This is a genomic window from Streptomyces sp. NPDC001868 (genome assembly GCF_040297125.1).
Taxonomy (GTDB): domain Bacteria; phylum Actinomycetota; class Actinomycetes; order Streptomycetales; family Streptomycetaceae; genus Streptomyces.
Map to the genome: position 1 here is coordinate 1 of NZ_JBEOYO010000004.1, position 57,546 is coordinate 57,546.

Sequence of the window (57,546 nt, forward strand, 5' to 3'; positions counted from 1 at the left end):
CGGGTCCGGTGGGGGCTGGTCGCGCAGTTCCCCGCGCCCCTGAAAAAGCAGGGGCTGCGCCCCGTGCTTTTTCAACGGCCCGCAGGGGCCGTTGCTTCTAGGGGCGCGGGGAACTGCGCGAGAAGCTCCACGCACCCGCACCCTGGCGACGTCGGCCCGCCCGCCTCCGCGCCCCCACTTAATCGATCGCCTGACCGGATCATGCCGGGCAGAATCGCCGCATGCCGACCGCCGCGGAGCGACTGCTCTCCGCCCTCGAACCGCTGCCGTTCCCCGCACGCCTCACCCTGACGGCACGGACCGCCCGCGGGCTCGCGGACGACGGGACGCTCGCCCCGTTCCTGGCCGACCTGGACGCGCGCGGACCGTACGAGCGGCGGCTCGCCGCGCTCGCGGCCCTCGTCGGACGGGACGCGGGGTTCCTCGCGGAGCGGCTGGCCGACCCGGACCCGGTCGTCGCCGGGTACGCGCGGCGCGCCGCACGCGACCTGCCCGTACCGGACCGGGCCGTGGAGGCGGCGTACGACGACGCGCCGGCCGTGCTGCGGCAGCGGCTGGCCCGGCTGCTCGCCGCAGGAGGCCGCGGCGAACTCGCCGAGCGGCTGGTGACGCGACTGCGCGCGGAGTGGGGCGACGCCGAGGCCGCGCGGCTGCTGCCGGCCTGCTCCACCCCTTTCGTGGCACGGGAGTTGCCCGGCCTGGCGCACGCCGTCGACGGCTGGACCCGGCTCGCGCTCCGGCATCCCGACCCGGTCCTTGACCACGCCGAGCGGACCCTCGCCGACCGGGCGGGCGGACAGCAGCGGGACGACTGGTGGCGCCTGAACGCCACCACGGTCGCGGCGCTCGCGCCCCTGCGCCCCGAGCGGGTGCTGACCCTGCTGGAGCGGCACGGCCCCGGCAGTCTGCCGCCCGCGCTGAACAACGGCCTAGGCCCCCTGGTCACGGCCGACGCCGACCGGGTGATCCGCTGGATCACCTCCCCCGACCGTCAGGAACAGCGCCACGAGCCGATACCGCCGCCGGGCGTGCTGCACCGGCTCGTGCGGGCCGAGCCCGCGTCGCTGACCGCGCTGGGCCGTCACTGGCTGTACCGCGACGGCCACTTCACCGCGCTGGTGAAGGCCCTGGCGCCCGGCCTGCGCCCCGCCTTCGTGGACGCGGTCGCCGACGGCGGCACCCGCTGGAACACGGCGCTGAGCGTCCTCGGGCTGCTGCCCCGCGAGCGCCGCTGGGCGGAAGTCCGGCGGGCGGCGGCCGAGTTCGACGGCACCGACTACTGGTGGGACGACCTGGACACCCTCGCCCACGGCCCGCTCGACGAGGCACGCTCCGACCTGCTCGCCGCGATCGGGCGGTCCGACGCCGACGACCGGGCCACCGCCTGGCCGCTGTTCGTGGCCTGCGCCGCCCGCGACGGCGGCCGGGAGGCGGTCACCGAGCTGCTGACCACGGCCGGACGCCGGCTGCGCAACGACCGGGACCCGGTACGCGCCGCCGCGCTCGGCGCACTCGCCGAAGCGCACCCGCGGCTCTTCGCCGCCGGCCACGCCCCGCTGCTGGACGCGATCGCCACCGACGCCCTTCAGGCCCGGGACAGTTCGGCCGACACCCTGACGGCACTGCGCACCCTCGCCGTACGGCTGCTCGTCGAGCACGCCACGGACGACGAGGTGGCCCTGCGGCACTGGGCCCTGCGCACCCTGGAGGGCCTCACCGGCCGGACCGGCCTACCCGAGCTCGGCCCGCTCCACCGCGAGCTGCGGCGGGGCCAGGAACATCAGGTGTTCCAGGCCCTGCGTCCCTGGCTCGACGCCGGTGCCGGGCGGGCCGACTTCCGGCTGCTGCTGGGCCTGGCCGCCGCCCTGGGACCGCGCGCGCGGCGGCTGCCCGAACTGCAGGACCGGCTGGCCACGGCCCTGGAACGCGGCGACGACGAGACGTTCCGGACGGCGGCCGACCTGTGGCTGGCCGCACCGGCGACCCGCGACGAACGGGTCGCCGGGATCGTCGCGCTCGAACCGTCGTCGGTCGTCCTCCCGGCCGTACGGCGGGTGCTGAGCCGGCGGCGCACCGATCTGCTGGACACCCTGCTCGACGACACCCCGCCCTACGGCCGCTTCCTGGTGGACGGGGCCCGGCGCCCGCTGCCGGACCTCCGCGACAGCGACCGCTGGCTGCCCCGCCAGCAGGCGGCGGCCGTACGGCTGGCCGCACGGGCGGTCGCGGACGACTCGCTGCCGCTCGACGAACGGTCCGCCCTGATCCGGGCGGCGGCCCCGGTGCCCGGGTTCGGGCGGGCCCTGGCGTTCGCGCACAAGGACGACACGGAGGTGGTCGTCGCCGAGGCGGCCCTCGGCGCGCTGCCCTGGACCGACCGGCCCCACGACACCCTCCCGGCGCTGCTGGAACAGGCGGGCGGCGACCGCGCCCGGGTCGCCGTGTACGCGGCCTCACGCGCCGCCCGCTTCACCGCACCTTCCGAACTCGCCCAGGCCCTGGGCGCGTTGCTCACCGGGGAACAGCCCACGAAGGTCACCTCCCGCAAGGAGGCCGTACGCCTCGCCGCCCGCTTCCTGCCGCCCCGGCGCGCGGTGTCCCTGCTGGCGGGCGCCTTCCACGCCCCCGACCGGCACCCGGACGTACGGGCCGCCGTCGTCCGCGCCCTGCCGGCGCTGCTCGGCGAGCCGGAGTCCTGGCCGTTGCTGGAGGACGTGGCACACGACGACGCCCGTGCCGTGCACGAAGCCCTTCTGGCCGTCACCCCCTGGGAGCTGGCCGGGACGCACCGCCGCGCGTACGCGGCCGTGGTCGTCGCGGCGTACGACAGGTCCCTCGCGCTTGCCGAGGGCTTCGGGGGCGGCTATGCCGTGTTCCGCGCCCTCGGGGTGTGGTGCCGCTACTCACCCGAACTGGCGGCCCTTGTCGCCCGGACCGTCCGCGACCTCGGCGACCGCACGCACTGGCGGAGCGCGGCGGGGGTGCTGCGCGATCTGGCCGCCTCCGAACTGCCGCACCCCGTGGGCGGTGCCGCGCCGGGCAGCGTGTTCCACGGCACGGTGGCCGACCTCCTGACCGCGACGCACACCACGGACGGCGGTTGTGACGCGCTGGCGGACCGGGACCTGCCGGCCCTGCAACGGTTGCGGAGCCTGACGTCGTTCGGCTACGTCGACGGAGTGTGCCCCGAACTGCTCGAAGCGGTCGCGGAACAGCTGGCGCCCGAACCCCTGCTCGCGGCGGAACGCGCCCAGCTGCTGCGCGAGTTGGCCGACCGCACCACGGAACCGGCCGCCCTCCTCGAACGACTGCGGGACCTGGCCGACGCCCTGGAGGGCGCCGGGGTGAGCGTCGCGGTCCACACGTCCGGCCGACTGCGGACGTCCTCGGCCCAGCGTGCCCATCGGCAGCGCGCCGAGACCCTGCTGACCGCGGCCGACCGATTCGCCCGCGACGGCGGCACCGCGACGGGCCTGCTGGCGGTCGGCCTCGTCAACGGCACCGGCACGGCCCTCGGCTGGCCCGAGGAGTGGCGGTCACTCCTGCGCCTGCTGCGCGGCCACGCGAACGCCGACGTCCGCCACGAGGCGTACAGCACGATGACGGAGAATGAATGACCGCTCGGCGCGGGGGAGTTGGGCCGCACCCACGGGACCGGGAGACAACGAGTATGCGACCGGACGACGGGCACGGGCACGGACAGGGACACAGACAGGGGCACGGGTGAGGGAGTCATGATGCAGGTAGCCGTGGTCACCTTCGACGGGTTCAACGAACTCGACAGCTTCATCGCCTCCGCGCTGATCAACCGGTGCCGCAAGGACGGGCTGGAGGCGTTCATCACGACGCCGACGGCGGTGGTGACGTCGATGAACGGGGTCGAGGTGACCGGGCAGCGTCCGTTGGAGTTCGTGGGTGAGGCGGAGGTCGTGCTCGTCGGCAGTGGGGTGAAGGCGCGGGATGTGGTCGCCGACGACCGGCTGATCTCCCGGCTGCCGCTCGACCCCGCGCGTCAGCTGATCGGGGCGCAGTGCTCCGGCGCGCTGGTGCTGGCCCGGCTCGGTCTGCTGGAGTCCATGCCGGCGTGCACGGACAGGACGAGCAGGCCGTTCGTGGAGGCCCGTGGTGTCACCGTGCTGGACACGCCGTTCCACGCCGAGGGGAACATCGCCACGGCGGGCGGCTGCCTGGCGTCCCAGTACCTCGCCACCTGGGTGATCACCCGGACGCTCGGGGAGGACGCCGCGCGTGGTGTCCTCGACTACGTGGCTCCCGTGGGGGAGAACCGGCGGACCGTCGAGCGCGCCCTGGGGGCCGTCCGGGCGGGTGAGACCGCGCTGCGCTGACGGGCCGGGGCGAGGAGCGCGAGGCGGCCCGGGGTCATGACCGCGACCGGGCGCCGCACGCGACCACGGCCGCTTCGGGAGCGGGAGCGGTCGGTTTGCGGAGCAGGAGCAGAGCCGCGTCGTCGTGCAGCCGGCCTCCCACATGCGTGAGCAGTTCGTCGTGCAGGGAGGTGAGGGTGTCGGCCGGCTCGTCGGACAGATGGTGCGCCAGCCTCTCCGCGAGCGGATAGAACGCGCGGTCGCGGTCGCGGGCCTCCGTCACACCGTCGGTGTAGAGCAGCAGCTGATCCTCGTCGCCGAAGCGCAGGGTCTGCAGGCCGGGGGTCTCGCCCGTGAGGGCGCGCAGCCCGAGGGGCGGGGCGGGGAACGCGGGCTCCACCGGTACGACGCCGGAGCCGCGCACCAGCAGCGGCGGCGCGTGCCCGCAGTTGACCAGCTCCAGCTCACCCGGCCGGGGATACCCGGCGACCACGGCGGTGACGAAGTCGTCGCAGCGGAGGTTCCGCGCCAGACTCCGCTCGATCCGGTCGACGACGGCGAGGAGATCGGGCTCCTCGTACGCCGCCTCGCGGAAGACCCCGAGCACCAGCGCGGCTATCCCGACCGCAGGCAGCCCCTTGCCGCGCACATCGCCGACGATCATCCGCACCCCGTACGGGGTGGGCACCAGGGCGTAGAGATCCCCGCCGATCCGGGCCTCCGCGGCGGCGGCGCTGTAGCGGACGGCGACCTGGAACGGGCCGACCGTCGCCGGTACCGGCTGGAGCAGCGCGTGCTGGGCGGCCTCGGCGACCGAGCGGACGGCCGCGAGCACCCGCTCACGGCGCCCGCGCAACGCGCTGGCCAGGCCGCTCGCCAGGGTGACGGCCACCAGCGCGGACAGGACGGCGGCCAGCTCACGCCCCGGCGCGCCGTCCCGGACGCCGAGCATCGCGCCCAGCACCCCGGCGAGGAGGCCGACACACAGCACCCCGCGCGGCCCGCTGGTGGTGGCGGCCAGCGCGGGCCCCGCGGCGAGCAGCGGCAGCCAGGTCAGCCCGGCCCCGCCGAGGAGGCCGACGACCACGATCACGGAGACGATCAGCACGGGCAGGACGGGCGTCCCGGAGGCCAGCTGCGCGGCGACCCGATTACGGGCCGGCCTGACCGGGACGGACGCTCGCTTCCTCGACGGCCGGATCGGCCCGTGGTCGCCGCCGAACTCTCGGGTGTGACTCATGTATCGCCGCCAGTCCTCACCTGTGCGCGGAGCACGCGCTCCTGAAAATGTCCGTTGAAATGTCCGTTTGATCCAGGAAAGAGGATCGGGCCGGGCGCCACAAGGACATGGTTTTCAGATAGTGAGCGACAGGCCCCTGGTCACGCGGCTCGCGGTCGGGAGCAGCCGCGCCCGGACCTCCTCCAGCCGGGAGAGCCGGTCCGCCCGCAGCGAGACACCGAGCGAGCCGAGGGTGTCCCCGCTGTACACGGGCACCGCGATGCAGACCGTGCCGAGGGCGTACTCCTCCAGGTCCGTGACGGCGGGTGCCACGGGGGAGGAGTCCAGCCGCCGGAGCAGCTCCGGGGCGTCCGTGATGGTCCGGGGTGTGAGATCGGCCATCCGGTGCCGGGAGAGATAGTCCTTGCGGGAGTCCTCGTCCAGCTCGCGCAGCACCGACTTGCCCAGCGCGGTGGCGTGCCCGGCGTCCTCGAACCCCACCCACAGATCGACCCGGGGCGCCCGGGGACTGTCCACGATCTCGGCGACCCGGATCTCACCGTCCTCGTAGAAGGTGAGGTAGGCGGCGCTCGTCAGCTCGTCCCGCAGCGCCGCGAGCGTCGGACGGATCCGGCTGAGCAGCGCCTGCCCGCGACCGCTGGCGTGCAGCGTCTGCACCTTGTCGCCCAGGACGAAACCGCCGTCGGCCAGCTTCCGCAGATACCCGTCGTGGACCAGGGTCCGCAGCAGGTGGTAGGCGGTGGCCAGGGGCAGCCCCGTCTCCCGTGCCAGCTGCTTCGCCGGCGCGCCGTTCTCGTGCGCGCTCACCGCCTCCAGCAGGCGGAAGGCACGCTGCACGGACGTGATGAGCGTGGGGCCGGGGTCGTCGTGCGCAGCCATACGACCAGCGTGCGCCGGGCACGCGGCACGGGCAAGCTCCGCCGGGTTCACCTGGTCATCCGCTCCGGTCACTTCCAGTCGTACGCGTACGCGGCGACCCAGGTGATGTCGAGCTGCGCGCTGCTGCCCGGCGCCGCGCCCGGCCCCTGGAGGGCGCTCTCGTTCTGCAGCACCCAGGACAGGGGCCGGTCCGGCACGTCCCGGGTGTCGTGGCCGACCTGCCGGCCGTCCACGAAGAACCGCACATGTCCGGGCGTCCACTCCGTCGACACGGTGTGCCACCGCGTCCAGTCGTCGCTGCCGGGGAAGTAGCCCTGTTCGCCGCCGCCGCAGGGGTGGTGGAAGGCGGTGAGGTCGCCGGTCCATTCCCCCTCGGGATGGTCCATCTCGCAGCCCCCGCCGTAGTGCAGCCAGGCGGACTTGTATCCCGGGGCGAGCTTCGTCACCTTGATACGGGCGCTGTACTTGCCGTACCTCATCTGCATGACGGCACGGGGTACCACCGCCGCGGCGTGCACGGGGCCGCCGTCGGCGGGCCGCCACATCCTGATGTACATCCGGCCGTCACCGTTCGCCGCAGGGCCCACGCTCACGGTGTCCTCGGGGTGGTAGACACCCACGACGTCCCGGCCCCGGTCGTTGGCCGTGTCGCGCCAACCCGTGGGGTACGTCCACCAGTTGTCGCGGTACGCGCCGCGCAGGCCCCCGCAGTACGCGGCGGACGTGTCGACACGGTGCTCGCAGTCGCTGAACGCGCCCAGCGGCACCCTGTCCCCGTCGAAGTCCTCCGCGAGGACCTGCCAGAACGGCCCGCAGTCGCCGAGGGGCAGCTCGGTGCCCGAGGCGCGGCAGGCGTCGGCCGACACGGGCGCTCCCTCGGCACGCGGCACACCGAGGAGCGCCACCAGGAGCAGCAGACCCATGGAGGGCCACAGTGCCCGTCCACGACGTTTCGGTGCCGCGTGCGAACCCATCGGTGAGCCCCTTTCGACCCCGTGCGGTATGGGTGGTGCGAGGGAGCATCCTCACGGCGGGACCGCCGCGGCGCCATCCCCGCAACGGGGTGCCCACCGGAGGGCGGCACTCCGTTGGTGGTGGTCCCGGAGGTGTCGCCTCCGGGGAACTCGGTACTCCGCACGGGACAGGAAACAGTCGACCGTCCCCGGAGGCGATCATGAGTGACGAGAACAGGGCGGACGACGCCTACCAGCCCACGGGCGACAACGAGGAGCAGGAGGACGCCGCCCCGCTGGATCTCCAGGACGCGGTCGACGAGCGTACGTACGACGACATCCTGGACGAGGGCTACTCGCCGCCGGAGAAGCCCCTGGGCGTCACCAGGAGCGGCACCACGGCGGCCGAGCAGCACGAGGGCGAGTCCCTGGACGATCGGCTGCGGCAGGAGGTCCCCGACGTGGAGGTACCGGCCGGGGACGGTATCGGCGACCTGCCGGACGGCGAGGGCGAACCGCTCGACCCGGAGGCCGGAGCGGACCGCGCCGGACGCCTGGTCGCACCCGACGAGGGCACACGGCCGGACACCACCAAGGAGCTCGTCGCCGAGGACGAGGGCATCGACGGCGGAGCGGCGGGCGCGGAGGAGGCGGCGATGCACGTCGTCCCCGACGACCGGCTGCCGTAGCCGCCCGCGCGGATGCGGGGCGATGCGGCACGGGGTCCACGGTCCGGGCGGCCTCGCCGCCGCGCCCCCGCTCGCAGCGGATGCGGCGCGTCTCGGGCATGTCGAATGCGGCGGTACCCGATCGACGTGAGGGTGAGGCGGTACACCCGCCGTACACCCCACGACGTTCAGGAGCCCCATCATGATCGTGACCGCGGACCTGGCCATCTCCCTCGACGGGTACGTCGCCGGCCCCGGCGTCGCCCCCGACAACCCTGGAGGTGACGGCGCCGAACCGCTCTTCGAATGGATCCACGGGCTGGCGAGCTGGCGGGAGCGCCAGGGCATGACCGGCGGGGAGGAGAACCGCGACTCCGAGCTGATGCGCGAGTGGTTCGACGCCACCGGAGCCGTGGTCATGGGCCGGACGATGTACGACCTGGGCGAGGAGTTCTGGGGCGACAACCCGCCGTTCAGGACCCCGGTCCTCGTCCTCACCCACCGGCCCCGGCCCACCCTCGTCAAGGAGGGCGGCACCACCTTCACCTTCGTCACCGACGGCATCCACGACGCCCTCGACCGGGCGAGGGACGCGGCCGGGACCCGCAACGTCGACATCGCGGGCGGGGCGAGCACGGTGCGGCAGTACCTCCGGGAAGGACTCGTCGACGAGCTGCAACTGCACGTCGTGCCCGCGCTGATCGGAGCAGGGCTGCGGCTCTTCGACGACGTGGGCGCGGGGCGGCGCGACCTCGAACCGGTCCGGGTGGTCGACACCCCCCTCGCCACCCACCTGAAGTACCGCTTCACGAAGTGAGCCCCCCCGCCGGTCACCCGCACACGACAGCGATGTGACCGGGATCACTCCCGACGGAAAACCCGGCGCCCGGGCCCCGCGTCTAGTCGGTGTGAGATCAGTCAGGAAGGCACCGGCCGAGCCGGACGAGGAGCGACTCGTCCGGCTCGTGGCCAAGGGTGACCGCGCGGCGTTCGAGGAGCTGTACCGGCGCACCGCGCCATGGCTGGCGGTGCGGTTGCGGCGCCGCTGCGCCGACGAGCAGATCGTCGCCGAGGTCATGCAGGAGACGTATCTGGCGGTGTGGCGCGCGGCGGGCGCGTTCGCCGGGGCCGCGGTCGGCGGGACCGCCGTCGGCTGGCTGTGGACGATCGCGGCCCGCCGACTCGTCGACGCGTTCCGCCGCAGGGCCCACCACGCGGAGCCGCCGCCCGCGGCAGCCGCACAGCCCCTGGCGCCCGCCGCCGAGGACGAGGCGCTCGCGGCGACCGTCGGCGGTGACGTCGGGGACGCGCTGAGACGCCTCGCGCCCGAACTCAGAGAAGTACTGCAGGCCATGGTGCTCGACGGACTGTCCGTCCGGGAGACCTCGGTCCTGCTCGGCGTGCCCGAGGGCACGGTCAAGACCCGCGCCCGCCGGGCCCGGACCGAGATGCGGAGGGCCCTGGCATGAGCGTGGAACACGCGTCGACGCGACTCATCGACGGCTACGCGCGCGGCGACACGGACATCGCCGCCGACGAGGTGTGGGCCCTGGAAGCCCATCTGGAGGGCTGCCGGGTCTGCCGGGACCGGCTGTCGGCCGCCGCCGAGGCGAGCGCGCCCGATGTGACGGCACTGCTCGGCACCGTCTGGTCCGACCTCCAGCCCCGGCTGGCCACCACCCCCACGATGCCCCGCCGCCGACGCTGGTCGGCACGGCTGTCGAGGTGGCTGACCCCCACGATGGCGCCCTGGCTGGCCATGGTCATGAGCGTGACCCTGCTCGCGCTGCTGCTCGACCTCGTCGACACCGGCATGGGGTACGGCTCCGGCCAGGTGTCGCCGGTGCTGCTGCTCGCCCCCGTCCTGCCCGTGCTGGGCGTGGCGGCGTCGTGGTCGCGCGGCCTGGACCCGGCGTACGAGCTGACGGCCTCCGTGCCCAGAGCCGGGCTTCCCCTGGTGCTGCGGCGCACCACGGCCGTACTCGCCGTCGTCGTGCCCGCGCTGCTGGCCGGCGGCTGGGCGACGGGGGTGACGGCCGCGCAGTGGCTGCTGCCCTGTCTGGCGTTCACCTCGACGACGCTGGCGCTCGGCGGAGTCGTCGGCGTGACCCGTGCCGCCGTCGCGCTGATCGCGGTGTGGGCCGCCGTGGTCGTGGCGCCGGCCCTGGCCACCAGCGGTACGCCCGTCGTCCTGCGCACGGACGGACTGCCCGTGTGGGGCCTGATCCTCGCCCTCGGCATCGGTGTCGTGATCGCCCGCAGGGGCGCGTACGCCGTGCTGGGAGCCCATCGATGAACCAGCCGATGAGCCCATCGATGAGCCAGCCGATGAGCCAGCCGATGAGCCAACCGATGAACCGATCGCTGAACGAATCGGTGAACGAATCGATGAACCGACGGAAGGAACACACCTTGATGTCCGCGGTGAGCGCGGCCGACCTCGCACCGACGCCCTACGCCTGGGAGATCCGGGCCACGGGGCTGAAGGTGAGGGTCGGCCGGAAGCGAATGGCCGTCGACGGGCTCGACCTGTCGCTGGGCACCGGAGTGCACGGCCTGCTCGGACCCAACGGGGCCGGCAAGACCACCCTCATCCGGGCGCTGGCCACCGTGCTGCGCCCCACCGAGGGCACCCTGGAACTGCTCGGCGAGTCCGCCGGAGGCCTCGGCGAACACCGGGCGCTGCGCCGCCGGATCGGCTATCTGCCGCAGGAGTTCGGCTACTACAAGCGCTTCACGGTGCGCGAGTTCGTCGAGTACATGGCGTGGCTGAAGGAGGTACCCAAGGCGGACATCCCGGCGGCGGTACAGCGCGCCGTCGAGCGGGTCGGCCTCGCGGACCGTGCCGACGACCGGATGAAGTCCCTGTCGGGCGGCATGGTGCGGCGCGTCGGGATCGCCCAGGCCATCGTCAACGACCCGGCGGTCCTGCTCCTCGACGAGCCGACCGTCGGCCTCGACCCGGCCCAACGGCTGCGCTTCCGCGAGCTGTTGCAGGAACTGGGCACGGACACCTGTGTGGTCGTCTCCACCCATCTGGTGGAGGACGTCGCCGCCGCCTGCACCGATGTGGTGCTCTTCGCCGAGGGCCGGCTGGTCTTCCAGGGCACCCCGGACGAACTGGCCGCCGCGGGCGGACCCGAGCACGTCGGCGACAGCCCGCTGGAGCGCGGATACTCGGCGCTGCTGGCCGACCCCCGGCAGGAAAGGGGCACCTGGTGAACGTCCGTGTCCTGCGCATCGAACTGAGACGCTCCGTCGCCCCGTGGGCCGGCGTCGTGACCCTCACCGTCGCCCTGGCGTTCCTGTACCTGCTGAGCGGCCCGTGGTGGAAGGGCACCGAGCTGTGGACGAGCCAGTGGACGTCCATGGCCCTGTGGACCCGGTTCCTGCTGGCCGTCCTGTGGCCGCTCGCCATCGCCCTCGGGGCCCTCCAGGGGCTGCGCGACCACCGATCGCGGATGTCCGAGCTGCTGACGAGCACACCACGCCCCGCCCGGCACCGCGCGGCCACGACCGCGGGCGCGTCGGCGATCACGCTGGCCTCGGCCTTCGCGCTCCTCGTCCTCCTGGGCGGCGTCCAGGTGCTCGGAGCCACCGAGTACAACCACCTCGGCTGGCTGCCGATCCCGCTCGTCGCCGGACTGGGCCTCGTCGCGGGGGCCTTCCTGGGCATGGGCCTCGGGCGCCTCCTCCCCTCCCCGCTGCTGCCGCCCGCGCTGGCCGTGGCCGCCTTCGTGTTCGTCAACCTCCTGCGGCTGACGACGGAATCGGGGGTGCCGACGTCCACGGCCCCGACCCGGTTCGCGCTGCTGTCACCGGCGGTGGACGAGGTGCGCGACGTGTTCCTCACGCTCTCCGCCCCCGTGCACCTGGGCCAGACGGTCTGGCTGCTCGGCATGGCCGCGACCGGCCTCGCGCTGCTGGCCGCCGCCACCCCGCGCGCCCGTCTGCTCGCCCTCGTACCCGTCCTGGCGGGCGCGGCGATCGCCCTGCTCCTCCTGCCCGGGGACCCGCGCCGGGCGTACGTCTTCGACGAGGCCGCCGCGGCACCGATGTGCGACGGCCCGGTGTGCGTGGCGACGGTGCATCAGGACTACCTCCCCGGTCTGGCGAAGCCCGGGAAGAAGGCGCTCGGCCTCCTGCGGGACGTCCTCGGCGGCGAGGCACCGACCTCCGTCCGGGAGAGCACCGCCCCACGGGGGCTCTTCGACCCGCCGGAACGTTCCCGTACGTCCGTGCTCTTCGACTTCGAGGACAGCGTGATCGCCGACGCGAAGGGCGAGGAACTGACCCGGGTGCTGCTCGCCCAGGGCATGGTGCCGCTCTGCTCCGCCCGCAGCGCCAACGAGAGCGGCACGCTCGGCGAGGTCGCCGCGCAGGGTGTGGCGGCGGGCTGGGTCCTCGGGGACCTCAAGCCGTTCGACGGGGCCATGCACGCGTCCAGCGACCAACTCGCCGCCGCGGGACCGGTGTTCACGGAACTCAAGGCGCTGCCCTGGTCCGAACAGATCGCCCGCGTCAAGGCGGCGCACACCGCCGCCGTCGACTGCGAGGGCGACCCGCTCGACGTCCTGGACGGCGGTACGTCCCGGTGAGATGGCTGACGCTGTACGCGCGCTCCCGGCAGGTGCCGGCGTCGCTCGCCGCGGTGGTGATCAGCGCGGTGGCGGTGTGGGCGCTCGCCGCCCGGGACGGCGCCGGGGGGCCGGCCGATCCGAAGCTGCCCGTGTTCGTCCTCTTCGCGGGGGTGGCGGCGGTGTCCATCGGACTCGGCGGCCAGGACCTCGCGCTGGACCGCACGGCCGCGATCCGCTGGCGGCCCCGCAGAGCGGCACATGTGCTGCTCGGCGGCCTGCTCGTCTGCGCCGTGCTTCTCGCGGTACAGACGGTGGGCGGGGAGGACCTGGCCACCCCCGGGTTCGTCGTCCGCGACAGCGCGGGGCTGATGGGCCTCGCCGCTCTCGGAGCCGTGGTGTGCGGGGCCGCGTACGCGTGGACCCTGCCCATCGCCTGGCTGTCGTTCTCAGTCTTCGTCCCGCCTCCGACCGGCGTGCCGATGCAGGCGGCGACCTGGATGCTGCTGCCGCCCGGCACGACCACGGCCACATGGACGGCCACGACCCTCGCGATCGCCGGCACGACGGCCTACGCCTTCGCGGGGCCGAGGCGGTAGCGGGTCCGGGACGGGCCGCCGGGGCTGTCGTGTCAGGTCAGTTCACGGCGTCGCCCTTCACGCGGGCGGCGCCGTGCGCCCGTGCGAACAGCGGCAGTTCACGGAAGGCTGCGGTGGCGTACCCCCGTATCCGGGCGCCCGACAGGCAGCACCCGGCGGCTCGCCCGTCACCAGGCGCCCGGCCTCGCCGACCGTCATCGGATGCAGTACGAGCCGTTCGGTCGGATGATCGGCCATCGTGGTTCAGATCCAGGTGTCGAGCCACATCCGGACGCGCCAGTCGGGATACGGGATCGTCTGGGCCGTGTAGATCGGGAAGAAGTAGATGAAGTTCCAGGCGATGAGCAGGACGAGCGCGCCCGCCACCATGGCTCCCCGGGCACGGCGGTCGGGGCTCGCCCCCGGTGGGCCCAGCAGGGCGCCCAGGGTCATCGCCACCGCCAGACACAGGTAGGGCACGAAGACGACGGCGTAGAAGGAGAAGGTCGTGCGGTCCTGGTAGAGGAACCAGGGCAGATAGCCCGCGCCCACGGCGCACAGCACGGCGCCCGCGCGCCAGTCGCGGCGCAGGGCCCACCGGAAGAGCAGATACACCAGGGCGCCGCACGCCGACCACCACAGCATCGGCGTCCCCAGGGCGAGGATCGTCTGCGAGCAGCCGGTGATCGCGTGGCAGCCGGCCTCCCCGGGCTCGGGCGACTGGTAGGAGACCAGTACGGGACGGCCGAGGACCAGCCAACTCCACGGATTGGACTCGTACGTGTGGGAGGCGTCCAGTCCCACGTTGAACCGGTAGACGCCGGCCTCGTAGTGCCAGAAGCCGCGCAGCGGGGCCGGTATCCACGACCAGGCGCCGCCGCGGCCGTCCGCCCAGTGCCGCCCGTAGCCGTCGTCGGACAGGAACCAGCCCGTCCACGTCACCACATAGGTGACCACGGCGACCGGGACGAGGGACAGCACCGAGAAACCGAGATCCTTGCGCAGCACCGCACGGTACGGCCGGCTCGCCCCGGCGACCCGGCGGGCGCCGACGTCCCACAGCAGGGTCAGCATCACGAAGAAGACCAGGAAGTACAGGCCGTTCCACTTGGTCGAGGCGGCCAGGCCCAGACAGACGCCGGCCGCGAGCCGCCAGGGACGCCACCCCGTCCCCGCCCGGTCGCCGGTGTCCCGGTCCGGGCGGACGCGCCCGTCCTCGCCCACCGGCAGTGCCGCCGCGAGCCGGGCGCGCGCGTGGTCCCGGTCGATCAGCAGGCAGCCGAAGGCCGCCAGGACGAAGAACATGACGATCAGGTCGAGCAGCGCGGTGCGGCTCATCACGAAGTGCAGGCCGTCCACCGCCAGCAGCGCGCCGGCCAGACAGCCCAGGAACGTCGAACGGAACAGCCGGCGTCCGATGCGGCACAGCATCAGCACCGACAGCGTGCCCAGCACGGCCGGCATGAAGCGCCAGCCGAGCGGTTCGAGGCCGAACATCCACTCCCCGAGAGCGATCACCCACTTGCCCATCGGCGGGTGCGCGACGAAGCTCCCGGTGTCGGTGAGCGTGATCACCTGCGGGTCGGCCAGCACCTGCGGGTCGGCGATCTTGCGGTCCGGCCAGGTGCCCTCGTAGCCGAACCGCAGTAAGGACCAGGCGTCCTTGGCGTAGTACGTCTCGTCGAAGGCGAGTTCGTGCGGACGGTCCAGGCGCCAGAAACGCATCGCTCCGGCCAGCAAGGCGACGAGCAGCGGCCCCACCCATTCCATCGCCCTCGCGACGCGGTACGCCGGCTCCGGGCCGAGGCCCACCCGTTCCCAGAGGCGGGTGCCCGGCTCCGGGAAGGGCGGGACCAGGCGTTCACGGATGTCGCTCCGGGGGCGCCCGGTGTGCCCGAACAGGCGCAGACGGCTGTTCCAGTCGAGGGGCGCCGTCGTCGAACGGGTGCCGTGGAGCATCGCGGTGAAGGAGTCCTTTGAGAGTGCGGGCGGTGTGGTGCCGCGCGGTGCCGGTGCTCGGCCGGGAGAGGGACCCGTCACTCCCCGCACCCCCGCACGTTCGTCTGCGGAGATCGTAGTGCGCATACGTTCGGGGCCCGGAGGGACCCGGAGGTCACCCGGTCGGGGAGCCTCGTGGCTGGGCCGTTCGCGGGTACTCGGGAGCGGGCCGAAAGGCGGGGCGGGCCGACGGGTACGGATGCGGAGACCCAGGCCGCCCAGGATCACCGAGGAGAGGAGCGAGGGACATGGGACACGGTGGAGACGTCATCGCCGAACTGACCACGGACCACGGCGAAGTGGAGGAGATGTTCGGCGAGATCGAGGCGCTGCCCTCCGGGGACCCCCAGCGCAAGCACTACGTGGACAAGGTCACCATCGAGCTGGTGCGTCACTCGGTCGCCGAGGAGGCCTACCTCTACCCGGCGGTCCGTGAGCACATCCCGGACGGTGACGCGATCGCCGACCGGGAACTGGAGGACCACGCCGAGGCCGAGCGCACCATGAAGGCCCTGGAGCGGTGCGAGGCGGACGACCCGGACTTCGATCTGCTCGTCGCCCAGCTGATGACCGAGATCAGGGCGCACATCCAGGACGAGGAGAACAACCTCTTCCCCCGGCTGCGCGCGGCCTGTTCGGCGGACGCCCTGAACAGCCTCGGCGAGAAGGTCCGCACGGCCAAGAAGACGGCGCCGACCCGGCCCCACCCGTCGGCCCCGGACACCCCTCCGGCCAACAAGCTCCTCGCCCCCGGCATGGGCCTCGTCGACCGTATGCGCGACGCGCTGAGCGGCCGGGGACAGGACGACTGACTCCTCGTACGCGGACGACTGACTCGTGCGTGTGCCGAGGACGATGCACGCGTACCGAGGACCATGTACGCGTACGAGCACGCGTACCGACGGGCGACGGGGACGGGCGACGGGCCGGCAGGGGCAGTTCCGCTTGTCCCTGCCGGCCCGTCGCCAGCCCCGTCCGCTCGCCCACGAACGGGTGGTCAGTCGTCACCCCTCACGATGTGCGAGTCCGCCCCGGCCTCCGCCGTGCGGGAGCCGTCCTGGTCGGTGAGGGCGGGAAGGCACATGCGTACGCCCCTCCCGCTCCCGCGCCGGTGGCGGGCCTTGGCCCAGTCGCTCTCGCGGACGACCAGTTTCTCGACGGTGTGCGTACTACTCACGACGTCTCATCTTCTTTCCTCCGGATGCGCCCCACCGGGTTCCCCTCTGCGGGGAACCCAAACCGGGGCACCGTGAGGTGTGGGGAGACGAGGCGGGGGGACTTGGAGGGCAGGCCGGGTTCGACGGCGTTCCCCTGGGGGTCGCCCCGGCCAGGCTTCTCTGGTTCTGACTGCGTGCCGGAGGAGCCGTCCCCACGGAACCTTCGGAGAGAACCCGTCAGAGGCCGCCCTGCTCGCAGACGCGGCGGGCGACCTCGCGGAGCTTGATGTTGTTCTCCTGGGAGAAGCGGCGCAGCACGTCGAACGCCTCCTTCTCGGAGAGCTGGTGGCTGCCCATGAGAATGCCCATGGCCTCGCCGATCACATGGCGGGTGGCGACGGCCTGCTCCAGCTGGGCGTGGGTGCGGGCGCTGGAGAAGGCGACCGCCGCGTGGGAGGCGAGCAACCAGCCGGCCAGCTCGCTGACCTCGGTGAACGCGCCGGGCGCGCGAGAGTAGAGGTTCAGCGCGCCGAGGTCCTCGTCCTCGGTGAACAGCAGGAAGCCCATCATGCTGCCCACACCGAGACGGCGGGCGCGCGGGGCGTAGGCGGGCCAGCGCGGCGGGTCCTCGGAGAGGTCGGCGATGCGGTAGACCCGCTCTCCGTCCGAGCTGAGGGCGGCGTCGAAGCACGGCCCCTCCCGCAGCCGCTCCTGCAGCCGGTCGCTGTCCACCACCAGCGGGTCGGTGGGGGAGAGAGTCTCCACGGCCGTGCCGCGCAGCACGAGAATGCCGGCGGCGTCACAGCCCTCCACCAGCTCGGTGGCCGAGGCGGTGATCCGCGCCAGCGTGGCGTCCACCGAATGCTGTGCGAGCAGATCCCGCGCCATCGACGCCAGCTGCTGTGCGAACCGGTCCCAGTCCACACGGCCCTCCGCTTCACCCTCGTCCCGACAGTCCTTTCGCCCAGCCTCGCACGCGCGACCGGTGAAGAAACGGCTGCGACAGCCGTTTCTTCACCGGCGGTGGCGCGTTCCCGCGCCGCCGCCGCGCCACCGGGGCCTTTCGCCGGAGCCCCGTCCGCCATGAAGTCGCGGCCTGCGGGTGCGTCTCGGCGCTGCCGTGGCACTTGGTGTGTCATGGAGTGGACTGGCAGGGCGGTACGGGAGATGCGGCGGCGTGCCGCTGCCGCCGTACGGACGGTGCGGTGGGCGTGGGCAGGGCCGGGCCGTGAACGGGATCTGATGGCGCAGGCCGGCAAGGCGGCGCTGGCCGCCTGGGTGGCGTGGGCGGTGGCGGGCTGGTGGCTGGCGGCGCCGATGGCGTTCGTGGCGCCCTGGGTGGCGGTCGTCCTGGTGGAGTCGACGGTGTACCGGTCGCTCGCGCACGGGCTGCAGCAGGTCGCGGCGATCGCGGTGGGCACGGTGGTGGCGACCGCGGTGGCGCTGGTGCTGCCCAACACCCTGCTCACCATGGCCCTGGTCCTGCCGGCCGTGCTGCTGCTGGGGCAGTGGCAGCGCCTCGGCAGCCAGGGCGTCTACGCCGCCACCGGCGCGCTCTTCGTGCTGACCGGCGGTCAGGCCACCGTCGCCGCGTCGGCCGCCCGCGTCGGGGAGGCGGTGTTCGGCGCGGTGGTGGGCGTCGCGGTCAACGCGCTGATCCGGCCCCCGGTGTACCTGCGCGACACCCGCGCCGCCCTGCGGGACGCCGCCCGCGAGGCCGAGGAGATCCTCGACGCGGTCGCGGACGGGCTGGCCGCCGGCGAGTGGAACGCCCGTCAGGCGGGGGAGTGGCACGAGCGCGCACTGCGGCTCGGCCGCCTGGTGGAGCAGGCCCGGTCGGCGATCGGCTGGAGCCGGGAGAGCATGCGTGTGAACCCCTGGGGCCGCCACAGGCACGGCGTCGCCCCGCCCGGGAAGGCGTACGGCGACGCGCTGGCCGTGCTCGACCATGTCGCCGTCCACACCACGGGTGTGACCCGGACGGTGTGGGAGAGCGCGGACCACGGTGGCGCGGATCACGGCGGCGGCGCGGACCACGGCGGCGACGTGGCCCGGCCCGCCGCGGCGATCGCCGATCCCTACGCGGACTTCCTGCACCGCACCGCACATGCCGTCCGTCTCTACAGCCGGACCCGGTTCGCCCCGAGCGGCCACGACGACTCCGCCGCGGAGGCGCTGCGCGAGGCCGTCGGGGAACTCCACCGCGCCCTAGACACCTTCCGTCGACGGCTGCCTGGCGCCGTCGCCGACGACCCCGACGCGCTGGTGACCTACGGGACGCTGCTGGCGCACGCCCATCGCCTGGCCGATCAGCTGGTGCAGGACTGACGTCCCCTGATGCCGGGGCGGTGCCTGGTGGTTGTCCGGTAGCGCGGTGGAGCCTGGAGCCTATTCGCCCGACGGAGCGGTCAAGGTGACGCCGAGGGCCACCGGGGTGCCGAAGTTCGGGGTGCCGTCGGCGTTCCAGGTGAACTTCTGCGCCCGGGTCGACCGGTTCATGTCGCAGCCTCCGGAGGCGGAGCTGTTGGCGTGGTAGACCATCCAGTCCTCGGTCCCGTCGGGCGACTTGAAGAAGCCGTTGTGACCGGGGCCGTAGACGCCGTTGGCGTTGGACCGCTGGAAGACCGGGTTCGGTGACTTGACCCACGAGGAGGAGTTGAGCGGGTCGCCGCCGTTGTAGGTGAGCATGCCCAGCTTGTAGTCGGGTGTGGAGCAGTGGCTGGCCGAGTAGATGATGAACGTCTTGCCACCCCGTTGCAGCACCTCGGCGCCCTCGTTGACCGCGCCGCCCACCGTCTCCCAGCTGTACGTCGGGGTCGACAGCACACGGCGGGTGCCGCTCGCGGTCCACGGGTTCGACAGCGGTCGGATGAACATGGGCTGCGAGCCGTTGTAGTACGTGCCCAGGAGGTACAGCCGGCCGTTGAGCTGCAGGATGCCCGGGTCCAGCTCCCAGGTGTTGTCCTGCGTCGGGTCGAGCAGATCGGCCTTGAAGGTGTACGGGCCCATCGGGTCCAGGCCGGCGCTCTCCAGGACGTGGATCCGCTGGGTGCCCAGGTCGAACGGCTCCCGGCCGGCCGTGTAGTAGAAGTACCAGCGCTTCCCGTTGGGGCCGTCGAGGAGATGGAACTCCGGGGCCCACATCGTGCCCGCCCCGTTGGGCCGGGTCAGGTTGAAGATCACCTGTTCGTTGGCGGTGCCGAGCCCGGCGAGGGTGCTCGCCTTGCGCATGGTGACCGTCGAGTTCCAGGTCGTGGTGGCGAGGTAGTAGAAGCCGTCGTGGTACGTCAGCCACGGGTCGGGGCCGCGCTGGGCCAGCGGGTTGGTGAACGTCCTAGGGGCCGTGCCGCCGCCGGTGAAGCCGGGCAGCCGCCACACCCTCCCGTTCGCCGTCGCGCACGGCAGCTGCACCAGGTTGGTGTTGGAGGCCGACGAACCCCCGCTCGGCGCGACGCACTTGCCCGAGCCCACGGAGACCAGGTTGAAGGTCTTGTCCGTGCCGGAGACCGACACCGGCGTGAGCCGCCACTGCTGGTTGGTCGCGCCGTGGCAGGGCCACTGGATGACCGCGGCGTTGTCGGCCGTGGAGGCGCCGTACACATCGACGCACTGCCCGGACTGGGTGGTGATCGTATAGGTGTCGGCCGTTCCCGAGACCGGTGTGAAGGACAGGCTCTGGTTCGCCCCGCCGGCGCAGGCGAAGGCGCGGAGCTGAGCGCCGTTGGTCGTCGAACTACCGGGCAGGTCAAGGCAGTTGCCGCCGTTCTGGTTCACCCCCGTCGAGGTGAAGGAGACGGCGGCGGCAGCGGGCTGCGGGGCGACCAGGAAGGCGACCGCCATGGTGACCGACGCGAGGAACGCGCACAGGAGTCTGGGACGAGTCACGGTCCGTACACCTTTGCTTCGAGGAGTCCGACGGAGTTCGTGCCGTTGCCGGTGAGCAGCACCCGTAGCCGGGTGGTGCTCGTGGCGTCGAAAGTGACCGTGTTGTACTGGTTCTTCGCCAGCGGATAGGACCCGGCGCCCGGCACGTCGACATACGCGGAGCCGTTCCAGTACTGGAGCTTCCACGAGGCCGGCATGTCGATGCCCTGGTCGTCGTCGAAGAAGTACACCTCGGCCCTGTTCAGGGTCTTCGCGGACGGCCAGGTCAGCTCCGCCCACTGCTGGCCGGTCTCCGGCCAGGTCCCCCAGCGCGGGTTCACGGTGTCGTTGGACGACGGCGGATCGATCCCGTCGTTGACCGCGGCGACGCTCTCCCAGGAGGACGTGTACGACGCCGAGGCCGTCGCCGAGCTCGCCAGGTTGCCCGGCGGCTGGACCCCGCCCCGGTTGAACACCTTGACCTCCGTGAGGCCCGTCTTCGCGCCGGAGGCGTTGGTGGCCAGCACCCGGACGCGCTGGGCGGTGACCGCGGGGAACTGCACCCGGTTGTAGTTGGCCCGTGGCGCCGCCGGATTTCTCGTCTGGTCGGGGACGTTCACCCACGAACTCCCGTTGTGGTACTGGACGGTGTACGCGGAGGGTGCCCGGTACGTCGCGCTCGCCGGGCGGCTGTCCTTGAAGTGCAGCCGGACCTCGTTCAGCGTGCGGGCGGTGCCGAAGTTCAGCTCGTACCAGTCCTGGCTGTTTGCGGAGCCGCCGGCGCCCCAGAACGGTTCGTTGGTGGGGTAGCCGTCTACCGCGCCCGAGACAGTGCTGCCGGACCCGGTGTGCGAGGCGGACACGGTCGCGCCGGAGGCCAGGTTGGTGAGCTCGGCGGTCAGATCGACGCCCGCCTTGGCGAGCATGTCGACCATCTGCGGGCTGTTCTGCACGACCTGGTTCGGGGCCTTCAGCCCGGACTTGGCGGCGCGGTGGGTGACCGTGCCACTGGTGGTGACATCACCGGTCGCCGGGTCCCAGACAAGCGGCACCAGCGAGCTGACGGTGGCCACCCGGTCGCCGTCGACGTAGACCGAGTAGCCCTCCGGGATGCCCGGATAGCGCACCACGCCGTCGGCCGGGTCGTCCCAGACGACGGACAGGTCGGCGCCCCGGTAGCGGAGGTTGTTGACGGTGAAGTGGCTCCAGCCGATGTCGATGGGGGACAGCTCGACCTTGGCGTCGTTGCGCGGCCGCAGCCCGGCCACGTCCTCGATGACGGTCCAGTTGCTGCTGCCGAGGATGTTGTGGTGGATCCAGGAACGGTAGTTGACCGAGCTGCCGTTCCAGTCCGCCCAGAACTCGTTGGCGTCGGGCCACTGGGTGTTGCCACCGACGTACTGCGCCCAGGTGTTCCAGTACAGGAGCTTCTTGTAGTCGGTGGCGTTCATCCAGGAGTTGGGGTAGTTGCGCAGCACCGACGAGTACAGCCGGAACTGCACGGTCGAGTTGATGGTGGAGAAGTTGTTCGAGCCCGGGTTGCCCGCGTCGGCGGCGGCCTTCTTGTCGACCTGGTTGGCCGTGTAGAAGGGGAAGATCGGGTACTGCGCCGGGTCGTCGTACAGCCGCAGGGCCTGCTTGTACGTCGCCGTGTTGGGGACGGCGCCGACCGAGAACGGGTAGTAGTTGTTGATCTCCTTCCAGGGCACCCACTCGTTGGTCGACTTCAACCGGTGCTCGAACAGTTGCCGGCCCGGGTTCCACAGCACATTGACGATGGCGTCCTTGATCTGCGACGCCAGAGTGCGCATCTCGGTGGCCTTGGCCGTGTTGCCGATCGACTCGTAGGCCTGGGCGGCGGCCAGCGCGCCGCTGTACTGGTACGCGGACTCGGCGCGGTCCATGTTCCCGGGCTTCCAGTGGAAGGACACCGCGTCGGCGTCGTTGCCGGTCAGGGCACCCCAGTCGTACTCGATCAGCTTGTTGTTGTCATGGTCGTAGTGCGCGAGCTGTCCCTTGATGTCGCCCTCGGCGTAGCGGGCCAGGTTGGCGGCGATGCCCGGCTGGCCGCCATGGATCTGGTAGCTCTTCCAGGCCGCCTCGGCGATGTACTGGGTGTAGCTGTTGGACCAGTTCTCCGGGTCACCCGGATTGTCGAGGAAACGGCCGCCCTTGGAGGTCTGGCCGACGCTCAGCCAGTCCCCGTACGCGTAGGCCGGGTTCCGCAGATACTTGAGGTCGTCGATGTGCATCGGCTGGGTGAGCGCGATGGCGTTGTTGTAGCCGAGGACGCCCTCGGTGGAGGTCGGGAACTGGAACGTCTGCCCGGGGATGTCCGCGTCGAGGCTGTTGAAGCGCATCAGCCACCAGCGGTAGTAGATGTTCTTCTTGATCGCCGGTTCGGGTACGTCGATGTAGGGCACGTTCTGCGCCCACCACAGGTTGTAGGCCTTCACATGGGTGGCGAACGCGGTCGCGGGCGAGTACCCGGCGTAGGCGTTGTACTCGGTCAGCGACTGCGGGATCTCGTCGGTGACGAAGCCCATCACCACCTTGGCCGTCACGGTGGCGCCGGCCGCGACCGTCACGGACCGGTTGAGGCCGCCGCCGGAGACGCCGAAGCCGTCGCCGGTCAGACGCGGGCGGAGGGTGGTCAGGTTGTTGTACGCGTTGACCTGGCCGGTGAGTTCGCTTCCGGTGCCGGAGGTGGCGTACGGCGAGGTCGCCCGCAGCTGGAGCGTCGTGGAACTCGAACCGTTGTTCTTGATGGACAGGTTCGTCACGGCGACGTTGTTGTCGGTGATGAACTTGGTCTGGTCGACCGTGACCGAGCCGTTGGTGTGCACGCTCTTCCAGTGGCTGGGCGTCTGCCGGCGCTGGGCGACCTGCTCGGTGAAGGTGCCCGGGGTGACCGCCACGGTGTAGGCGGCGCTGTCGTTGATGCTCTCCCAGTAGGCGGCCTTGCCTCCGAAGCCGAGCTGCGCCGGGTTGTGCTCCTTCATGAACAGGGCCCGGCCGCGGCTCATCAGCCACGGTCCGGCGGGGTCGTTGCCGGAGCGGGCGAGCAGGCGGTCCATCCAGAAGTCGGTGCCCGAACTCTCCGCGTCGTAGACGGCCTTCATCATGTCGCCCGATGTGTGGGCGACGGGCGGAGCCGGGATCGCGGGCCCGCCGAAGGTGGGGAACCCGATGGTCTGCGCCGCGGCGGCCGGGGGAGCGGCGACGACGGAACATGCGCTGAGCGCCAGGGCGACGAGGAGACACCTCGTGCGCCGACGCCGTATCAGGAGGACGTGCGGTCTTCTCATCGGATGCTCCCTGTCCCGTTGACAACACGCGTTCGCTCGCGATGGCACCGACGTTCGTGAACCGGGGAGTGCGGAAACGGACCTGAAAGGTTTTCGCAACGTAGGAGCGGGCTGTTGAAGTGTCAAGAGAGCCGGGAGAGAGGCGTTTTCACGGGACGATCGCTTCAGGACACCCAGGCGCCCCCTCGCGCCCGTCCCCTACCACGGAAACCCTTTTCGGTACTGGTTCGTCGGTACTGATTCTTCGCTACTGGTTCAGTGACGCGGTGAGCGGCGGACCGTCAGCACGGCGACGTCGTCGTGGCGGCCGCCGCCGCCCGCGTACGCGCGGGCGTCCTCGTACAGGGCCCGGGGCAGTTCGGTGGGGGAGAGTTCGAGGTGCTTGGCGAGGCGTTCGTCGACCGGGTAGAACGTGCCGTCGGCGGCGCGGGTCTCGGTGAGGCCGTCGGTGCTCAGCAGCAGCGTCGCGCCGTCCGGGAACGGGAACCAGCCCACGGTCGTGGGTTCGACCGCCAGCTCGGCGAGACCGAGGGGGACACCGGAGTCCAGCTCGGCCGTCGTGACCGTCCCCTCGTGCAGCACATGCGGCGGGATGTGCCCGCAGTTGACGGCCTGCGCCTCCTCGGTCAGCGCGTCGACACCGATCACGAGGGCGGTGACGAAGCGCTCGTCGTCGCCGGTGTTCTCGGCGTAGGAGTTGTGGCGGACGACGGCTGCGTCCAGGGCGTCGGCGAGCGCGGTCAGCGTGGGCTCGCGGTGGGCCGCCTCACGGAAGGCCCCGATGACGGCGAACGCGGCGCCCACGGCGGCCAGTCCCTTGCCCTGGACGTCGCCGATCAGCACCCGGGTCCCCCAGGCCGAGGCGACCACGTCGTAGATGTCGCCGCCGACGAGCCGGTCCTCCTGGAGGGGCTCGTAGACCCCGTTGACCAGGACGTCGTCGGTGAGCAGGGGGAGGGGGTGCAGGATGTGCCGCTGCATGGCCGCGGCCGTGGAACGCAGCCGGAACATCTCGTGCTCGCGCCCGATCCGCCGGTGACAGGCGTACACCGAGGCCACACCCAGGGTGAGGGTGAGCAGTACCAGCAGCAGCCGGTCGAGCCACCGGCCCGCGTCGACATCGCGCACGACCGCCGTGGCGGTGACGACGAACGTGGTCCACGCCGCCACGAACGCCGTCTGCCGGACCGTGCACAGCGCCGAGGCCGTGCCCGGCAGGAACACCAGCAGCCCGAGCAGCCACACCTCGGACCCGGACAGCACCCCGAGCGCCTCCACCAGCGCCGTCACCGCCAGTACGCCGAGGACCAGTTCGGCGTTGCGGGGCGGCTCGATGGCCTCGAAGGCGTCATCGGCCTCGGCGGGTCTCTTCCGGCGGCTGGCGGCCATACGAACTCCCGGGCAGATCGTGATCTCCCCGTACGGTAAGCCGGTCCCGGTCACGCGCGGGAACCGCCCCGCCGTGGCGCTCCGCGAGCCGGGTGGGAGGGCGCCGTGTCCTGGGTTGTGCGCGGTGTTTGTTGATCACCGGTGACGGAGGTGGCGTGTCGGGTGCGGGTAGGTGGGGGCCGGCGCGCAGTTCCCCGCGCCCCTAAAAGCTTCAGGCCCCGGGGGCCTGAAAAGACCACGGCCCCGGGGCCTGAAAGCGACGGGGCTGCGGGCCTGAAAAGCGTGGGGCGCAGCCCCGGCTTCTCAGGGGCGCGGGGAACTGCGCGAGAAGCCCCACCGGGCTGCTGCCGACCTCAGCCCGCGCCGCCCCGGCCAGGGGTGACGTGGATCTTCGGGCCGGCGCCCGCTCCGGCCGGGCGGGTGCCGGCGAGTACCGGGCCGACCTCGTCGAGGGTGACCGTGGCGGCGACCAGGGGCCGGGGATCCACGGCTCCGGTGGCGTACGCGTGGATGGTGGCGTCGAGGCCCGGGGAGGCGGAGAGGATACCGACGGCGGTGACGTCCTTGAGGACGAGCGCGCGGGTGTCGATCCGGCTGGGCTCGGCGGCCAGCCCGATGTAGACCACCCGGCCGCCCGGCTCCACCAACTCCAGGGCGCTGCCCGGCAGATGGGCCGCGTTCGTGGCGTCCACGACGGCGTCGAAGGGGAGGCCGGGGAGCGAGTCCTCCGTCCAGGCGTGCGCGAAACCGAGGCTTCGGGCGAAGGCGAGGGAATCGGCGTCCCGGCCCATCAGGTGGACCTCCGTACCGGCGGCCCGGAGGAACAGCGCGACCAGCAGTCCGATCGCCCCCGGGCCGAGGACCAGCGCACGGTCCCCCGGCCGCGTCGCGGCGGCCTCCGCGGCGCGCAGGGCGTTGCCGCCCGGCTCCACGAGCGCCCCGAGCACGGCGTCCACGGAATCGGGCAACGCGTGCAGCGAGGAGGCCGGTACGGCGAGCCGCTCGGCCAGCGCACCGGCCCGGCCCCCGCGTATGCCGACCTCCTGGCGACGCTCGCACACATGACGGCCGCCCCTCAGACAGCGGCGGCACACGCCGCAGCCGAGCATCGTGTCGCCCATGACGCGCCGGCCGACCCAGCCGGGGTCGACCCCGTCGCCGACCACCGACACCCGCCCGGCCCACTCGTGGCCGAGCCGCATCGGGTACGCGGCGTGCCCCTCGTGGAGGTAGGCCATCGTGCCGGTGAAGAACTCCATGTCGGTGCCGCACACCCCGGCCCGCTCCACGTCGACGACGACCTCGCCGGGCCCGGCCACCGGCGCCGGGACCTCCTGGACCTCGTACGTACCGGGGGCGGTGAGGACGAACGCGCGCATGGACTTCACAGGCCTTTCAACGGGGGACGGTCGGGACACTTCGCCTCGTGGTGTCACCGGTGCGGCTCACCGAGACGGCCGAGGAGCGCGCGGATCTCGTCGAGCGCGTCGACCAGCGTCGCCAGAGGCGTCCGGTACGCCAGCGCGCTGACGCTCACGGCTCCGGAGGGGGCCGTCGGAGAGGTGAGGAACACGGGCAGGGCGAGGCAGTTGACCCCCGTCTCGGTCTCCTGGTCGTCGAGGCCGTAGCCCCGTGCACGGGTGGCCTCCAGCTCGCGGTGCAGAGCGGCGGCCGTGCGCGGCGGCATCCGTGCCGTACGACCTTCCGGGGGCGAGCCGCCGATCCACGCCTCGACCTCCTCCAGCGTGCCCAACCGCCCGCTGAGCAGCACCTTTCCGACGGCGGTGCGGTGGGCGGGGTTGCGCCCGCCGATCGTCGACGTCAGCCGGACGGCGCCGCCGGCCGGGTCGACCTTGGCGCGGTAGACGACCTCATGGCCGTCGAGCACCGCGTAGTGCGCGGTCTCGCCGAACCGGTGTGCCAGCGCCGCGAGCACGGGCCGGACGCGGAGGTGCTCGGGCCGTGCCTCGTGATGGGCGAAGGCCATGCGCAGGAACTCGTCGCCCAGCCTGTAACGGCCCCGGGCGTCCTGGTCGGCGAGACCGGCCCGGCGCAGGGCGGCGAGTGCCCGGTGCACGGTCGGCTTGGGGCTGCCGACCACCCGGGTCAGCTCCTCCAGCCCCACCCCGTCGGGATACCGGGCCAGCTCCTTGAGGACCGCGAGCACCCGGTCCGACCCCACGAGCCGGTTGCCCCCGGCGCCCGTCGGGCCGTCCTCGCCGAGGTCTGTCGATCCTTCGTACGGCTGCGTATGCTGCATGGCGTTCCAGACTGTAGACCGCCGTACCGATGGCCGGAAGGGGCTCGGGGTGACGCTCCGCAGCGCGCAGTGGTACGGGGGACAGGACCGCAACGCCTATATCCACCGGGCATGGATGCGGCGGGGCGTGCCGGGCGACGCGTTCACCGGCCGGCCGCAGATCGCCATCGCCAACACCGCCTCGGACCTGACCCCCTGCAACGCCCATCTGGACGAGGTCGCGGCCTCGGTGCGCAACGGCGTCTACGAGGCGGGCGGCATCCCCCTGGACCTGCCGGTGGTGTCGCTGGGCGAGACGAACGTACGGCCCACCGCGATGCTGTGGCGGAACATGGCCGCGATGGCGACGGAGGAGATGCTGCGGGCCAACCCCGTCGACGGGGTCGTCCTCCTCGGCGGCTGCGACAAGACGATCCCCTCGCTGCTGATGGCCGCCGCCTCGGTGGACCTCCCCGCGGTCGTGGTCCCCGGCGGGCCGATGCTCAACGGCACCTTCCGGGGCGGTCTGCTGGGCTGCGGCACCGGGGTGTGGCAGCTGTCGGAGGAGGTGCGGGCGGGCACGCTCTCCCAGGAGCAGTTCACCCGCTCCGAGTCGGCGATGATCCGCAGCCGGGGGCACTGCAACACGATGGGGACCGCGTCGACCATGGCACTGGTCGCCGAGGCGCTGGGCACGGTGATCCCCGGTGTGGCGGGCACCCCCGCCCCCGACAGCCGCCTCCTGGAGGCCGCGCACCGCTCCGGCCGGCTGGCGGTGGACATGGTGGGCGCCGACCGACGGCCGGGCACCTTCCTGACCAGGGCCTCCTTCCACAACGCGATCGTGGCGCTGGCCGCGATCGGCGGTTCGACCAACGCGGTCGTCCATCTCCTGGCCGTCGCGGGCCGGTTGGGCGTTGACCTGACCCTCGACGACTTCGACCGCATCGGCTCCCGGGTGCCCGTCCTCGTGGACCTCCAGCCGGCCGGACGCTTCCTCATGGAGGACCTCCACCGCGCCGGAGGGCTGCTCGCCGTGCTGCGCGAGGTCCGCGACCTGCTCGACCCGGACGCGCTGACCGTCACCGGCGAACCGCTCGTCGACCACCTCGACGACGCCGAGGTCTGGGACGCCGAGGTCATCCGACCACGTGCCGAACCCCTGGTCGCCGAGGGCGGCATCGCCGTCCTGCGCGGCAACCTCGCCCCCGACGGCGCGCTCGTCAAACCGGCCGCCGCCTCCGCGCATCTGCTGCGCCACCGGGGCCGGGCCGTCGTCTTCGACTCCATCGAGGACTTCCGTGCCCGTGTCGACGACCCGGACCTCGACGTCGACGCCGACTCCGTTCTCGTCCTGCGCGGCTGCGGACCCAAGGGCTACCCGGGCATGCCCGAGGTCGCCAACATGCCCCTGCCGAAGAAGCTCCTCGAACAGGGCGTCCGTGACATGGTCCGTGTCTGCGACGGCCGGATGAGCGGCACGGCGTACGGCACGGTCGTCCTGCATGTGGCCCCGGAGGCCGCGGCCGGCGGCCCCCTCGCCCTCGTGCGGACCGGCGACGTGATCACCCTCGATGTCGAGGCCCGCCGTATCGACGTCGACGTACCCGCCGACGAACTCGCGCGCCGGCATCCGGACCGGGCCACGGTCGACGGGTTCGCCGCTCCCCGGCGCGGCTGGGAACGCCTCTACGTCGACCATGTCCTCCAGGCCGACACCGGCGCCGACCTCGACTTCCTCATCGGCTCCAGCGGCTCCGAGGTGAGCCGCGAGTCGCACTGACGGGGCCGAGGCCGACCGCCGGCAGTTCACCGCCGCGAGTTCACCACCGGGAATTCACCGTCGGGATCTCCCTTTCGGGGATCTCGCTTTCGGGATCTCACGGGGTTCAGCCGTCGATGAAGGTGAGCGTCTCGTCGAGCGGCGCACGGCCCGTCGGGGTGCGGTCCGCCGTCCCGTCCTCGAAGCCGATCGACATGCCGCAGAAGAGGACGAGCCCCTCCGGGGGTGACAGGATCTCCGCGACGGTCCGGTGGTACTTCGCCCACGCCATCTGCGCGCAACTGTGCAGCCCTTCGGCGCGCAGCAGCAGCATGACGGTCTGGAGATACATACCGACGTCGGACCACTGGGCCGGGCCCATGTCGCGGTCGATGTAGCAGAACAGGGCGGCGGGCGCGCCGAAGCAGTCCCAGTTCGCGGACGCGGCCCGCTGGCGGGCCTCCAGGTCCTCGCGTGGAATGCCGAGCGCGCCGTAGCGCTGCTCGCCGAAGGCGGAACGGCGTTCGCGGTACGGGGACTTGAGCGCGGGCGGGTACATCTCGTACTCCGGCTCGTCCCAGGCGTCGCCCGTGGCCACGCGCTCACCGGCGCGCTTCTTGAGGTCGGTCAGCGGTCTGCCGGTCAGTGCGTAGGCGTGCCAGGGCTGGAGGTTCGATGCGGACGGCGCCCGGGTCGCGGTGGACAGCACCCGCTTCAGCGCCTCCCTCGGGACGGGCCGGTCGGTGAATCCGCGCACCGCCCGTCGGCTCGTGACCGCCTCGTAGACGTCCAAGACCGCCTACCTCCTTCTCGTTCGACGCCCCTGTCTTCGTTGCAACTGTAATGGTATCACTCGATACCATCTCGTGTTTAACTAGAGGGAGTTCGGTCTCTGCCCACGGCTCCCCGCCTCGGGCATCGCACTTTGGAGATGGTCATGGCCACGTTGCTGCACATCGACTCGTCCATGCTTCCCGGCGAGGCGTCCCTGTCCCGCTCGGTCTCGGACGCCTTCCGCCAGGTCTGGGAGGAGCGGCACCCGCAGGGCACGGTGATCTACCGCGACCTCGCCGCCGACCCGGTCCCGCACATCACCGCCGACGGCTGGACGGCCGGTTTCGCCGCCCCGTCCGAGCGCACCCCGGAGCAGGCCGCCGCGTTCGCCGCGCGGATACGGCTCATCGAGGAACTGGAGGGGGCGGACGCGGTCCTGATCGGCGCCCCCATGCACAACTTCTCGATCCCGTCGACCCTCAAGGCCTGGCTTGACAACGTGATCCTGCCCGGCCGCACCTCGGGCGAGACCCCCTCCACCCGGGGCATCCCGGTCACCGTCGTCGCCAGCCGCGGCGGCTCCTACGCGCCGGGCACCCCGCGCGAGGGCTTCGAGTTCGTACGGAACTACCTGGAGGCCGTCCTCCACCGCACCCTCGGCATGGACCTCGACTTCATCGTCCCGGAACTCACCCTGGCCCCCCGCAACCCGGCCATGGCCGAGCTGGTCCCTCTCTACGAGGACTCCCGCAAGCGCGCCTTCGAGGACGCGGCCCTCAAGGCGAGGGAGCTCGTGGAGCGCCTCGCGGTGTGACAACGGTCCACGGGGCGGGGCCGTGTGACGTCCCGCCCCCGGGCGTCAGACGGTGTCGTCGCCCGTGGGATGGGCGAGCCGGGTCAGCAGATCCGTCAGCCGTGCGGGCTCGCCGGGCGCCAGTCCGGCGACCAGCTGCTCGGCCAGCGGCTCCGCCGCCTCATGGGCCGCGTCGAACAGCTCCAGCCCCCGCGGGGTGATCTCCACCGCCCGCGCCCGCCGGTCCCCCGGCACGGGCCTGCGCACGGCCAGACCCTTGCGCTCCAGATCGTCCACGATCCGCATGATCCCGGCCTTGTCCGACCCCGTCGCCGTCGCCAGGTCCCGCTGCACCGTGGGCCCGTGGCTCACCAGCTCGATCAGTACGGCGAAGTGCCGCAGCTCGATACCGAGGGGCCGCAGCGCCTCCGTCATCACCGTGGCCGCACGCCAGTGCGCCCGGCGCAGCAGCAGACCGAGAGCGAACGGCGATCCGTCACCGGGACGGTCGGTCGCGCGCGAGGCGGTGGTTCCCCGAGGAACGTCGGCGGTCATACGGCCCACACTACCGCCGTACGCTCACTCGATACGGTGTCGAACGACACCGGGTGCGGGCCCGGTTCGCCGCACCGGACACGGAAGGAGGGCCGCGGTGAGCACCATCAAGGTCGCCTACCGTAGCGTTCGATCCAATTGGAGTAATCGCTACGGTAAGAATCGTCCGGCGGCCGTGCGGCGCGCAGGCGCGCGGGAACACTGGGATGCTGAACGAGGAGCGCTGCCCGACTCCTGACGACCCGTGGGGGTGAGCGCCGTGGCAGGGTCCGAGGAAAGCGGTTCGGGGCCCGTCGTCCCCTGTGCCGATCCGCAGGGCGACCCGTTCCTGCGCACCCGGTTCGCCGTACCGGCCCGCCCCGCCACGTTCCTCCGGCGTAAACGGCTGACCGACCACCTAGACCAGGCCCTGAGGACGCCGTTGACCGTGGTCAACGGGTCCGCCGGCGCCGGCAAGACCCTGCTGGTCGCCGACTGGGCCGCGCGGCGCGACCGGCCGGTCGCCTGGCTCACCACCGAGGCCGGCGACCAGGGCCCCGGCATGTTCTGGGCCTACTTCCTCCAGGCACTGCGCGGCGCCGGCGTGCCCCTGCCACCGGAGATCGGCTGCCCGGCCGACGCCGGCCATGTGGACCGCACGCTGCTGACACGGCTCGCCGCCGAGCTGAGCGCCCGGGAGCGGCCCGTGATCGTGGCACTCGACGAGTACGACCGGGTGACCGACCCCGAGATAGCGGACCAGCTGGAGTTCGTCCTGCACCACGCGGCGCCGGGCATGCACCTGATCCTCGTCACCCGCACCGAACCGCTGCTGCCGCTGCACCGCCACCGGACGGCCGGCGACATGACGGAGATCAGGAACGCCGAGCTGGCCTTCACCCCCGAGGAGGCCGCCGTCCTGCTGGAACGGCACGGACTGCGGCTCCCGGTGCCGGTCGCCCGGACGCTCGTGGAACGCACCCGGGGATGGGCGGCCGGGCTGCGGCTGTGCGCGCTGGCCGCACGGGAGAGCCCGGACCCGGAGACCTATCTGAAGCGGTTCGAGGCCGAGCGCACGGCCGTCGCCGACTTCCTGCTCGCCGAGGTCCTCGACCGGCAGACCCCCGAGACACAGGACCTCCTCCTGCGAGTCAGCGTCCTGGAGCGGTTCTGCCCCGAGCTCGCGAACGCGCTGACGGAACGCGCCGACGCCGGGGGCATCCTGGCCGGGCTGCACCGCGGGAACGCGTTCGTCGAGGACCTCGGCCACGCCTGGTACCGCCTCCACCCGCTCTTCGGCGAGATCCTCCGCGCCCATCTGCGGATGCGCCGCCCCGGCCTGGAACCCGTACTCCACCGGCGTGCCGCCCAGTGGCTGCGCCACTCGGGAACCCTCACGGAGACGCTCGGCCACGGGGCCGCCGCGGGTGACTGGGAGTTCACCGCCGGCGCCCTCGTCGACGACCTCGCCATCGGCCGGCTCTTCACGGGCCTGCGCTCCGACGACCTCGCCGAGCTGTTCTCCCGGATGGGCCCGGAGGCGACGGGCCCCGCCGCGAACCTCGTACGGGCGGCCCGTGAGCTCTCCCACAGCGAACTCGACCGGGGCCTGACCCATCTGCGGCACGCGGAACGGAGCCTGGTGGGGGAGCCGGAACGGACGGAGGGGGCGGACACGGCGGACCGGGCGGCGGCCCGGCTCAGCTGTCTTCTGCTGGAGGCGCTGGCGGCCCGGCTCACCGGCTCACCGGGACGGGCGGAACTGGCGGCCGGCACCGCCGCGAGACTGCGCGAACAGGTCCCCGCCGACCTCCTCGACAAGCACCCCGAACTCACCGCCCTGCTCCTGGCCCATCTCGGGTCGACACGGCTGTGGGCCGGGCGCTTCGAGGAGGCACACGCCGCCCTGTCCCTGGTCGCCGACGGCTCAGGGGACGCCTCGACGGCACTGCCGCGCGAGGACTCCCTCGGCCGGCTGGCCCTCATCGACTATCTGCACGGCCGGCTCGGCCGGGCGGAACGCAAGGCCACGGCGGCGCTGGCCCTGTCCGAGCGGTACAGCCTGCCGCAGCCGTCCGGTTTCGGCATCGGACGGCTGGTCCTGGCGGCGGTGGCCGTCGACCGGGACGAACTACGGCTGGCCCGCGCCCACCTCGACGCGGCGGCGGACACCCACCCCACCCTGCGGGACCCGGTGACGGAGGCCGGCCGGTCCCTCGCCACCGCCCGACTGCTGCTGGCCACCGGAGACACCCGGGCCGCCCTCGCGGCGGCGGAACCGGCCGTGGACGTCGACGTCGCCTCACCCTGGGCCGAGGGACACACGGCCCTCGTCGCCTCCGCCGCCCACCTCGCCCGGGGCCGGCCCGAGGAGGCCGCCGCACTGCTGCACGCCGTACCCGGCCACCAGCCGGTGTGCGCCGTGGCGGAGGCGCGGGCCCGGCTCGCCGCGGGCGCCCCCCGCGCCGCGCTCGACCTGCTGGACGGGCTGCCGCCCGAGAGCCGCACCGGCCCCGCGGTGACCGTACGGGCCCTGCTGGTCCGCGCCGAGGCCGCGCACGCCGTCGGAGACCCGGCCGCCGTCCGCAGACTCGTCGCCCAGGCACTCCACGAGGCCCGGCGCGAGCGGCTGCGCCGCCCCTTCGCCGAAGCCGGCGGCTGGCTCCGCCCCCTCCTCGACACCGCACCGCTGAGAAGCCTCGCCACCGGCTGGCTCACCCCGGAACCCCCGGGATCGCCGTCGCACACCGGTCCGCCCCGGCCCGAGGACCGGCCACCGGTCGTGGAGGAACTGAGCGGCCGCGAACGCGATGTGCTGCGCCGGCTGGACCGCATGATGTCCACCGAGGAGATCGCCGCCGACCTGTGCGTCTCGGTCAACACCGTCAAGACCCACCTCAAGAGCGTCTTCCGCAAACTGGCGGTCAACCGCCGCAACGACGCGGTACGACGGGCTCGGGAGCTGCGGCTGCTGTGAACCCGCCACGCCGATGTGTCGGGTGCGAAGTCCCTGCCGAGACGGCGGTTGCGCGCGGCGGAGAGGGCGGTGATCTCTCCTCCCTTACGCAGTACGAGTGAATGAACCGATGGTTCCGTTCGCGGCCGGTGCCGGGTCCTTACGGTTTCTGCATGGGGCCGGGGACAGCGGGGGAGTCCCCGCGGGCGGGGGACCGGTGGAAAGGCGCACCTGATGTCGGGGTTGGGGAAGTCACCGGACGTGCTCGGGTTCCGGGCGGGCCACCGCCGTCGGACCTGGGCACGGACCTGGGTCGCGGTCGGTGTGGCCTGTCTCGTGGGAACGGCGCTGACGTTCGGCGGGCTGTGGGCAGCCGGTGGCGGCGCGACGCGGATGGTGGCTTTCGGGCCGTCCGCCGGTTGCTGCGGGTTGGCGGCCTCCCTGATGCTCCGCGCGAGGGGAACGAGCGGACGGGTGCGGACGCGTCTGCTGCTGTTGGGAGGGTCGGCGGTGGCCGGAGGTGTGTACCGGGGAGCGGTCACCCTACTGTCGGCTCAGGCTCCGGCTTCGGGACGGGACACACCTTCGTCGCTGAGTTCGGTGGTGGTCACCGGAGTGACCCTGACGGTCGGTCTGGGGATGGCCGGTCTGGTGGTCGCGGCCGATGCGGGGACAAGCCGACACGTGTTGCTGCGGCGCGTGCTCGACGGGGTCGTCACAGCCGCGGTCGTGTTCATGACGGGATGGGTGCTGCTGCGCGGAGCCGGTGTCGGCTGGCGGCTGGGGACGGGGATGGTCGGTGTCCTGTGGGCCGCGGAAGTCGTGTTCCTCAGTTTTCTGTTCGCGCTGCGCCGTCTCGTACGGAGCGAGCGGAGAGCCACCTTGTGGGTCGGGATCACCGGGCTGTCCCTCATGCTGATCGGCGACACCCTGCGACTGTGGACGGTCGGCCCGCACGGCCCTGAGGTGATGTCCTGTCAACTGGTCGACGCCTGCGCCACCGCGGGACTTCTGGTGGTCGCTGTCGGCCCTTGGGTGCCCGGCGGGGCGAGCGCCCTGGACACCGCTCAGCCCGCGCTGCGATGGGGGATGGAGGGTGCGGCGGCCTTCATCCCCCTGACGGTCTGCACGGCCACCGCGCTGGGATATGTGCTGGCTCCGCCTGCCCGGGACCCGGTGCCGCTGTTGGTCGGCGGAACGGCACTGCTGAGCCTCTGGGCCCGCCAGAGGCTCCTGCCGGGCGAGAACACCGGAAACGACGACTGAGCGACCGTCATTCGTCCTGCGACGACAGGCGCCAGGGCTCGCGGTGTCAGTCCGCTTGAGTATCCTTCCCGCCACCGCACACCGACCGGGGGGACCAAGAGAATTGACCGGCCTGCCTGCTTTCCCGCTGCCCTTTCACGCTTCCCGTTCCATAGCGTTCGCGACACCCCGGACGCTGCGGGAACTTCAGATGATGCGGTGCAGCTCACACATCCGGGCGAAGCCGGGGTGGTTCGACAAGATGAACGATGCCGACATCGTCGCCAGGTGGACGCGAGAAGCGGTCGCCCAGGGCCTCACCGAAGCGCAGGTTCGCTACGTGCTCGCCGAACTCGTGCACTACGCCGCGCTGCGGGACGGACGAACCGGCGTCGAGGTGTCCGCCGTCGACGGGGTGTGGCAGTCGGACACCCTGGTCGACGAGCAACTCGGATCCCGGCTGCGCGAGGCGGTTCGGGTATTGGAACAGGTCCCCGAAGCGGCACGGGACTGGCATCCCGGATCCGACGGTCAGGTACTGGATCTGGTTCACCCCTCACTGTTCTGCCTGGTGAGAGAGGTGAGCGGCGCGCCCGAGCAGGCTTGGAAGAATTCGACGGACCGCTACTCGAGGTACGAGTTCTCGGAGAAGTTCCAGTGGCTGCCCACGGACGTCGACGTCAGTGACGACGGCGATGTCGCCTTCCGTTCGTACGTCAACAACGTCCACCCCGAGACCCATCGCGAACTGGCTTCCGTCCTGCCGGACTTGTTCGCGCGCATGCGCCCGCTGCTGGAGAACGTGCTCACCGATCTGCGCCACCCACGGCCCCTCCGGATCCAGGCCGATCCTTACGGGTGGTACGACTCGAAGCCCGAGTATCCGGACAAGTCCTCCTACAGCGATGACGGGGCCTACGCGGAAGCCGTCCGCGCATGGGAAACAGCCCAGGACGACTGGTGGGAGAACCGCCGCCCGGCCGTCCCGGACGCCCCGGAGTTCAACTCGCCCGAGCTGCCCGACGAATCCGCCCGAGTCGACCTGCGCGGTCGCCGTCTCCAGGTCATCGTCAAGCTCGCCACCATTCATCTCACCCCGGACAAGCCCGAATACGGTGGTGGTTCCTGGCATGTCGAGGGGATGTTGAACGAGCGGATCGTCTCGACCGCCATCTACTACTGGGACAGCGAGAACATCACCGAGAGCCGGCTGAGCTTTCGGGCGGCACTCGACGACCCGGACTACGAACAGAACGACGACAACGGTCTGCGTGAGGTCTACGGCCTGGAGGACGAAGACGCGCTGAACCAGATGCTGGGATCGGCAGCGACCCCGGCGGGCCGCTGCCTGGCATTTCCGAACATTTTGCAGCACCGTGTCAGCCCCTTCCGTCTCATGGACCACACTCGCCCGGGATATCGCAAAATCCTCGCGTTCTTCCTGGTCGACCCGTCGGAAAAGATCGTCTCGACATCCGATGTGCCACCGCAACAACCATGGTCCGACACCTCGACCATGACGCTTGACCAGGCCAAGGAGTACCGCGAACAACTCATGCGGGAACGCAAGTTCTTCGTCGACGAACACAACGAGCAGCTCTACGAACGAGAATTCTCCCTCTGCGAGCACTGAGTCTCTACCGTCTTTCACGCTGTTCTTCCGTCTTTCATGCTGTTCCCGGCTCTGCCGGTCCGTGGTCACCGGCTGCGCGGTCGGCTGCCTCGCCCGTGGCGGGTGAGGCGGCGGCCCGGCTTCTGAGCTGCGATGGAGGTGGCGGCCGGTCGGTGGAGCGGCCGCTGTCCGGGCGCTCCCACCGGCGTTCCGGGCCGACTCGGCGAGGAGAACACCGTGAAGCACTGGCGGGCTCTGATCGTGCTGGGGACGGCGCAGTTCCTGATGGTGCTGGACACGGCTGTCATGAACGTCTCGATCAGCCAACTGGTCGAGGACTTCGACACCGAGGTCACCGCCATCCAGGCCGTCATCACGCTGTACGCGCTGGTCATGGCCGCCTTTATGATCATCGGCGGCAAGTTCGGCGACATCTTCGGCCGCCGTCGGCTCTTCTTCCTCGGCCTCGTCGTCTACGGCACCGGCTCGGCCCTGACCGCCGCGGCACCCACGTTGTGGGTCCTCGCGCTGGGCTGGTCCGTCATCGAGGGGCTCGGCGCGGCGATGGTGCTGCCGGCCATGGCCGCCCTGGTCGCCGAGTCGTACCGGGGCCGGGACCGGGCCGTCGCCTACGGAGTCATCGGCGGACTGGCCGGGGCCGGGATCGCCGTCGGCCCGCTGCTGGGCGGCTGGGTGACGACGTATCTCAGCTGGCGGCTGGTCTTCGTCGGTGAGGTCGTGGTGGTCCTCGTCGTGCTGTGCTTCCGTCGCGTGATCACCGAGACCCCGCGGACCGGACCGCGCCCCACGATGGACGGTGTCGGCGCCGTGCTGTCGGCGGCGGGCCTCGGACTGGGCGTGCTCGGTGTGCTGCAGAGCAGTACCTGGGGCTGGGTGCAGCCCCGCAACCCGCCTTTCACCGTCCTGGGCTTCGCGCCGACCCTGTTCGTCGTCGGCGCCGGCGGACTCGTCCTGGCCGCCTTCGCGCACTGGGAACACCGCCGGGCCGCCCAGGGCGCCGACCCCCTCGTCCACCTGCCCCTGCTGCGCCGACCCGTACTGCGTTCGGGCCTGCTGGCGCTGCTCGCCCAGAACCTCATCCTGCTCGGGCTGTTCTTCACCATCCCGCTCTATCTGCAGGTCGTGCAGGGCTTCGACGCCTTCGAGACCGGACTGCGACTGCTCCCGGTGTCCGTCACCATGCTCGCCGCCTCCCTGCTCGGCTCCCGGCTGGGCCGGCTCGCCGGACCGCGCCGCGTCGTGCGGATCGCCCTGGCGACCCTGGCCGCCGCCATCGTGTGGCTGCTGGCCACCATCGACCCCGTCATCGACGACACCCAGTTCGCCCTGGCCATGGCCCTGCTCGGCGTCGGCATGGGGTTGCTCGCCTCGCAACTGGGCAACGTCGTGCAGTCCAGCGTGGGCGAGGAGGAACGCAGCGAGGTCGGCGGACTGCAGTTCACGGCCCAGAACCTCGGATCCGCCCTGGGCACCGCGCTCATCGGATCGCTGCTCATCGGCTCCCTCGCCCATGCCTTCACCGCCCAGGTGGAGGACGACCCGAGGCTGTCGCAGGAGGCCCGGCAGCAGACGAGCGTCGCGCTGGAGGCGGGGATCAGCTTCGTCTCCACCGAGCAGGTGCGGACGGCCGCCGAGCGCGCCGGGCTGCCGCCCTCCGAGGTCGACGCCGTCACCGACTCCTACGCGTCGGCCCAGCTGGACGGTCTCAAGGCGGCCATCCTCGCCACCGGCGGTATCACCCTGGCCGCCTTCCTGGTCACCCCGCATCTGCCGAGCGGCCGGACCGGTCCCGCGAAGCCGCCGGGCACGGGCCGTTCGCAGCCGCCCGGCACCGACGCCCCGGCCGCCGCGCGCGGCTCGGCCCCCTGAGGAGGCCGGGACGATGCCCGCGACCGGGCCTGCCACGTCCCGTACCGGGCACGGCCCCGAGCGCCGGGCCCGTGCCGACTACACCGGCGGTGTCTACGGATCCATGCTCGCCTCCTCCGTGATCATCGGCGCCGGCACCCTGGGGGCCTACCCCCGCGTGGAACTCGTCCTCCTGCTGCTGCTCACCGGCCTGGTGTTCTGGATCGCGCATGTGCACGCCCAGCTGTTCGGGGCGCGGCTGGCGCAGCGCGGTCCGAGCCGCCGGGTCGTGCTGGAGGCGTGCCGCGAGGAGTGGCCCATCGTCAACGCCGCCGTACCGCCCGCCGCCGCCGTCGCGGTCAGCCCGCTCCTCGGCCTCGATGTGCCGGGCGCCCTGTGGCTCGCGCTCTCGGTGGCCGTGGCGGGACAGGTGAGCTGGTCGGCGGCCGCGGCCCGCCGTGCCGACGCCTCATGGGGGCTGGTCGCCGTCACGGCCTCGGTGAATCTGCTGCTCGGGCTCCTGATCATCGGGTTCAAGCTCTATCTGACCCATTGACGTCATCTGGCCCATTGACGTCCGGCCCACCCCCGCCCCCTCGGCGCACTCCCGACCGACCTCTCTGACCGCTGACTCACCTTCCCCGGGTGAGGCCCGGCCGGTGGCCCGCGACGGACGATCGCAGTGAACCCTTCGTGAACCCTTCGCACCCGGCCATGGGGGACCACCGCTCATGCGCTACGAGATCCGCGTCGACGGACAGCTGTCGAAGGTGCTGACCAGCGCCTTTCCCGAGCTGGACCATGTGGTGATGTCCGGCCACACGGTCCTGTTCGGGCAGGTCGTCGACGAGGCGCATCTGTACGGGCTGCTGGCCCGATGCCAGTCCCTGGGCTTGCGGGTGCTGGAGATGCGCCAGCTGCCGGAGTGAAGTGAGCCGAGTGAAGTGAGCCGAAGAGGACCGGCGGTGTCTCAGAGGGTCTCCGCGCGGATCTTGCCCGTGTGCGCGGCCACCCCCAGCGCCTCGAAGTCCCGCTCGTTCCGGTCGGCGTAGGCCTGTGCGAACTCGGCGAGCGCGCGGTCGAAGCGGTCGCTGCCGCCCAGATAGGCGGCGATGGCGACCGGGTCGCCGGAGCGGGCGTGGGCCCGTGCCAGGCTGGCCCCGCACAGCCGTGCGAAGAGCTTCAGCAGACCGGGATCCATGGTCTCCGGCCGGGCGATGCCCTTCCAGTCGCGCAACTGCCGTACGTAGAAGTCCCGTTCGCGCCCGTCCAGGCCGACGACATGGGTCCAGCCCAGGAAGATGTCACTGGTCGTCTGGATCAGCCGCTGCCCCGACACCACACGGCGGCCCTGGTTGTCGTACTGGTCGCCGCCGAGGTGGGCGGAGAGGACGGACTCCTGTGCCTCCTTGGCCTGGAGCAGCAGCGGGTCGGTGTCGTCGCGGCCGAGCAGCAGCACGATCCAGCAGCGGGTTCCGACGCTGCCGACGCCCACCACCTTCCGGGCCATGTCGACGACGTGGTAGTGCCGCAGCAGATGCCGGCGCTCGGACGACAGGGTCCGTATGTACTGCTCCAGCACGTTGTGGAGTTCCTTCTCCTGGCCCTCCCCGGAGGGGTCCGCCAGCAGGTCCCGGAGCGGGGTGATCAGGGGCGGGTCGGGTGCGATCAGTCTGCCCTCGGCCGTGACCCGGGTGAGCTTCTCGAAGGCCTGCATATGGGTGCGCGTACGGGCCTTCTCCGTCGCCTCGGCCGTACGGCGTCTGCTCTCCTTGTCCATCGAGGAGGTCATCAGCTCCCGCAGCCGGTCGGCGTCGTCCTGCGCGTACCAGATGTCCAGGGTGGACATGCCGGCGAACTCGCGCATCCGCCGCCGGTACGCCTTCACGCACGCCCGTACCGTGCTGTCCTGCACCTCGGTGGGGAAGCCGTTGGCGCGGCCCGCGATCGCGAAGCTGGCCGCCAGTCGTTTCACATCCCATTCGAACGGCCCGGCCAGTGTCTCGTCGAAGTCGTTGATGTCGAAGACGAGATGGCGTTCGGGCGAGGCCAGCAGGCGGAAGTTGAGGAGATGGGCGTCGCCGCAGAGCTGCACCGTCAGGCCGGTGTTGGGGAGCGGGCCGAGGTCCGACGCCATGATCGCCGCGGCGCCCCGGTAGAAGCGGAACGGGGATTCGAGCATGCGGCCGTAGCGGATCGGCACCAACTCCTGGATCCTTGTCGCCGACTGACGCTCTATCACCTCGATCGGGTCGGTCCGTCCGGCGTCCGCGTCCGCCTCGAACCAGCCGTGGCAGGACCGCGAGGCGCGTTTGCGCGCGTCGCGGCCGTACGCCGCTCTCTCGGCCACGGGCAGTGACACCGTGAATGCGCTCGATGGGGTCATGAGACACACCTCCTGAACCGCCGACCAGGCGTACCCCCACCCCATCGTGCGCCCGGGGAGCGGGGATCACCCGTCGGGGGTGATCCGGCGGTGCGGCGGGCGGCGGCACGCTGGCCCGGTGAGATCACCGCACACCGCCGCACACCGCCCACGCCGCCGCGCGTCGGCGGTGCGGAAGCGGCCCGCCGGCCGCGCGCGGAGGAACCGCGAGGAGGAACCATGACCGAGCCCCGTGGCCCTGAACCGCGTACCGGGGCGGACGCCCGGCCTGGCGGGGCGGAGGACCGGGCCCGAGGAATGGGTGCCGGGCCCCGTGGGGCGGCTTCCGGGGCCCTGGGGGACCCGGCGGAGGCGCTGGGGCGGGTCGGCGGGTCCTGGAAGTGGATCCTCGGCTCGGCGGTGGCCACGCTGGTCCCGGGCCTGATCGTCCTGGTCTGGCCGGACGGCACCCTGCACGTCCTCGCGGTCCTCGTCGGCCTGTACTTGCTCGCCATCGGGGCGTTCCGGTTCGTCGACGTCTTCGCACGGGAGGAGCCGGGCGAGCGGCTGTCGGGGCTGCTCCTGGCGCTGCTGTATGTCCTGGCCGGGGTGCTCTGCCTGCGGAACCCGCTGCAGACGATCGCCGCGCTCTCGCTGATCGTCGGGATCGTCTGGCTGGCGACCGGCATCCTCACCCTCCACACCGCGATCGCCGCCAAGGACCTGCCCCACCGCGGGTTCGTCCTGGGCGCGGCGGTGCTCGGCATCGTCGCGGGGATCGTGGTGCTGGCCCTGCCGACCGAGTCGGCCACGGCGCTGACCCGGCTGCTCGGCCTGTGGCTCGTCCTGCTCGGCCTCGCCGAGGCGGCGGTCGCCTTCGCCTGGCGGTCCGCCCTCCACCGGGCGGGCCTCACGGGGGCACGGCGGCCGACCACCGGGACCACCTGAGCCTCAGCACGGCCGCGCGCCTGCACGACTGCCCGACACCGGGCAGGCCCTCCGCCACCCGCCGCCACACCCCATCGAGGAGGAGCCATGGTCTCGGGCAAGGACCCCGTACCGCCCCACTCGGACCCGGAAGACGGAAACGGCCCGGGCGACGGCAGCGGCTCGGGCGGAGAACCCGTACCGCGCCGGGAACCCGGATCGGGCGGTGAGACCGGATCGGGCGGTGAGGAGAGCACCTCAGGCGGCGCCGGCACCCCCGGCACCTCGGCCACCCCCACCCCCGAAACCGGGCGCCTGCTCACCGCCGACGAGCGGGCCGAGTATGAGCGGTTGCGGCGGCATGCGGGGGTGCGGCATCGGCGGGTGCGGAAGGTGGGGGCCGCTGTGTTGTTGGTGGTGACCTTGTTGTTCGCGCCGCTCGCCGTGGTCGCGGCCTGGGTGCATGAGACGGTCGCCGATACCGACCGGTATGTCGAGACGGTCGCCCCGCTGGCGTCCGACCCGGCCGTTCAGAAGGTCGTGATCGACCGGCTGACCGACGAGGTCGTCAAGAACGTGGACGTCGCGGCGGTGACGGACGCCCTCACCAAGGTGCTCGCGGACAACGGCGCGCCCCCGGCCGTCGTGGCGGGGGCCGGGGCCCTGGACGGCCCGCTACGCGCGGTGGTCCGGACCGTCGTGGACCGCAATGTCAGCCGGGTCATCACCAGCGAGGTCTTCCAGCAGACCTGGGAGGGCGCGAACCGCCGGGCGCACGCCGCGGTGGTGCACATGCTCACCGGTCAGCGGGACGGCGCCCTGCGCGCCACCGGCGACACGATCCAGCTCGACGTCGGCTCCGTCGTCGACCAGGTGCGGCAGCGCCTCGTCGACGCGGGCTTCGACAAGGCCGCCGCCATCCCCGACAGCGACCGGAAGGTCACGCTGTTCCACACCGACGAACTGGGCAAGGCACAGGACGGCATGCGGCTGCTGGACATCCTCGGGACGTGGCTGCCCGTCATGACCGTCGCCCTCGCCGCGCTGGCCGTGTGGACCGCGCCCGGCCACCGGGTGATGCTGCTGATCACGTCCCTCGGCATCAGCGTGATGATGGGGGTGCTGCTCGTCGCGCTGGCCGTCGTCCGCCGCGTCTACCTGGACGCCGTACCCCCCGCGGCACTGCCACCGGACGCCGCCGCGGCGATCTTCGACACCTTCCTCCGCTTCCTGCGCGACAGCACCCGCACCCTCCTCGTCCTCTTCCTGGCCACGGCGCTCGCGGCCTATCTGTACGGCCCCGGGCGGATCGTCCGCCGGGTGCGGGCCCTGGCCCGGCGCGGCACCACGGAGGCCGGGCGGGCGCTGCGGAGCGCCGGAGTGGACACGGGGCGGGCCGGCCGCCTGCTGGCCGTCCACCCCCGGTGGACCAACGGCGTCGTCCTCGGGGCGGGCGCCCTGGCGCTGCTCCTCTGGAACCGCCCCACGGTCGGCGCGGTCGTCCTCGTCGCCGTGCTGGTCGCGGTGGTCCTGGCGCTCGTGGCGGTGGCCGGCGCCGCCGCGGACCCCGCCCCGGACCCCGCACCGGACGAGGCGGGCCTCACCCGCCCGGGGTGAGGCCGCCCGCCCCTTGCCGTGGGCACGCTGAGAACGGTGCCGAGACCGGCGCCGTGGGCGCCGAGGACGGCGGAGTCACCTGCCGGGCGGACGTCCGGGACGGAGGAGAGACATGAGTGATCAGACGTATCTCGCCTACGACTTTCCGCTGCTGAGCGTCTTCTGGTCCATGCTGTGGCTGTTCCTGTGGGTCATGTGGTTCGTGCTGCTCTTCCGGGTCGTCGTCGACATCCTGCGCGACGACGACATGAGCGGCTGGGCCAAGGCGGGCTGGCTGGTCTTCACGGTTCTGCTGCCGTTCCTGGGCGTGTTCGTCTATGTGATCGCCCGCGGCAAGAACATGGGCCGCCGGGAGGTGGCGCAGGCGCGTGCGCAGCAGGCCGCCTTCGACTCCTACATCCGCGAGACGGCCAAGGGCGGCGGCGGACGAACCAGCAGTGTCGACGAACTCGCCAGGCTGTCCGAGATCCGCTCGCGCGGCGACATCACGGACGACGAGTTCCGCCGCGCCAAGGAACTGGTCCTGAGCGGCCACGGCCCCTCGTCGGGCACGGGCTCCGGCCCGTCCGCCGCCGGGCACTGAGGCGACCGCACGTCACCGCACGTCACCGCACGTCACCGTGCGACACCGCACGACATGACACCGCATGACACCGCACGACACCCACGACATCGAATCGAGGCAGTGGTATGACCGCCACACATTTCGGCCACATGCGTTCGAGGAAGCACTCGCATCCGTTCGCCGAGGGGCTGACGGCCTTCGCCGCCGTCATGCTCATGCTCGCGGGCATCCTCGGCATCTGCCGGGGCATCATGGCCATCGCCGAGGACGAGGTCTTCGTCTCCACCCGCAACTACGTCTTCGAGTTCGACCTCACCGGCTGGGGCTGGGTCCATCTCGTCCTGGGCGCGGTGGCCGTCCTGGTCAGCTTGGGACTCTTCCAGGCGTCCCTGTGGGCCCGTATCGCCGGCGTCGCCATCGCCGGGCTCATCGTCGTCGCCAACTTCCTGTCCCTGCCGTACTACCCCGTCTGGTCCATCGTGATGATCGCCTTCTCGGCCTTCATCATCTGGGCCCTGTGCGTGGTCAAGCGGGACGATTCCTGAACCAGCCCCGCTGCTTCCCGGAGCCGGCCCCGCTGAGGGAAGGGTCCTCGTGGAGGCAGCGGCGCAGGTGGGGAAGCATGCCCCGGTGCAACAGGGCCTGCTGCCAGGCGAGTCGGGCCTGTTCCGGCCCGCCGGGACCCGCCGGGTCGCCGTGTCCGCGCAGCGCCGTACGGAACAGCGCGGCGAACGCGAGGAGGGCGCTCATGGCCGCGAACAGGGAGAGGGTCCAGCCGGCCGATACGAGCGAGCCGGGCAAGGTGCCCCGCACGCCGACCAGTTGGAACAGATACCCGAGAGCGAGCACGACCGCGGCGGAGGACCCGCCCAGCGCCGGGGTGAGCACCGCCACGAGCGGCAGCAACTCGGCGTCGGCGGCCCGGCGCCAGGCCCGCCCGTCGGCGTTCCCGGCCGCCTCGTCCTCCCACTGGGCACGCCCGGCGCGGGTGGCGGACGCGAGCGCGGCGAGATACGCGCGGTACTCCCCCCACGCCGCCGCCACGATCGCGTCCGCGTCCGCCGACACCCGGGCCCGCAGCCGCCGTACGGCCAGCCCGCCCGGGTCGGCGCCCAGGGCGTCCCGGATGTCCCGGGTGTCCAGCGCCCGACGCAGTACGGCCTCGAAGTCGGCCCGGTCCTCGGGACGCAGGCCGGCAGGGCGATACGGCCCCGTCACTGCGCCCTCCTCAGATGTTGACGCCGAAGTCGGCGGCGATCCCGGCCAGCCCGGAGGCGTAACCCTGCCCGACGGCGCGGAACTTCCACTCGGCGCCGTTGCGGTACAGCTCGCCGAAGACCATCGCCGTCTCGGTGGCCGCGTCCTCGGACAGGTCGTAGCGGGCGATCTCGGCGCCGCCCGCCTGATTCACCACACGGATGAAGGCGCCGCGCACCTGGCCGAAGCTCTGCCCCCGGTTCTCGGCGTCGTGGATCGAGACCGGGAAGACGATCCGGTCGACCTCGGCGGGCACGGCCGCGAGGTTCACCTTGACCGACTCGTCGTCGCCCTCGCCCTCACCGGTGAGGTTGTCACCGGTGTGCTCGACCGAACCGTCCGGGCTGGTGAGGTTGTTGTAGAAGACGAAGTGCCCGTCGGAGAGCACCTTCCCGGCGGCGTCGAGCAGCAGTGCCGAGGCGTCGAGGTCGTAGTCGGTGCCGGTGGTCGTGCGCACGTCCCAGCCCAGACCGACCAGGACGGCCGTCAGGCCCGGTGCCGCTTTGCTGAGCGAGACGTTGCCGCCCTTGGACAGGGAAACTCCCACTGCGTACTCCTTGTTGATGTCGTGGCGTTGAAGGCACCGGCGCTCTGCCGGCCTTCGAAATCTACAGCACTGTAGAAGATGCGGGGGGTGCTTCGGCAACTCTCCTTCTACAATTCTGTAGATCGTGAGTGGATACGATCCGGCGAGGCGGAAGGGAGACAGCGCGTGACGGACCAGGAGCGTCCCCGGCGGCGGGGGCAGGGTGAGCTGGAGGCGCTCGTCCTGTCCGCGCTGCGCGAGGCGGACGGCCCCGAGAGCGCGGGGTGGGTGCAGGAACGCCTCGGCGGGGACCTCGCCTACACGACCGTGATCACGATCCTGACCCGGCTGCTGGCCAAGGGGGCGGTGACCCGGGAGCGCTCAGGCCGTTCCTTCGTCTGGACCCCGGCCTCCGACCAGGCGGGCCTGGCCGCGCACCGGATGCGCCGGGTCCTCGACGGCGAGAGCGACCGCGAGGCGGTGCTGGCCAGCTTCGTCACCTCCCTGGCGCCGGACGACGAGCGTCTGCTGCGCGAGCTGCTGGGGCGGGCGAAGGGCGAAGGGGACATCTGAAGCCTCATGGGGGGCTTCGTCTTTCTGCCGCTGGTCCTGCCGCTCACGGCGTGGCCGATCGCCCGGCTGGCCGAGCAGCGGCTGCATCCACGCACCGCCACCCGGCTGCTGACCGGGGTGGCCGTGGTGACGGCGGTGTGCAGCACGGTGTGCCTGGGCCTGCTGATGGTGGTCGGCACCGCCCAACTGCCCGGCAACCCCTTGCCCGACGGCTGGTCCGACCCCGAGGTGCGCGCGGCGGTCCCGTACGACGGGGTCGCCGGGCGGCTGGCCGTCCCGGCGCTCCTCGCCGTACTGCTGGCCTGCGGCCGGACCCTGCGGCGGCACCGGCGGGTGCGCCGCCGCGCCCACCGGGCCCTGGCCGGGCTGCCGGACACCGAGGTGGCCGTACTGTCCGACGAGGCGCCGTACGCGTACGCGCTGCCCGGTGGCCGTCGCGACCGGGTGGTGGTCACCACGGCCCTGCTGGCCTGTCTGGAACCGGCCGAGCGGCGGGCGCTGTTCGCCCATGAGCGGGCCCATCTCGCCGCCCGGCACCACCGGTTGCTGCTGGCCGTCCGGCCGGCCGCGCGCGCCAACCCGTTTCTGCGGCCCCTGCGCACGGCCGTCTCGTACACGGCGGAGCGGTGGGCCGACGAGGACGCGGCGCACGCGGTCGGCAGCCGCCGGGTCGTGGCGCGTGCCATCGGCAAGGCGGCGCTGGTGTCCGCCGGTTCACCGGTGGCGACGCTCGCCGGCTTCGCCGCGTCGGGGCCGGTGCCGCGCCGGGTGGCGGCCCTGCTCGGTCCGCCGCCCGCCGTGCGCAGCCGGCCTTCGGTGTTCACCTCGGTGGGGCTGGCCGCGTGGGGAGCGGCCGTCGGCGCGGCGGTCTCGGCGATGTCGTCGGCGAACTCGGCCGTGACGATGGTCCTGATCCTGTACGCCGCGACGCCTCTGTGACGCCGGTTCTGTGACGTCGGTGAACGCGGTGTGTAGTGAGACGTGTGCGGAGCCGGTCCGTATATCTACATGCATGTAGAGTCCTGCGGGGTTCGGTGATCACAAGTACCGGACGCCCAGGGGGTAGTCGACCGGCCGGGTGCGGCCGAGGCGGGGGAAGGCCGGTGAGTGGTACGGGAAGGCGGCGCGCGGGTGCCGGAGGCGGTGGGGGGACGCGGCTGACACGGCGGGGCCGGACGGTGAGCTGGCTCGCGGGCGGCGCGGCCGTGCTCGTCCTCGGTGTCGGAGGCGTCGGTGCCTGGGTCTACAAGGACCTGGACAACAACATCACGGGCGCCGACGTCGACGCCAAGCTCGGCGGGCAGCGCCCGGCCAATCTCAGTCCGGGTTCGAAGAACATCATGGTCGTCGGCTCGGACAGCCGTGACGGGGCCAACGCGAAGTACGGCAACGACCTGACGACCATGCAGTCGGACACACTGATGGTGCTGCACATCCCCGCGAACCGGGAATGGGCCACCGTGGTGTCGTTCCCGCGTGACTCATGGGTCGAGATAGCGGCGTGCGAGAAGGGCGACGGCAGTACGTCCGGCCCGCATCTGGCGAAGATCAACGAGGCGTTCGCGATCGGCGGTTCGGGCGGCGAGGTCGCCGGCGCCGCCGCCTGTTCGATCCGGACGGTCGAGGCCAACACCGGTCTGCGCATCGACAGTTTCATGTCCGTCGACTTCCAGGGCTTCAAGGGAATGGTCGACGCCCTGGACGGCATCGAGGTCTGCCCCGAGCAGGCCATCAAGGACAAGAAGGCCCTCCTCGACATGAAGGCGGGCTGTCAGACCGTCGGGGGCGAGACGGCGCTCGGCTATGTACGGACCCGCTACGCCGTCGGCGACGGCTCCGACATCGGACGCATCGGCCGCCAGCAGGAGTTCATGGAGGCGTTGGCCGCCAAGGCGAAGTCCAAGCTGACCAGCCCGACCTCGCTCTACGACTTCCTGCAGTCCGCGACCAAGTCCCTGACCACGGACGAGGATCTCGCCGGTATCGACCCGCTCTACGACCTCGCCTCCGAGCTCAAGGGCATCCCGAGCGACCGGCTGGCCTTCCTGACCGTCCCCAACTACCCGCGCGAGGCCGACGTCCCCGCCGACAAGGCCAACATCGTCTGGCAGTACCCGCAGGCCGCCGATCTGTTCACCTCCCTGGCCAACGACAAGGAGGTCGACAAGGAGAAGCTGAAGGCACAGGCCAAGAACGACCTGATCTACGCGTCCACCGTACGCGTCCAGGTCCTCAACGGCACCGGGGTCACCGGGCGCGCCGCCGCCGTCGCCGAGAAACTGCGCGAGGCGGGCTTCACCGTCGTCGGCACGGGCAACGCGCCCGAGAACACCGACGCCACCACGGTCGCCTACCCGGCCGACCTCGCCAAGCACGCGAAGGTCCTCGTCTCGCGGCTGCCCGACGCCAAGGCGGCGCGGTCCGCGGACGCCGCCTCCGGGGTGGTGACCCTGGTCGTGGGTTCCGACCTGAACCTGGAGGAGATGCGGTGAGGTGACGGGGCGACGACTCGCCGCGGTCCGGTGCCGGCCGGGCCGCGGCGAGGGTGGGGCCTGTGGGGTCAGCTGCCGGTGAGGGAGACGGCCACGTCCGTGATGTTCAGGGGGAACTTGGACTTGGCGGCGTCGTTCACGAGCGTGGTCTGCCCCGTGAAGAGGTTGAGGGTGTAGAGGGAGGGCGTGCTCGCGCCGTAGGCGGTGAGGCTGGCGAAGGCCGTGTTGTCCACCGTCTTGCCGCCGCTCAGCGTGCTGTAGATGTCCATGCCGGCGTTGATCTGGGCGTCGAGGCCGAGGTTGCCGGTCGGGGAGAGCGTGCCGTTGTTGGCCGGGGCCTGGATGACGACCTGGTCGCTGGTCGTGTTGATGTCGAACAGCGTGGTCGCCGTGGTCCCGTCGAGGTCGTTGTTGGTGTAGGCGGCGGCCGAGACGCCCTTGGTCGTGCCCTCGATCGGCGGGGTGGTGAGGTTCAGGTCCTGGATGGTCGTGTTGTCATTGAGGTTGTGCCGCAGGTTCTGGCCGTTGTCGCTGATCACGCGCAGCCGGTCGGCCGCCGGGTTGAAGTCGACGCCGAAGTTCGTGCCGTTCAGCGCGTACTGGAGCTGGGACACCTTGGTGACCACGACGTCCTGGGTGCCCGTCGGGATCTTGATCGTGTAGATGCCGCCCTTGTTGCCCACGCCGTACAACGTGCCGTTCTGCACCCGGAAGTCGATGCCGATCAGCGCCGTGTCGCCGCTGAGGCCGGTGACGGCCCTGACCCAGTTGAGCACGTCCGCCCGGTCGGTCCAGAACGCGGCCATCAGGGTGCCGTCACCGGTGATCCCGTAGGCGCGCAGGCTGGGGGCGGCGGCGGGGGCGGCGGAACCGGTGCCCGGTGTCCCGAGCATGAGCGCGGTCGACGTGACCATGACCGCCATCGCCGCCATGATTCTCTTTCGTGTGCCTGCTTTCATCGGAGTTTCCCTCCCGTTTGGGTGAGCGCCTTCGCACGGCGCCTGGCTGAGGAATTTCGTACCCGTGCCCGTACTGATTGCCGGAACCGTTCCGAAGTCGCTCCGGAATGTTTGCCGCGGTCTTCCCCCACAGGTGGGCACGCGGTTCTCATTAAGGCCGCTTTACGACTCCTCCACAAGCGGAAGACGTGACGGGAACGCCCCGATCCGGGAATTTTGCGCACTGTGACAAAAACCCTGTGGGCATACTTGCCGCCGTTTTATGCGGAGTGATGAACGCCGTCCGGATCTCGCCTGTCGGCCGGTTCGGCTGGAATGACATGCTCGCGTCCATGGGGAGCCTCTTCGCCGAACTGGCCCGTCAGGCGTCGACCAACGCCCGCCGGGAGGTAGAGACGTACACACGCGAGGTCCCGGAGTTCGGGTTCCTGGACCAGGACCCCCGGGCGCGGGCCGAGACACTGGAACACTCGGTGTGGCTGCGCCACCGCACCGTCGAACTGTCGCCGGACAACAGCGAGTTGAGCGACGACGATCTTGGCTACATCGCGTCCATGGGAGAGCTGCGGGCCGGTGCGGGAATGTCCCTCGACAGCCGGCAGCTGGTGCTGCGGCTGCACACCGCGCTGATGCTGCGCGAGATCAACGAGGCGACCGACGCCCAGCGCGGCGGCGGTGTCGACGAACTCATGCGGATGATGACCTGGTTCGCCCCGCAGGGCGAGCGGGGTATCGGCGCCTACCGTCAGGGATTCGTCCGCGTACTGCGCCGCAGAATGCCGTACACCGAACAGGTCGCCCTGCTGGCCCGCTCATTACTGAACGACGATCCGATTGCGGCGGAACTCGCCGCGGCCGTCGACATGGAACTGCCCGATCGCTGCGCCGTGACCGTGTTCCGGCTGCCGGACCCGCCCGCCGTCGACCGTTTCCTGGAAAACGAGATCGAGACCCTGGTGAAAGCTCACCAGGTGCCGGTCATGTGGGGTCCGCGGGGCGGCGACGGAAGCGGTGAGCTGATCGCTCTGGTGCCCCTGACGCCCGGCGCCGCCGCGGCGGAGAACGTGCCGCCGCCCACCGCTCCCGACCTCCTGCCCGACCTCGCCCCCGGCCATCTGCCGGATCTCGTACGGGACTTCGCCCGCGCCCTCGGCCGCCCCTGCGCCGTCGGCACCGCCACCGCGCCGCTGCCCGGGCTGGCCGACGCCCTGGACCGGGCCCGCCGCATCAGCCGGGCGGCCCCGCTCGGCCCGGCCTCCGCCCGGCTGCGGCCGTACGCCCTGGCGGACGTCTTCGTCGAACTCGCCGTCGGGGACGTGCCGTTCGTCGACGGCTGGCTGCGCTCGCTGGCCCGCCAGCTGGACTCCGGACCGGACCTGATGCTCACCCTGGACGTCTACTACCGCCACGACATGCACCGCGGCACCACGGCCACCGCTCTCAACGTCCACACCCGCACCCTGGACTACCGTCTGCGCCGGGTACGGGAACTCACCGGCATCGACCCGGGCTCCACCCAGGGGGTGCGGACCCTCAGCGCGGTCGTCACCCGGCATCTGTCGGGAGCGTGGCGCTGACCGCGTCCGGCGGGCCGGACCGGGTGCCGGCCGGGCCGGACCGGGTGCCCGCCGGGTGGCCGCCGTGCCCGCCGCGCCGCCGATACGGCAGGCTGGGGCCGTGAGCAACTCCAGGGACTCCCTCTTCATCAAGATCTGCGGCCTGAAGACCGAGCAGGACGTCGACACGGCCGTCGAGGCGGGCGCCGACGCCATCGGCTTCGTCTTCTCGGCCAGCCCGCGCCGCATCGACGCCGCCACCGCCGCCCGGCTGGGCAGCCGGGTGCCGGAGCACGTCCTGACGGTCGGCGTCTTCCGCCGGGAACCCCTCGACGACGTACGGTCCCTGGCCGCCGAGTCGGGGATCCGGGCGATCCAGCTGCACGGCCCGGACGACCGCGCCTACTACGACGAGCTGGCGGCCGACGGCCGGACCCTGATCCGCGCCGCCGCGTTCGACGACTCGGTGCCGCGCTGCGGGGAGTTCGGCGAGGACATGCTCCTCCTCGACGCGCCCGTGCCCGGCTCGGGCATCGCCTGGGACTGGGCGAGCGTGCCGCAGGCCGCCGCCGGGGAGAAGTGGCTCCTCGCGGGCGGCCTCACCCCCGAGAACGTGCGGGACGCCGTCGCCGCCACCGACCCCTGGGGCGTCGACGTCTCCAGCGGTGTGGAACAGCGCCGAGGCGTCAAGGACCCCGGTCTGATCAGGGAGTTCGTCAAGGCGGCCCGCGCCGGGCGGTGACGGGCGGCGCCGCGGCCGCCGCGCGCACGGCGGTGCGTCACGGAGCCGGGGCTGTGAGTGGTGATGCCCGCCGTTCCCCCGGAAGTGACCCTGGGGTAGGGTCCCAGCGTTCCGGCTACCGGCTGAAGGTGGTCCGGTACGGGGAGTGTCGGAGGGGCGGCATGGTGAGGGAAACCCAATCGGGTGAGGGCGTGTCCGTGGAGCTCGACGGCGCGGGGCTGGAGGCGATGTCTCCCGAACCGCTGCTGACCCGGGACTACGAGACGCGGCCCTCGTTGGTGTACGAGCGACTGAGGCAGCGCCACGGCGCGGTGGCACCGGTCGATCTGCTGGGCGTACCCGCCTGGCTGGTCCTGGGCTACCGCGAGGCGCTCCAGGTGCTCCAGGACGACGCCGGGTGGCCCAAGGGCCTGGAGAACTGGCGGGCCAGGACCGAGGGCAGGGTCCCGGCCGACTGGCCGCTCGGACCCTCCCTGGAGGTCAACCACGTCCTGATCCAGGGCGGCCCCGGCTACCGGACGCTGCGGACGGCGTGGGACCAGGCGCTCAAGCCGTTCCAGGACCCGCGCAACCCGCAGGCCAAGCGGCTCAAGACGGCCGTGACCGCCTACGCCGACGAGCTGATCACCCTGATGGGGCAGGCGGGCGGCACGGGTCTGGCGGACCTGTCCGCGCAGTTCTCCCGGCCGCTGCCGCTGATGGTGGCCAGCCATCTGCTCGGCTTCCCCGGCTCCCAGGGCGACGACGCCCTGATGGACATGTGGCGGGTGCTGGACGCGGGCCCCGACGCGGGCCCCGCCCTGGACCGGCTGCTGGGCGCGCTGGCGGAACTGGGGGAGCTGAAGCGGAAGACGCCGGGCGAGGACTTCCCCTCCCAGCTGCTGGCCGCCCACCCCGACCTCTCGCCGGACGAGCTGGCCCGTGAGCTGTTCATGCTGCTGGGCATGACCTCCGACCACGTCGGCATCCTCATCTCCAACACGGTCGTCGAGGTCCTCTCGGGCGAGGACAGTGTGCGGGCCAGCCTCTCCGCCGGCATGGTCCGGGAGGCGATGAACCGGGTCGTCATGCGCAAGCCGCCGCTGGTGAACTTCGTACCGAGGTTCGCCGCGAAGGACACCCGGCTCGGCGCGTACACGATCCGCGAGGGCGACCCGGTCTGGGTCTCCTCCGCCGCCGCGCACGCCGACCCGCTCTTCGCCGACCATGTGGCACCCAGCACCACGGTCAGCACCCGGGCGCATCTGTCGTGGGGCGCGGGCCCGCGCCAGTGCCCGGCCCGGGAACTCGCCTCGACGGTCGCCGCCGTCGGAGTGGGCCGGCTGTTCGAGCGCTTCACCAACCTGGACCTCGCCCTCCCCGTCGACCAACTGCCCTGGCGCTCCTCGCCCTTCATGCGGGGCCTGCGCTCGCTGCCCGTGCGGTACGAACTCGCGCCGGGCGCCGAAGCGCCACCGCTGGACGACGTGGCGGCGGAAGGGGCGGGTGGGGGAGGCTCGGGGCCGGGGGACACGGCGGAGGCGGTGACGCCGGACGTCTCCGCCCGGCAGCGCTCCTCGCTGTGGCGCTATCTCACGGGGCTGATCCGCTCGGGACGCTGACGGCTGCTCAGGGATCATCTGGCGGCCGGGTGGTTACCGTTGGTGCGTTGCATGGGCACGACAGCCTCGCCCTGTGGAACGCCACCGGTCGCGAAGGCCCGCGTTCCATCCCCACCAGGAGGAATGCTTGCCGCGCCACAGACGTGCGGCGGGTTGCCTCGTCCTGCTCACGCTCACCCTGAGCGTGCTGCCGGGACAGGCCCCGTCCGCAGCGACACCCTCGCCCTCGTCCCCGTCCACCACGAGGCGTGCGGAGCTGAGGAACCCGGACGGCGGTTTCGCGTCCCTGCGGGCGAACTCGGTCGACGCCGACGGCAACACCGCCGAGTACACGGTGATCCACGCGTACCGGCTGCGCTGACGGACGCCGCCGGGGTCACGGCACCGAGAAGCCCGCGACCCCGGTGGCCCTCAGCAGTCCCTCCCGGTGAGCAGCCGCCGCGGATTGGCGATACGGAAGGCGTACGCCGCCGCCCCGCCCAGGCCGAAGCCGGGCTGCTGCGGGGGCTCGGCGTAGGGGCGGTCGGAACCCTGGACCACGGCGTCCACGCCGAGGACGCGGACCACGGCCTCGACGGCGGTCGGGCCGTAGGAGGACGTCTCGACGAAGACCCCGGTGTCCACCCCGGCGTCGCTCCCGCCGCTCCGGGCGGCGAAACGCTCCCCGTGGAGCGGGGCGAGCCCGGCCAGCAGGGCGAAGCACACCCGCAGCCGGGGATGGCGGGGCCGGCCGAAGGCGCGGAAGGCGAACCAGGCGGAGTGCATCTGCTGGACGTAGGGGACCATCGCGGGCCACCAGCCGGGCCCCTCCGCCCCGCCGGGCGCGGGCCCCGGGTGGACGAACAGCGGCAGGTCGCGCTCTTCGAGGAGGTCGAGGAGCGGGGCGCAGCGCGCGTAACCGGCCGCGTCGGCAAGGGCGTTGGCCGGGAGCTGCAGACCGACGAAACCCCGGTCGAGATCCTCGGCCGTGGACTTCGCGTCGACGTCCCGGACACAGGCGGCGGCCCAGGCGCCGAACGGTTCGGGCAGCGCGGCCGAGCCCTCGTGGTAGGCGTCGAGCAGGGGGCGCGCCTCGGTCGCGGGCAGCCACTCCACGCCGATCGGGGAGGACAGCGAGACGAGGGCCCGGCCGAGACCGTCGGCGCCGGCGAGTTCCGCACGGCGGGCGATGTCGTGGTCGGCGGGCGGGAGTTCGTAGGGCGGCTCGCCGTCGAGATACAGGGTCCAGCCGTCCAGGAACGGTGGTTCGCGGCGTGACCGCAGGGCCGTCACCAGCGAGGGGGTCCACAGATGCTGGTGCACGTCGCAGTTGGTCATGCCGCTCCTCCCACCAAGGCCGACGCTTCCCCGGACAGGGCGCGCAGGGTGCTCCGGACGTCGTCGGACTCCAGGATGGCGCGGCGCACCGTCTCCACGTCCACCCCGCACGGCCGGTCGTCGTCCAGGCGGGGAACAACTTCCCGGATCGCGCGCCGCAGGAACGCCGGACCCCGCCCCAGTACGGCCGGCGCCGCCAGATCCACCGCCTGCGCGGCGACCACGGCCTCCACGGCGAGCACCTGCCGCAGCCGGGTCAGCATCGTCGTGAGCCGCCGGGCGCCCAGCGCCGCGTTGGTCGAGTCGTCCTCCACGCCCGCCGCGCCGTGCCGGGGGTCGGTGGACACCGGGACGGACAGCATGCGGATCTCCGCGACGAGCGCCTGCGCCGTCTTGGTCAGCGGCGCGAAGCCGGAGCGCTCCGGGCCGTACGGCGAGAGGTTCGCCGGCAGTCCGCTGACGGCGGGGTCGAGGAGGCGGCGCATCCGCTCGGCGGAGAGGGACGCGGTCTGGGTGAGGGCCAGCGCGAGGGTGTCGAGGGCGAGGGCCAGGGCCGGGGTGTGGAAGTTCCCGGAGGAGAGGATCTCGCCCGTGTCGGCCAGGACCACCGGGTTGTCGCCGCAGCCGTTCAGCTCGGGGTCCAGCGCGGCGATGGCGAAGTCCAGGGCGGCGTACGCGGCCCCGTGCACCTGGGCCGCGCAGCGCAGGCTGACGGGGTCCTGGACGCGTCGAGCGGCGCGGGGGTCGGTCAGTTCACCGCCGTCCAGCAGGGCGAGCAGTGCGCCCGCCGCGCGGGACTGCCCGGGTGCGGGGCGCAGGGCGAGCACCCGCGGGTCGAGCGGGCTGGTGTTGGCCCGGAAGCCCTCGTACGTCAGCGCCGTGACCGCCTGCGCCAGGGTCAGGGCGGCGGCCGTGTCATGCAGGGCGAGGGCACCCTGCCCGGCCGCCAACGGGCTCGCGCTGCACAGCACATGCCCGTCCTTCGGGCCCGGCGTGACCGGGGCGAGCCCGGCCCGCCGCAGTGCCGTGGCGCCGTCGAGCACATCGCCGTCGAACTCGGCCTCGCCCTCCCCGATGACGACCAGCCCCGCATGGGCCATCTGGCACAGATCGGAGGCACCGATCGACCCCACCTCGGGGATCACCGGATGCACCCGTGCGTTGAGCAGGTCCACCAGCAGCCGCGGGATCTCCGGCCCCGCGCCGCTGCCGCCGCCCGCGAGGCCGTTGGCACGGGCGAGCAGCGCGGCCCGTACGACGGGCACCGGCAGCGGATCGCCGACCGCGTCGGCCCGCCCCCGGACCGTACGCACACTGAAGGCCTCCAACTCGGCGCGCGGCAGCGCGTACGACGAGCGGGAGCCGAGGCCCGTCGTCAGGCCGTACGTCGGCACCTGGCGGTCGACGACGTCCTCGACGACGGCCCGGTCGCGTACCAGCCGGGGCAGCACCTCGTCCGCCAGGGCGACCCGGGCGCCGTGCCGGGCGACGGCCACGACGTCGTCGTACGACAGGGTCCGCCCGTCGACGACGATCTCCGCGCTCCCCGTCCTCGTCCCCGGCCCCCTTCCCGTCCCTGTGCCCGTCATGAGAACCGCAGCTTCTGGCCGAGGCCGCGTTCCTCGGCCTTCCTGAGCATGGCGGCGCCCAGCGCGATGTCGGAGAGGGAGAGACCTCGGTGCCAGAAGAGATTGGTCTCGTCGGCGCTCTCCCGGCCGGGCTTCAGTCCGGCCACGATCTCGCCCAACTCGCCGTACAGATTGCCCTTGTCGAGCCTTCCCGAGTCGACGTGCGCGCGCAGGGCGCCGAACGGTCCGGCGTGGGCCTGTCCCCAGTCGTCGACGACGATCTTGTCCATGATGTCCGTGAGCGTCAGCTCGACCGCGCTGTTCGTCCCGTAGGGCACGACCAGGGCACCGGGGGCGATCCACTCGGTCCTCAGCAGCGGCTCCGGCCGCTCCAGACGGGAGGCCTCCACCACGACGTCCGCGCCCTCCACACAGCTCTGCCAGTCGTCGGTCACGGTCACCGGCTTGCCGAGGTCCCGCTCCAGACGCTCGGCGAAGGCCTCCCGGCTCTCGGGGCGGCGCGAGTGGACGCGTATCTCGGTGAGGTCGAGGATCCGGTCGAGCAGCCGGACGTTCCAGTACGAGGTGGCGCGGGCGCCGATGTGCCCGAGCACCCTGGCGTCCGGGCGGGCCAGATGGCGTGCCCCGAGCGCGGTGAGGGCGCCCGTGCGCATCTCGGTCAGGGCGGTGGCGTCGATCACGGCCACCGGCATACCGGTGCTCGGGTCGAAGAGGTTGAGCAGCGCCATCTCGGAGGGCAG

50 protein-coding genes (1 of these 50 only partly in view) are annotated in these 57,546 nt (G+C 72.2%); 30 read left to right on the forward strand and 20 right to left on the reverse strand.

The features are described 5' to 3' along the window. The first annotated feature begins 221 nt into the window (after positions 1–221). Positions 222–3,617 (forward strand): hypothetical protein, encoded by a 3,396-nt coding sequence (locus tag ABT147_RS06505; RefSeq protein WP_351403037.1) that lies wholly within the window; start codon positions 222–224, stop codon positions 3,615–3,617. A 120-nt stretch (positions 3,618–3,737) separates the two neighbouring features. Next, complete coding sequence (locus tag ABT147_RS06510) at positions 3,738–4,346, forward strand: DJ-1/PfpI family protein (protein WP_351403325.1); 609 nt, start codon at positions 3,738–3,740, stop codon at positions 4,344–4,346. Between the two features lie 34 nt (positions 4,347–4,380). On the opposite strand, the gene ABT147_RS06515 is transcribed toward ABT147_RS06510, so the two are convergent. From ABT147_RS06515 to ABT147_RS06525, 3 genes are all read right to left on the reverse strand, one after another. Further along, positions 4,381–5,565: a PP2C family protein-serine/threonine phosphatase gene (locus ABT147_RS06515; RefSeq protein ID WP_351403038.1), complete on the reverse strand. Its 1,185-nt coding sequence runs from the start codon at positions 5,563–5,565 to the stop codon at positions 4,381–4,383. 114 nt (positions 5,566–5,679) lie between these two features. Further along, entirely contained in the window at positions 5,680–6,444 is a 765-nt protein-coding gene (locus tag ABT147_RS06520; RefSeq protein WP_351403039.1) for an IclR family transcriptional regulator, read from the reverse strand. A gap of 68 nt (positions 6,445–6,512) precedes the next feature. Further along, positions 6,513–7,367, reverse strand: a complete 855-nt coding sequence (locus ABT147_RS06525) for a glycoside hydrolase family 16 protein (RefSeq protein ID WP_351403040.1) — start codon at positions 7,365–7,367, stop codon at positions 6,513–6,515. Between the two features lie 251 nt (positions 7,368–7,618). Here ABT147_RS06525 and ABT147_RS06530 point away from each other — a divergent pair, with 251 nt between their 5' ends. From ABT147_RS06530 to ABT147_RS06560, 7 genes are all read left to right on the forward strand, one after another. Beyond that, positions 7,619–8,086, forward strand: a complete 468-nt coding sequence (locus tag ABT147_RS06530; RefSeq protein WP_351403041.1) for a DUF5709 domain-containing protein — start codon at positions 7,619–7,621, stop codon at positions 8,084–8,086. A 181-nt stretch (positions 8,087–8,267) separates the two neighbouring features. Next, positions 8,268–8,882, forward strand: coding sequence for a dihydrofolate reductase family protein (locus tag ABT147_RS06535; protein WP_351403042.1), 615 nt, complete (start codon positions 8,268–8,270; stop codon positions 8,880–8,882). A gap of 91 nt (positions 8,883–8,973) precedes the next feature. Further along, positions 8,974–9,534, forward strand: coding sequence for an RNA polymerase sigma factor (locus ABT147_RS06540; protein ID WP_351403043.1), 561 nt, complete (start codon positions 8,974–8,976; stop codon positions 9,532–9,534). Beyond that, on the forward strand, positions 9,531–10,361 hold the full coding sequence (locus ABT147_RS06545; protein WP_351403045.1) for a zf-HC2 domain-containing protein: 831 nt from the start codon (positions 9,531–9,533) through the stop codon (positions 10,359–10,361). The genes ABT147_RS06540 and ABT147_RS06545 overlap by 4 nt, the downstream gene beginning before the upstream one ends. Before the next feature lie 92 nt (positions 10,362–10,453). Next, positions 10,454–11,287: an ABC transporter ATP-binding protein gene (locus ABT147_RS06550; protein ID WP_351403046.1), complete on the forward strand. Its 834-nt coding sequence runs from the start codon at positions 10,454–10,456 to the stop codon at positions 11,285–11,287. After that, on the forward strand, positions 11,284–12,663 hold the full coding sequence (locus ABT147_RS06555) for a hypothetical protein (RefSeq protein ID WP_351403047.1): 1,380 nt from the start codon (positions 11,284–11,286) through the stop codon (positions 12,661–12,663). The genes ABT147_RS06550 and ABT147_RS06555 overlap by 4 nt, the downstream gene beginning before the upstream one ends. Then, entirely contained in the window at positions 12,660–13,241 is a 582-nt protein-coding gene (locus ABT147_RS06560) for a hypothetical protein (RefSeq protein WP_351403048.1), read from the forward strand. The genes ABT147_RS06555 and ABT147_RS06560 overlap by 4 nt, the downstream gene beginning before the upstream one ends. Positions 13,242–13,484: 243 nt before the next feature. On the opposite strand, the gene ABT147_RS06565 is transcribed toward ABT147_RS06560, so the two are convergent. Next, positions 13,485–15,179 (reverse strand): dolichyl-phosphate-mannose--protein mannosyltransferase, encoded by a 1,695-nt coding sequence (locus tag ABT147_RS06565; RefSeq protein WP_351403049.1) that lies wholly within the window; start codon positions 15,177–15,179, stop codon positions 13,485–13,487. Between the two features lie 287 nt (positions 15,180–15,466). Between ABT147_RS06565 and ABT147_RS06570 the strand changes: the two genes are divergently transcribed. Next, entirely contained in the window at positions 15,467–16,030 is a 564-nt protein-coding gene (locus ABT147_RS06570; RefSeq protein WP_351403051.1) for a hemerythrin domain-containing protein, read from the forward strand. A 185-nt stretch (positions 16,031–16,215) separates the two neighbouring features. Here ABT147_RS06570 and ABT147_RS06575 read toward each other — a convergent pair whose 3' ends face one another. Next, entirely contained in the window at positions 16,216–16,395 is a 180-nt protein-coding gene (locus ABT147_RS06575) for a hypothetical protein (RefSeq protein WP_351403052.1), read from the reverse strand. Between the two features lie 217 nt (positions 16,396–16,612). Beyond that, positions 16,613–17,299 (reverse strand): GAF and ANTAR domain-containing protein, encoded by a 687-nt coding sequence (locus ABT147_RS06580; protein ID WP_351403053.1) that lies wholly within the window; start codon positions 17,297–17,299, stop codon positions 16,613–16,615. Between the two features lie 213 nt (positions 17,300–17,512). Here ABT147_RS06580 and ABT147_RS06585 point away from each other — a divergent pair, with 213 nt between their 5' ends. After that, a complete protein-coding gene (locus ABT147_RS06585; RefSeq protein WP_351403054.1) occupies positions 17,513–18,703 on the forward strand; it encodes an aromatic acid exporter family protein in 1,191 nt (396 codons plus the stop codon). Positions 18,704–18,763: 60 nt separating this feature from the next. Here the strand turns inward: ABT147_RS06585 and ABT147_RS06590 are convergent, their stop codons facing one another. From ABT147_RS06590 to ABT147_RS06610, 5 genes are all read right to left on the reverse strand, one after another. Then, a complete protein-coding gene (locus ABT147_RS06590; protein ID WP_351403055.1) occupies positions 18,764–20,260 on the reverse strand; it encodes a family 43 glycosylhydrolase in 1,497 nt (498 codons plus the stop codon). Beyond that, positions 20,257–23,547 carry a discoidin domain-containing protein gene (locus tag ABT147_RS06595; RefSeq protein ID WP_351403056.1) on the reverse strand — a complete coding sequence of 1,097 codons (3,291 nt, stop codon included), beginning with the start codon at positions 23,545–23,547 and terminating at the stop codon, positions 20,257–20,259. Before ABT147_RS06595 ends, ABT147_RS06590 begins: the two co-directional genes overlap by 4 nt. Positions 23,548–23,802: 255 nt before the next feature. Beyond that, complete coding sequence (locus ABT147_RS06600) at positions 23,803–24,936, reverse strand: PP2C family protein-serine/threonine phosphatase (RefSeq protein ID WP_351403057.1); 1,134 nt, start codon at positions 24,934–24,936, stop codon at positions 23,803–23,805. A gap of 353 nt (positions 24,937–25,289) precedes the next feature. After that, positions 25,290–26,315, reverse strand: coding sequence for a zinc-dependent alcohol dehydrogenase (locus tag ABT147_RS06605; protein ID WP_351403059.1), 1,026 nt, complete (start codon positions 26,313–26,315; stop codon positions 25,290–25,292). Positions 26,316–26,368: 53 nt separating this feature from the next. Continuing rightward, positions 26,369–27,196 carry an IclR family transcriptional regulator gene (locus tag ABT147_RS06610; protein ID WP_351403060.1) on the reverse strand — a complete coding sequence of 276 codons (828 nt, stop codon included), beginning with the start codon at positions 27,194–27,196 and terminating at the stop codon, positions 26,369–26,371. 49 nt (positions 27,197–27,245) lie between these two features. Between ABT147_RS06610 and ABT147_RS06615 the strand changes: the two genes are divergently transcribed. Continuing rightward, on the forward strand, positions 27,246–28,958 hold the full coding sequence (locus tag ABT147_RS06615; RefSeq protein ID WP_351403061.1) for an IlvD/Edd family dehydratase: 1,713 nt from the start codon (positions 27,246–27,248) through the stop codon (positions 28,956–28,958). Between the two features lie 106 nt (positions 28,959–29,064). On the opposite strand, the gene ABT147_RS06620 is transcribed toward ABT147_RS06615, so the two are convergent. Continuing rightward, on the reverse strand, positions 29,065–29,730 hold the full coding sequence (locus tag ABT147_RS06620; protein WP_351403062.1) for a nitroreductase: 666 nt from the start codon (positions 29,728–29,730) through the stop codon (positions 29,065–29,067). Positions 29,731–29,874: 144 nt separating this feature from the next. Between ABT147_RS06620 and ABT147_RS06625 the strand changes: the two genes are divergently transcribed. Continuing rightward, positions 29,875–30,525 carry an FMN-dependent NADH-azoreductase gene (locus tag ABT147_RS06625; protein ID WP_351403064.1) on the forward strand — a complete coding sequence of 217 codons (651 nt, stop codon included), beginning with the start codon at positions 29,875–29,877 and terminating at the stop codon, positions 30,523–30,525. A gap of 45 nt (positions 30,526–30,570) precedes the next feature. Here the strand turns inward: ABT147_RS06625 and ABT147_RS06630 are convergent, their stop codons facing one another. Beyond that, positions 30,571–31,059: a MarR family winged helix-turn-helix transcriptional regulator gene (locus tag ABT147_RS06630; protein ID WP_351403065.1), complete on the reverse strand. Its 489-nt coding sequence runs from the start codon at positions 31,057–31,059 to the stop codon at positions 30,571–30,573. A gap of 250 nt (positions 31,060–31,309) precedes the next feature. On the opposite strand from ABT147_RS06630, the gene ABT147_RS06635 reads away from it, so the two are divergent. The 6 genes from ABT147_RS06635 to ABT147_RS06660 all read left to right on the forward strand — a co-directional run bounded on the left by ABT147_RS06635 (position 31,310) and on the right by ABT147_RS06660 (position 39,649). After that, positions 31,310–34,015, forward strand: a complete 2,706-nt coding sequence (locus ABT147_RS06635) for a winged helix-turn-helix domain-containing protein (protein ID WP_351403066.1) — start codon at positions 31,310–31,312, stop codon at positions 34,013–34,015. Between the two features lie 594 nt (positions 34,016–34,609). Further along, positions 34,610–35,260 (forward strand): hypothetical protein, encoded by a 651-nt coding sequence (locus ABT147_RS06640; RefSeq protein ID WP_351403067.1) that lies wholly within the window; start codon positions 34,610–34,612, stop codon positions 35,258–35,260. A gap of 103 nt (positions 35,261–35,363) precedes the next feature. Next, positions 35,364–36,872 (forward strand): DUF4246 domain-containing protein, encoded by a 1,509-nt coding sequence (locus ABT147_RS06645; protein ID WP_351403068.1) that lies wholly within the window; start codon positions 35,364–35,366, stop codon positions 36,870–36,872. Positions 36,873–37,088: 216 nt separating this feature from the next. Next, positions 37,089–38,741, forward strand: coding sequence for an MFS transporter (locus ABT147_RS06650; protein WP_351403069.1), 1,653 nt, complete (start codon positions 37,089–37,091; stop codon positions 38,739–38,741). Positions 38,742–38,754: 13 nt separating this feature from the next. Next, on the forward strand, positions 38,755–39,276 hold the full coding sequence (locus ABT147_RS06655) for a hypothetical protein (protein ID WP_351403071.1): 522 nt from the start codon (positions 38,755–38,757) through the stop codon (positions 39,274–39,276). Positions 39,277–39,451: 175 nt separating this feature from the next. Further along, positions 39,452–39,649, forward strand: a complete 198-nt coding sequence (locus ABT147_RS06660) for a DUF8691 family protein (RefSeq protein ID WP_351403072.1) — start codon at positions 39,452–39,454, stop codon at positions 39,647–39,649. A gap of 41 nt (positions 39,650–39,690) precedes the next feature. Here the strand turns inward: ABT147_RS06660 and ABT147_RS06665 are convergent, their stop codons facing one another. Beyond that, positions 39,691–41,106 (reverse strand): DUF2252 domain-containing protein, encoded by a 1,416-nt coding sequence (locus tag ABT147_RS06665; protein ID WP_351403073.1) that lies wholly within the window; start codon positions 41,104–41,106, stop codon positions 39,691–39,693. 219 nt (positions 41,107–41,325) lie between these two features. On the opposite strand from ABT147_RS06665, the gene ABT147_RS06670 reads away from it, so the two are divergent. The 4 genes from ABT147_RS06670 (at position 41,326) to ABT147_RS06685 (ending at position 44,739) form a co-directional block, all read left to right on the forward strand. Next, a complete protein-coding gene (locus tag ABT147_RS06670) occupies positions 41,326–42,033 on the forward strand; it encodes an HdeD family acid-resistance protein (protein ID WP_351403074.1) in 708 nt (235 codons plus the stop codon). A gap of 87 nt (positions 42,034–42,120) precedes the next feature. After that, positions 42,121–43,629 carry a hypothetical protein gene (locus tag ABT147_RS06675; RefSeq protein ID WP_351403076.1) on the forward strand — a complete coding sequence of 503 codons (1,509 nt, stop codon included), beginning with the start codon at positions 42,121–42,123 and terminating at the stop codon, positions 43,627–43,629. A 112-nt stretch (positions 43,630–43,741) separates the two neighbouring features. Beyond that, positions 43,742–44,212: an SHOCT domain-containing protein gene (locus ABT147_RS06680; RefSeq protein WP_351403077.1), complete on the forward strand. Its 471-nt coding sequence runs from the start codon at positions 43,742–43,744 to the stop codon at positions 44,210–44,212. 107 nt (positions 44,213–44,319) lie between these two features. Beyond that, positions 44,320–44,739: a DUF7144 family membrane protein gene (locus tag ABT147_RS06685; RefSeq protein WP_351403078.1), complete on the forward strand. Its 420-nt coding sequence runs from the start codon at positions 44,320–44,322 to the stop codon at positions 44,737–44,739. On the opposite strand, the gene ABT147_RS06690 is transcribed toward ABT147_RS06685, so the two are convergent. Next, complete coding sequence (locus ABT147_RS06690; RefSeq protein WP_351403080.1) at positions 44,720–45,412, reverse strand: hypothetical protein; 693 nt, start codon at positions 45,410–45,412, stop codon at positions 44,720–44,722. The genes ABT147_RS06685 and ABT147_RS06690 overlap by 20 nt on opposite strands. 10 nt (positions 45,413–45,422) lie before the next feature. Beyond that, positions 45,423–45,998 (reverse strand): TerD family protein, encoded by a 576-nt coding sequence (locus ABT147_RS06695; protein ID WP_351403081.1) that lies wholly within the window; start codon positions 45,996–45,998, stop codon positions 45,423–45,425. A 165-nt stretch (positions 45,999–46,163) separates the two neighbouring features. On the opposite strand from ABT147_RS06695, the gene ABT147_RS06700 reads away from it, so the two are divergent. The 3 genes from ABT147_RS06700 (at position 46,164) to ABT147_RS06710 (ending at position 49,042) form a co-directional block, all read left to right on the forward strand. Further along, a complete protein-coding gene (locus tag ABT147_RS06700; protein ID WP_351403082.1) occupies positions 46,164–46,550 on the forward strand; it encodes a BlaI/MecI/CopY family transcriptional regulator in 387 nt (128 codons plus the stop codon). Between the two features lie 6 nt (positions 46,551–46,556). Then, entirely contained in the window at positions 46,557–47,489 is a 933-nt protein-coding gene (locus ABT147_RS06705) for a M56 family metallopeptidase (RefSeq protein ID WP_351403084.1), read from the forward strand. Positions 47,490–47,653: 164 nt separating this feature from the next. Beyond that, positions 47,654–49,042 carry an LCP family protein gene (locus ABT147_RS06710; RefSeq protein WP_502983040.1) on the forward strand — a complete coding sequence of 463 codons (1,389 nt, stop codon included), beginning with the start codon at positions 47,654–47,656 and terminating at the stop codon, positions 49,040–49,042. Positions 49,043–49,110: 68 nt separating this feature from the next. Here ABT147_RS06710 and ABT147_RS06715 read toward each other — a convergent pair whose 3' ends face one another. Then, positions 49,111–49,974, reverse strand: coding sequence for a DUF4394 domain-containing protein (locus ABT147_RS06715; protein ID WP_351403086.1), 864 nt, complete (start codon positions 49,972–49,974; stop codon positions 49,111–49,113). A 359-nt stretch (positions 49,975–50,333) separates the two neighbouring features. Between ABT147_RS06715 and ABT147_RS06720 the strand changes: the two genes are divergently transcribed. The 4 genes from ABT147_RS06720 (at position 50,334) to ABT147_RS06735 (ending at position 54,261) form a co-directional block, all read left to right on the forward strand. Further along, positions 50,334–51,578, forward strand: a complete 1,245-nt coding sequence (locus tag ABT147_RS06720; RefSeq protein WP_351403087.1) for a PucR family transcriptional regulator — start codon at positions 50,334–50,336, stop codon at positions 51,576–51,578. Positions 51,579–51,678: 100 nt separating this feature from the next. Next, complete coding sequence (locus ABT147_RS06725; RefSeq protein WP_351403088.1) at positions 51,679–52,299, forward strand: phosphoribosylanthranilate isomerase; 621 nt, start codon at positions 51,679–51,681, stop codon at positions 52,297–52,299. Positions 52,300–52,460: 161 nt separating this feature from the next. Continuing rightward, positions 52,461–53,900 carry a cytochrome P450 gene (locus ABT147_RS06730; protein WP_351403089.1) on the forward strand — a complete coding sequence of 480 codons (1,440 nt, stop codon included), beginning with the start codon at positions 52,461–52,463 and terminating at the stop codon, positions 53,898–53,900. A gap of 127 nt (positions 53,901–54,027) precedes the next feature. Continuing rightward, complete coding sequence (locus tag ABT147_RS06735; protein ID WP_351403090.1) at positions 54,028–54,261, forward strand: hypothetical protein; 234 nt, start codon at positions 54,028–54,030, stop codon at positions 54,259–54,261. Between the two features lie 50 nt (positions 54,262–54,311). On the opposite strand, the gene ABT147_RS06740 is transcribed toward ABT147_RS06735, so the two are convergent. The 3 genes in view from ABT147_RS06740 to ABT147_RS06750 are tightly spaced (each overlapping or abutting the next) and all read right to left on the reverse strand, a layout consistent with a single transcriptional unit that may run on beyond the window. Then, positions 54,312–55,217 carry an amidohydrolase family protein gene (locus ABT147_RS06740; RefSeq protein ID WP_351403091.1) on the reverse strand — a complete coding sequence of 302 codons (906 nt, stop codon included), beginning with the start codon at positions 55,215–55,217 and terminating at the stop codon, positions 54,312–54,314. Then, positions 55,214–56,806 (reverse strand): HAL/PAL/TAL family ammonia-lyase, encoded by a 1,593-nt coding sequence (locus ABT147_RS06745; RefSeq protein ID WP_351403092.1) that lies wholly within the window; start codon positions 56,804–56,806, stop codon positions 55,214–55,216. The genes ABT147_RS06740 and ABT147_RS06745 overlap by 4 nt, the downstream gene beginning before the upstream one ends. Beyond that, positions 56,803–57,546, reverse strand: the 3' portion of a protein-coding gene (locus ABT147_RS06750; protein ID WP_351403093.1) for an ornithine cyclodeaminase family protein. 258 nt of this gene lie beyond the right edge of the window; only the last 744 of its 1,002 coding nucleotides appear in the window; the start codon falls outside the window, past its right edge; its stop codon occupies positions 56,803–56,805. Before ABT147_RS06750 ends, ABT147_RS06745 begins: the two co-directional genes overlap by 4 nt.

Bases quoted from the DNA above. Each gene is read 5' to 3' on its own strand.
- ABT147_RS06545 (WP_351403045.1), top strand. From the start codon at position 9,531: ATGAGCGTGGAACACGCGTCGACGCGACTCATCGACGGCTACGCGCGC.
- ABT147_RS06660 (WP_351403072.1), top strand. From the start codon at position 39,452: ATGCGCTACGAGATCCGCGTCGACGGACAGCTGTCGAAGGTGCTGACC.
- ABT147_RS06630 (WP_351403065.1), bottom strand. From the start codon at position 31,059: ATGACCGCCGACGTTCCTCGGGGAACCACCGCCTCGCGCGCGACCGAC.
- ABT147_RS06520 (WP_351403039.1), bottom strand. From the start codon at position 6,444: ATGGCTGCGCACGACGACCCCGGCCCCACGCTCATCACGTCCGTGCAG.
- ABT147_RS06600 (WP_351403057.1), bottom strand. From the start codon at position 24,936: ATGGCCGCCAGCCGCCGGAAGAGACCCGCCGAGGCCGATGACGCCTTC.
- ABT147_RS06715 (WP_351403086.1), bottom strand. From the start codon at position 49,974: ATGGCGGCGATGGCGGTCATGGTCACGTCGACCGCGCTCATGCTCGGG.
- ABT147_RS06705 (WP_351403084.1), top strand. From the start codon at position 46,557: ATGGGGGGCTTCGTCTTTCTGCCGCTGGTCCTGCCGCTCACGGCGTGG.
- ABT147_RS06515 (WP_351403038.1), bottom strand. From the start codon at position 5,565: ATGAGTCACACCCGAGAGTTCGGCGGCGACCACGGGCCGATCCGGCCG.
- ABT147_RS06510 (WP_351403325.1), top strand. From the start codon at position 3,738: ATGCAGGTAGCCGTGGTCACCTTCGACGGGTTCAACGAACTCGACAGC.
- ABT147_RS06665 (WP_351403073.1), bottom strand. From the start codon at position 41,106: ATGACCCCATCGAGCGCATTCACGGTGTCACTGCCCGTGGCCGAGAGA.
- ABT147_RS06625 (WP_351403064.1), top strand. From the start codon at position 29,875: ATGGCCACGTTGCTGCACATCGACTCGTCCATGCTTCCCGGCGAGGCG.
- ABT147_RS06655 (WP_351403071.1), top strand. From the start codon at position 38,755: ATGCCCGCGACCGGGCCTGCCACGTCCCGTACCGGGCACGGCCCCGAG.
- ABT147_RS06745 (WP_351403092.1), bottom strand. From the start codon at position 56,806: ATGACGGGCACAGGGACGGGAAGGGGGCCGGGGACGAGGACGGGGAGC.
- ABT147_RS06565 (WP_351403049.1), bottom strand. From the start codon at position 15,179: ATGCTCCACGGCACCCGTTCGACGACGGCGCCCCTCGACTGGAACAGC.
- ABT147_RS06720 (WP_351403087.1), top strand. From the start codon at position 50,334: ATGGGGAGCCTCTTCGCCGAACTGGCCCGTCAGGCGTCGACCAACGCC.
- ABT147_RS06685 (WP_351403078.1), top strand. From the start codon at position 44,320: ATGACCGCCACACATTTCGGCCACATGCGTTCGAGGAAGCACTCGCAT.
- ABT147_RS06730 (WP_351403089.1), top strand. From the start codon at position 52,461: ATGGTGAGGGAAACCCAATCGGGTGAGGGCGTGTCCGTGGAGCTCGAC.
- ABT147_RS06570 (WP_351403051.1), top strand. From the start codon at position 15,467: ATGGGACACGGTGGAGACGTCATCGCCGAACTGACCACGGACCACGGC.
- ABT147_RS06525 (WP_351403040.1), bottom strand. From the start codon at position 7,367: ATGGGTCTGCTGCTCCTGGTGGCGCTCCTCGGTGTGCCGCGTGCCGAG.
- ABT147_RS06610 (WP_351403060.1), bottom strand. From the start codon at position 27,196: ATGCAGCATACGCAGCCGTACGAAGGATCGACAGACCTCGGCGAGGAC.
- ABT147_RS06670 (WP_351403074.1), top strand. From the start codon at position 41,326: ATGACCGAGCCCCGTGGCCCTGAACCGCGTACCGGGGCGGACGCCCGG.
- ABT147_RS06550 (WP_351403046.1), top strand. From the start codon at position 10,454: ATGAACCGACGGAAGGAACACACCTTGATGTCCGCGGTGAGCGCGGCC.
- ABT147_RS06530 (WP_351403041.1), top strand. From the start codon at position 7,619: ATGAGTGACGAGAACAGGGCGGACGACGCCTACCAGCCCACGGGCGAC.
- ABT147_RS06535 (WP_351403042.1), top strand. From the start codon at position 8,268: ATGATCGTGACCGCGGACCTGGCCATCTCCCTCGACGGGTACGTCGCC.
- ABT147_RS06740 (WP_351403091.1), bottom strand. From the start codon at position 55,217: ATGACCAACTGCGACGTGCACCAGCATCTGTGGACCCCCTCGCTGGTG.
- ABT147_RS06595 (WP_351403056.1), bottom strand. From the start codon at position 23,547: ATGAGAAGACCGCACGTCCTCCTGATACGGCGTCGGCGCACGAGGTGT.
- ABT147_RS06585 (WP_351403054.1), top strand. From the start codon at position 17,513: ATGGAGTGGACTGGCAGGGCGGTACGGGAGATGCGGCGGCGTGCCGCT.
- ABT147_RS06680 (WP_351403077.1), top strand. From the start codon at position 43,742: ATGAGTGATCAGACGTATCTCGCCTACGACTTTCCGCTGCTGAGCGTC.
- ABT147_RS06505 (WP_351403037.1), top strand. From the start codon at position 222: ATGCCGACCGCCGCGGAGCGACTGCTCTCCGCCCTCGAACCGCTGCCG.
- ABT147_RS06675 (WP_351403076.1), top strand. From the start codon at position 42,121: ATGGTCTCGGGCAAGGACCCCGTACCGCCCCACTCGGACCCGGAAGAC.
- ABT147_RS06605 (WP_351403059.1), bottom strand. From the start codon at position 26,315: ATGCGCGCGTTCGTCCTCACCGCCCCCGGTACGTACGAGGTCCAGGAG.